General features: G+C 37.1%; 50 protein-coding genes, 1 tRNA gene, 1 riboswitch and 1 other annotated feature (1 of these 53 running past the window's edge). Of the genes, 44 read left to right on the top strand and 7 right to left on the bottom strand.

Annotated elements, in window-relative coordinates; all coding sequences use genetic code 11:
- Positions 1-8, bottom strand: partial view of a (deoxy)nucleoside triphosphate pyrophosphohydrolase gene (locus B1B04_RS20270; RefSeq protein ID WP_079563184.1) — the 5' portion only. It extends 388 nt beyond the left edge of the window; the window shows 8 of its 396 coding nt (coding positions 1-8); the start codon lies at positions 6-8; its stop codon lies off the left edge, out of view.
- 499 nt (positions 9-507) lie between these two features.
- Between B1B04_RS20270 and B1B04_RS20265 the strand changes: the two genes are divergently transcribed.
- The 5 genes from B1B04_RS20265 to B1B04_RS20245 all read left to right on the top strand — a co-directional run bounded on the left by B1B04_RS20265 (position 508) and on the right by B1B04_RS20245 (position 10,637).
- On the top strand, positions 508-1,272 hold the full coding sequence (locus B1B04_RS20265) for a TrmH family RNA methyltransferase (RefSeq protein WP_079563183.1): 765 nt from the start codon (positions 508-510) through the stop codon (positions 1,270-1,272).
- A 1,191-nt stretch (positions 1,273-2,463) separates the two neighbouring features.
- A complete protein-coding gene (pheS, locus tag B1B04_RS20260) occupies positions 2,464-3,501 on the top strand; it encodes a phenylalanine--tRNA ligase subunit alpha (protein ID WP_079563182.1) in 1,038 nt (345 codons plus the stop codon).
- A 12-nt stretch (positions 3,502-3,513) separates the two neighbouring features.
- Positions 3,514-5,931: a phenylalanine--tRNA ligase subunit beta gene (pheT, locus tag B1B04_RS20255; RefSeq protein ID WP_079563181.1), complete on the top strand. Its 2,418-nt coding sequence runs from the start codon at positions 3,514-3,516 to the stop codon at positions 5,929-5,931.
- Between the two features lie 530 nt (positions 5,932-6,461).
- On the top strand, positions 6,462-8,429 hold the full coding sequence (locus tag B1B04_RS20250; protein WP_170939038.1) for a methyl-accepting chemotaxis protein: 1,968 nt from the start codon (positions 6,462-6,464) through the stop codon (positions 8,427-8,429).
- 240 nt (positions 8,430-8,669) lie between these two features.
- Positions 8,670-10,637: a methyl-accepting chemotaxis protein gene (locus B1B04_RS20245; protein WP_170939037.1), complete on the top strand. Its 1,968-nt coding sequence runs from the start codon at positions 8,670-8,672 to the stop codon at positions 10,635-10,637.
- 125 nt (positions 10,638-10,762) lie between these two features.
- Here B1B04_RS20245 and rnhC read toward each other — a convergent pair whose 3' ends face one another.
- Positions 10,763-11,689: a ribonuclease HIII gene (gene rnhC, locus B1B04_RS20240; protein ID WP_079563178.1), complete on the bottom strand. Its 927-nt coding sequence runs from the start codon at positions 11,687-11,689 to the stop codon at positions 10,763-10,765.
- Between the two features lie 133 nt (positions 11,690-11,822).
- On the opposite strand from rnhC, the gene zapA reads away from it, so the two are divergent.
- From zapA to uvrC, 14 genes are all read left to right on the top strand, one after another.
- Positions 11,823-12,083, top strand: coding sequence for a cell division protein ZapA (gene zapA, locus B1B04_RS20235; RefSeq protein WP_079563177.1), 261 nt, complete (start codon positions 11,823-11,825; stop codon positions 12,081-12,083).
- A gap of 5 nt (positions 12,084-12,088) precedes the next feature.
- On the top strand, positions 12,089-12,628 hold the full coding sequence (locus B1B04_RS20230) for a CvpA family protein (RefSeq protein WP_079563176.1): 540 nt from the start codon (positions 12,089-12,091) through the stop codon (positions 12,626-12,628).
- 59 nt (positions 12,629-12,687) lie between these two features.
- Positions 12,688-14,397, top strand: a complete 1,710-nt coding sequence (gene polX / locus B1B04_RS20225; protein ID WP_079563175.1) for a DNA polymerase/3'-5' exonuclease PolX — start codon at positions 12,688-12,690, stop codon at positions 14,395-14,397.
- Between the two features lie 18 nt (positions 14,398-14,415).
- A complete protein-coding gene (locus B1B04_RS20220; RefSeq protein ID WP_079563174.1) occupies positions 14,416-16,782 on the top strand; it encodes an endonuclease MutS2 in 2,367 nt (788 codons plus the stop codon).
- Between the two features lie 21 nt (positions 16,783-16,803).
- Positions 16,804-17,217: a DUF350 domain-containing protein gene (locus tag B1B04_RS20215; RefSeq protein ID WP_079563173.1), complete on the top strand. Its 414-nt coding sequence runs from the start codon at positions 16,804-16,806 to the stop codon at positions 17,215-17,217.
- Positions 17,218-17,470: 253 nt separating this feature from the next.
- Positions 17,471-17,596 carry a hypothetical protein gene (locus B1B04_RS26495; RefSeq protein WP_276207772.1) on the top strand — a complete coding sequence of 42 codons (126 nt, stop codon included), beginning with the start codon at positions 17,471-17,473 and terminating at the stop codon, positions 17,594-17,596.
- Between the two features lie 447 nt (positions 17,597-18,043).
- Positions 18,044-19,735: an AMP-binding protein gene (locus B1B04_RS20210; protein WP_079563172.1), complete on the top strand. Its 1,692-nt coding sequence runs from the start codon at positions 18,044-18,046 to the stop codon at positions 19,733-19,735.
- A 164-nt stretch (positions 19,736-19,899) separates the two neighbouring features.
- Positions 19,900-20,481: a TetR/AcrR family transcriptional regulator gene (locus B1B04_RS20205; protein WP_079563171.1), complete on the top strand. Its 582-nt coding sequence runs from the start codon at positions 19,900-19,902 to the stop codon at positions 20,479-20,481.
- Between the two features lie 14 nt (positions 20,482-20,495).
- Positions 20,496-21,269, top strand: a complete 774-nt coding sequence (locus B1B04_RS20200; RefSeq protein WP_079563170.1) for an enoyl-CoA hydratase — start codon at positions 20,496-20,498, stop codon at positions 21,267-21,269.
- 117 nt (positions 21,270-21,386) lie between these two features.
- Positions 21,387-22,160, top strand: coding sequence for an electron transfer flavoprotein subunit beta/FixA family protein (locus B1B04_RS20195; protein ID WP_079563169.1), 774 nt, complete (start codon positions 21,387-21,389; stop codon positions 22,158-22,160).
- A gap of 51 nt (positions 22,161-22,211) precedes the next feature.
- Complete coding sequence (locus B1B04_RS20190) at positions 22,212-23,189, top strand: electron transfer flavoprotein subunit alpha/FixB family protein (protein WP_079563168.1); 978 nt, start codon at positions 22,212-22,214, stop codon at positions 23,187-23,189.
- Positions 23,190-23,409: 220 nt separating this feature from the next.
- Positions 23,410-23,643, top strand: a binding site (T-box leader).
- A 185-nt stretch (positions 23,644-23,828) separates the two neighbouring features.
- Positions 23,829-25,178 carry an amino acid permease gene (locus B1B04_RS20185; protein ID WP_079563167.1) on the top strand — a complete coding sequence of 450 codons (1,350 nt, stop codon included), beginning with the start codon at positions 23,829-23,831 and terminating at the stop codon, positions 25,176-25,178.
- A 133-nt stretch (positions 25,179-25,311) separates the two neighbouring features.
- Positions 25,312-25,623, top strand: coding sequence for a thioredoxin (gene trxA / locus B1B04_RS20180; protein WP_004226420.1), 312 nt, complete (start codon positions 25,312-25,314; stop codon positions 25,621-25,623).
- A gap of 154 nt (positions 25,624-25,777) precedes the next feature.
- Entirely contained in the window at positions 25,778-27,574 is a 1,797-nt protein-coding gene (uvrC, locus tag B1B04_RS20175) for an excinuclease ABC subunit UvrC (RefSeq protein WP_079563166.1), read from the top strand.
- A 152-nt stretch (positions 27,575-27,726) separates the two neighbouring features.
- On the opposite strand, the gene B1B04_RS20170 is transcribed toward uvrC, so the two are convergent.
- Complete coding sequence (locus tag B1B04_RS20170; RefSeq protein WP_079563165.1) at positions 27,727-27,978, bottom strand: hypothetical protein; 252 nt, start codon at positions 27,976-27,978, stop codon at positions 27,727-27,729.
- A gap of 328 nt (positions 27,979-28,306) precedes the next feature.
- Positions 28,307-28,485: riboswitch (Lysine riboswitch) on the top strand.
- Between the two features lie 214 nt (positions 28,486-28,699).
- On the opposite strand from B1B04_RS20170, the gene B1B04_RS20165 reads away from it, so the two are divergent.
- Both B1B04_RS20165 and B1B04_RS20160 read left to right on the top strand, forming a co-directional pair.
- The gene (locus B1B04_RS20165) at positions 28,700-29,932 is read left to right on the top strand and encodes an aspartate kinase (protein WP_079563164.1); all 1,233 of its coding nucleotides are present in this window, start codon (positions 28,700-28,702) and stop codon (positions 29,930-29,932) included.
- A gap of 385 nt (positions 29,933-30,317) precedes the next feature.
- A complete protein-coding gene (locus tag B1B04_RS20160; RefSeq protein WP_079563163.1) occupies positions 30,318-31,577 on the top strand; it encodes a methyl-accepting chemotaxis protein in 1,260 nt (419 codons plus the stop codon).
- A gap of 50 nt (positions 31,578-31,627) precedes the next feature.
- Here the strand turns inward: B1B04_RS20160 and B1B04_RS20155 are convergent, their stop codons facing one another.
- The gene (locus B1B04_RS20155) at positions 31,628-32,062 is read right to left on the bottom strand and encodes a YslB family protein (RefSeq protein WP_079563162.1); all 435 of its coding nucleotides are present in this window, start codon (positions 32,060-32,062) and stop codon (positions 31,628-31,630) included.
- A 272-nt stretch (positions 32,063-32,334) separates the two neighbouring features.
- On the opposite strand from B1B04_RS20155, the gene B1B04_RS20150 reads away from it, so the two are divergent.
- The 13 genes from B1B04_RS20150 (at position 32,335) to B1B04_RS20090 (ending at position 43,290) form a co-directional block, all read left to right on the top strand.
- Positions 32,335-32,943, top strand: a complete 609-nt coding sequence (locus B1B04_RS20150) for a succinate dehydrogenase cytochrome b558 subunit (protein ID WP_079563161.1) — start codon at positions 32,335-32,337, stop codon at positions 32,941-32,943.
- A gap of 66 nt (positions 32,944-33,009) precedes the next feature.
- The gene (sdhA, locus tag B1B04_RS20145; RefSeq protein ID WP_079563160.1) at positions 33,010-34,764 is read left to right on the top strand and encodes a succinate dehydrogenase flavoprotein subunit; all 1,755 of its coding nucleotides are present in this window, start codon (positions 33,010-33,012) and stop codon (positions 34,762-34,764) included.
- A 5-nt stretch (positions 34,765-34,769) separates the two neighbouring features.
- The gene (sdhB, locus tag B1B04_RS20140) at positions 34,770-35,549 is read left to right on the top strand and encodes a succinate dehydrogenase iron-sulfur subunit (RefSeq protein ID WP_079563159.1); all 780 of its coding nucleotides are present in this window, start codon (positions 34,770-34,772) and stop codon (positions 35,547-35,549) included.
- 385 nt (positions 35,550-35,934) lie between these two features.
- Complete coding sequence (locus tag B1B04_RS20135; protein ID WP_079563158.1) at positions 35,935-36,393, top strand: acyl-CoA thioesterase; 459 nt, start codon at positions 35,935-35,937, stop codon at positions 36,391-36,393.
- A 169-nt stretch (positions 36,394-36,562) separates the two neighbouring features.
- Complete coding sequence (locus B1B04_RS20130) at positions 36,563-36,784, top strand: helix-turn-helix domain-containing protein (protein WP_004226437.1); 222 nt, start codon at positions 36,563-36,565, stop codon at positions 36,782-36,784.
- Between the two features lie 75 nt (positions 36,785-36,859).
- Positions 36,860-37,312 (top strand): MarR family winged helix-turn-helix transcriptional regulator, encoded by a 453-nt coding sequence (locus B1B04_RS20125; RefSeq protein WP_053484913.1) that lies wholly within the window; start codon positions 36,860-36,862, stop codon positions 37,310-37,312.
- Between the two features lie 10 nt (positions 37,313-37,322).
- Positions 37,323-38,120, top strand: coding sequence for a glutamate racemase (racE, locus tag B1B04_RS20120; protein ID WP_079563157.1), 798 nt, complete (start codon positions 37,323-37,325; stop codon positions 38,118-38,120).
- 131 nt (positions 38,121-38,251) lie between these two features.
- Positions 38,252-39,001, top strand: coding sequence for a ribonuclease PH (gene rph, locus B1B04_RS20115; RefSeq protein WP_079563156.1), 750 nt, complete (start codon positions 38,252-38,254; stop codon positions 38,999-39,001).
- A 1-nt stretch (position 39,002) separates the two neighbouring features.
- Positions 39,003-39,596, top strand: a complete 594-nt coding sequence (locus B1B04_RS20110) for an XTP/dITP diphosphatase (protein WP_079563155.1) — start codon at positions 39,003-39,005, stop codon at positions 39,594-39,596.
- Positions 39,597-39,608: 12 nt separating this feature from the next.
- Positions 39,609-40,112, top strand: a complete 504-nt coding sequence (locus B1B04_RS20105; RefSeq protein ID WP_079563154.1) for a metallophosphoesterase — start codon at positions 39,609-39,611, stop codon at positions 40,110-40,112.
- A gap of 138 nt (positions 40,113-40,250) precedes the next feature.
- Positions 40,251-41,711: a protein adenylyltransferase SelO gene (locus B1B04_RS20100; RefSeq protein ID WP_079563153.1), complete on the top strand. Its 1,461-nt coding sequence runs from the start codon at positions 40,251-40,253 to the stop codon at positions 41,709-41,711.
- Between the two features lie 642 nt (positions 41,712-42,353).
- Positions 42,354-42,539, top strand: a complete 186-nt coding sequence (locus B1B04_RS20095) for a DUF2639 domain-containing protein (RefSeq protein ID WP_170939036.1) — start codon at positions 42,354-42,356, stop codon at positions 42,537-42,539.
- Between the two features lie 61 nt (positions 42,540-42,600).
- Positions 42,601-43,290 (top strand): YqjF family protein, encoded by a 690-nt coding sequence (locus B1B04_RS20090; RefSeq protein ID WP_079563151.1) that lies wholly within the window; start codon positions 42,601-42,603, stop codon positions 43,288-43,290.
- A gap of 15 nt (positions 43,291-43,305) precedes the next feature.
- Here the strand turns inward: B1B04_RS20090 and B1B04_RS20085 are convergent, their stop codons facing one another.
- Positions 43,306-43,971, bottom strand: coding sequence for a hypothetical protein (locus B1B04_RS20085; RefSeq protein WP_079563150.1), 666 nt, complete (start codon positions 43,969-43,971; stop codon positions 43,306-43,308).
- A gap of 557 nt (positions 43,972-44,528) precedes the next feature.
- Between B1B04_RS20085 and B1B04_RS20080 the strand changes: the two genes are divergently transcribed.
- Positions 44,529-44,602 (top strand) — tRNA-Arg (locus B1B04_RS20080).
- A gap of 739 nt (positions 44,603-45,341) precedes the next feature.
- On the opposite strand, the gene B1B04_RS20070 is transcribed toward B1B04_RS20080, so the two are convergent.
- Positions 45,342-46,457, bottom strand: a complete 1,116-nt coding sequence (locus B1B04_RS20070; RefSeq protein ID WP_079563149.1) for a site-specific integrase — start codon at positions 46,455-46,457, stop codon at positions 45,342-45,344.
- Positions 46,458-46,641: 184 nt separating this feature from the next.
- Positions 46,642-46,974, bottom strand: a complete 333-nt coding sequence (locus B1B04_RS20065; protein ID WP_079563148.1) for a DUF771 domain-containing protein — start codon at positions 46,972-46,974, stop codon at positions 46,642-46,644.
- A 724-nt stretch (positions 46,975-47,698) separates the two neighbouring features.
- On the opposite strand from B1B04_RS20065, the gene B1B04_RS20060 reads away from it, so the two are divergent.
- From B1B04_RS20060 to B1B04_RS20035, 9 genes are all read left to right on the top strand, one after another.
- Positions 47,699-48,721 carry a hypothetical protein gene (locus B1B04_RS20060; RefSeq protein WP_079563147.1) on the top strand — a complete coding sequence of 341 codons (1,023 nt, stop codon included), beginning with the start codon at positions 47,699-47,701 and terminating at the stop codon, positions 48,719-48,721.
- Entirely contained in the window at positions 48,714-50,675 is a 1,962-nt protein-coding gene (locus tag B1B04_RS20055; protein ID WP_079563146.1) for an McrB family protein, read from the top strand. The genes B1B04_RS20060 and B1B04_RS20055 overlap by 8 nt, the downstream gene beginning before the upstream one ends.
- Positions 50,659-52,458, top strand: a complete 1,800-nt coding sequence (locus tag B1B04_RS20050) for a nuclease domain-containing protein (protein WP_079563145.1) — start codon at positions 50,659-50,661, stop codon at positions 52,456-52,458. Before B1B04_RS20055 ends, B1B04_RS20050 begins: the two co-directional genes overlap by 17 nt.
- 379 nt (positions 52,459-52,837) lie before the next feature.
- Entirely contained in the window at positions 52,838-52,990 is a 153-nt protein-coding gene (locus tag B1B04_RS25780) for a hypothetical protein (RefSeq protein WP_170939035.1), read from the top strand.
- Positions 52,983-53,132 carry a hypothetical protein gene (locus B1B04_RS25775; protein WP_170939034.1) on the top strand — a complete coding sequence of 50 codons (150 nt, stop codon included), beginning with the start codon at positions 52,983-52,985 and terminating at the stop codon, positions 53,130-53,132. Before B1B04_RS25780 ends, B1B04_RS25775 begins: the two co-directional genes overlap by 8 nt.
- Positions 53,133-53,192: 60 nt before the next feature.
- On the top strand, positions 53,193-53,363 hold the full coding sequence (locus B1B04_RS25770) for a hypothetical protein (protein ID WP_170939033.1): 171 nt from the start codon (positions 53,193-53,195) through the stop codon (positions 53,361-53,363).
- Positions 53,363-54,793 (top strand): recombinase family protein, encoded by a 1,431-nt coding sequence (locus B1B04_RS20045; protein ID WP_079563144.1) that lies wholly within the window; start codon positions 53,363-53,365, stop codon positions 54,791-54,793. Before B1B04_RS25770 ends, B1B04_RS20045 begins: the two co-directional genes overlap by 1 nt.
- Positions 54,786-56,129: a recombinase family protein gene (locus tag B1B04_RS20040; protein WP_170939032.1), complete on the top strand. Its 1,344-nt coding sequence runs from the start codon at positions 54,786-54,788 to the stop codon at positions 56,127-56,129. The genes B1B04_RS20045 and B1B04_RS20040 overlap by 8 nt, the downstream gene beginning before the upstream one ends.
- Before the next feature lie 373 nt (positions 56,130-56,502).
- Complete coding sequence (locus B1B04_RS20035) at positions 56,503-57,072, top strand: hypothetical protein (protein ID WP_079563142.1); 570 nt, start codon at positions 56,503-56,505, stop codon at positions 57,070-57,072.
- The last annotated feature ends 599 nt before the right edge of the window (positions 57,073-57,671 follow it).

The following is a 57,671-nucleotide window of genomic DNA, read 5'->3' as shown; positions in this document are numbered from 1 at the left end:
TTTTTCATTTATTTTCATCCCCGCTGTGCATTCTTAAAATATTGAAAATTATAACATATATCACTGGATTCCCCCATTATCTAGTAGGGAATAATTTTGCTCATTTCCATAGCGTGGGGTTGATTTCCGTTCCGGCTGGGCGCTTTGTAGCTGCCGCTTTGCTTTCGCTACAGAAAACATTTGTTGTTGCTGCCGCTTCGCTTTCGCACAGAGCAGAGCTTCCTAGGAGCATCCGATGAGCCGCCCATCCTCTACTACAATCAACTTATTCACATGGTATACGTTTTAACAAAATGTCATTCCAAAATTCAGATGATGGCAATTTTATTAGCATGTATAGCTCATCGTCATAGCGTGGGGTTGATTTCCGTACCGTATAGGGGGCTTTTTTCCGATAATTGGTAAACAGAGAAATAACAATAAACTGTTTTTTGCATGACTATGTAATTGTCGTTTTCTACTGTATAATAATGAACATTATATAGGAAAAAGGCGGTACGAGGAACGATGAAAAAAATTGAATCTACGCAAAATGCGTTAGTGAAATATTGGAAGAAACTAGCAACTACGCGAAAAGAGCGTGAAAGATCTGGAGAATTCATAGTAGAGGGATTCCATTTAGTGGAGGAAGCATTAAAAAATAAGGAGCAGGTGCTGCAGCTAATTGTACGTGAAGGTGTAGATTTACCAATGCTTTGGCCGATTGATAATGTAGCGACAATAGAAGTAACTGCGGCTGTTGTCAAAGAGTTTGCTGAAACGGAGACATCTCAAGGTGTATTTGCAGTTTGTAAGCAGCCTTTGTTAAAAGATGATGTAATGGCTTCATGGCGCAAGGTACTACTAATTGATGCCGTCCAAGATCCAGGAAATATTGGGACGATGATTCGTACTGCTGATGCCGCTGGTTTGGATGCAGTAATTCTCGGCAAGGGCTGTGCTGATCTATATAACCCTAAAACGCTTCGTTCTGCACAAGGATCACATTTCCATATTCCTGTCCTTCGTGGTGATTTAGAGGAATGGATTGAGCAGCTACAAGATAATGATGTGCCGGTATTTGGTACTGCTTTAGATGAGGATGCAGTTGTCTATAGTGATATTGAACATACTGGTGCGTTCGCTATCATGATGGGGAATGAAGGTAGTGGCATTCAACCACAACTACTTTCAATGACAGATCAAAATATGATTATTCCAATTTTGGGACAAGCAGAGTCTTTAAATGTAGCAGTAGCAACAGGAATCGTTTTATATGGATTTGTGAAGTAGGTAATAAAAGCAATCACAACTGTAATTGCAAGAATAGGGTGAAATTGTTAAAATTGATGGTCATCACCATAAAGTGTGGTTGATTTCCGTTCCGACGGGGCGCTTTGTTGCTGCCGCTTCGCTTTCGCACAGAAAACATCCGCTACGCTGCAGGGTCTTGGGCCAACAGATGTCTTTTGCGCGAAAGCATGGGTGCAACGTAGCGACAGCAACAGGATGTTGGTCACGAAGGCGTTATCACAGGACGTGATGTTTTTAGCCTTCGTTCCTCTATATCGCTGATCCCCCATGAGTCGCCCAGTCTCCACTCCAATCAACTAATATATGGAATGTGTTTTCACAAATGTCATCTGCAACTTTTAGTGATGAGCCTAAAAATTGCCGTTAGAACCATTATTATTGATGCAATAGGCACATGGCTCTTGATTTGAATTGGTATAGTATTGTATAATCACATGTAAAATGTATATATGAATACTAAATGCTTTGACCGGGAAGTAGTAAAGATTGTGAATGGACAACAGGGAGCGTAGGCCGGAGATTGAGAGCCAGCGCCGTACCAATGCAGTTTTGAATTCATCTCGCGAGCAGCTACCGGGACCAGCGAAATGCTGTAAAGGTTTGCCGGCTTTAATCTAGTCGTTATGTCAATGAAGTGATTGTGAGGAGTTTGCCTTGCAATAACTAGGGTGGTACCGCGAATATGTCCTCGTCCCTTTTTTTAGGGGCGAGTTTTTTTGTGCCATCGAAGTATCGGCATTAATCTTCATTCAGCAAATCTTTTTGAGCGAAAGTGAAACGTCAGCTACAGAAGGCTCCCACCTTTGAAGGTGGTGAGATAAATGCGGATGTGGTTCCTTTTCAGTTGGTGTCCAAAAAAATATTGAATGAAGATAAAGCCTCCGGCGGGTGTCACGGATTTTCAAAGGAATGCATTTAAGGATGTTAGCCTAAAAATCTTCGCATCCTGCGAAAACGGCTAACTGACCTGCATCGGTTAAAACGCCACGTCCTGTGGCATTACCGAAATGATCGACATCGTGTCGGCCCTCGTGCAGGCCTGGGCACAATTCAAAATCCGGACGCATTGTTTATCTGTAGCGACAGCTACAAATGTTTTCTGTGCGAAAGCGAAGCGACAGCTACAATTACGCCAAGGCGAAATTGATTTAATCAAGGAGGGTTTATTACATGGAAGAGCAATTAAAACAATTAGAGCAAGAAGCACTTGCTAAAATTGAAGCGGCAGCAAATTTAAAGGAATTAAATGATGTGCGAGTAGCGTATCTAGGAAAAAAAGGACCTATCACTGATTTATTAAAGGGGATGGGGAAATTATCAGCTGAGGAACGTCCTAAAATGGGTGCCTTAGTTAATACAGTTCGTGAAAATGTAACTGCTGTATTAGAGGAAAAGGTTACTTTACTAGAGGAAGCGGCAATTGCTGAAAAATTAGCAAGTGAGTCGATTGATGTCACTTTACCTGGTCGTGAAATTAAAGTTGGGAATCGTCATCCTTTAACACGCGTTATTGAAGAAATTGAAGATTTATTTATCGGTATGGGCTATGAAATTGCAGAAGGTCCGGAAGTGGAGAAGGATTATTATAACTTCGAGGCGCTGAATTTACCGAAGGGACACCCTGCTCGTGATATGCAAGATTCGTTTTATATTTCCGAGGAAATATTATTACGTACGCATACATCTCCTGTGCAAGCTCGCACAATGGAAGAGAAAAAAGGTGAATCGATTCGCATTATTTGCCCAGGGAAAGTATTCCGTCGTGACAACGATGATGCTACACACTCTCACCAATTCATGCAAATTGAAGGATTAGTGATTGGTGAAAACATTCGCATGAGTGACCTTAAAGGTACTCTTGATACATTAGCGAAAAAAATGTTCGGTGCAGACCGCGAAATTCGACTTCGCCCAAGCTTCTTCCCGTTCACAGAGCCATCTGTTGAAATGGATATTTCTTGCTTCAAATGTGGTGGTTCTGGCTGTAACGTATGTAAAGGTACAGGCTGGATTGAAATTTTAGGAGCTGGTATGGTGCATCCAAATGTACTTGAAATGGCTGGCTATGATCCGAAGAAAGTATCAGGCTTTGCATTCGGTATTGGTGCTGAACGTATCGCAATGTTGAAATATGGTGTCGACGATATTCGTCATTTCTATACAAGTGACACACGTTTCTTATCACAATTTGAGCGAACAGAGGCGTAAGGAGGATAAATAATGTTAGTATCATTAGAATGGTTAAAAGATTATGTAAGTGCACAGGATTTAACGCCTGAACAGTTAGCTGAAAAAATTACGCGCTCTGGAATTGAAGTAGATGCAGTAATTGACCGTGCTAACGGAATGGATAAAATTGTTGTCGGCTATGTCGTATCAAAAGAGAAACATCCAGAAGCTGATAAATTAAATATTTGCCAAGTGGATGTTGGTGAAGCTGAGCCACAACAAATTATTTGTGGTGCTCCAAACGTTGATGCTGGTCAAAAAGTAATTGTCGCTCGTCCAGGCGCACATTTACCAGGCGGCATTAAAATAAAAAAAGCAAAACTTCGTGGACATGAATCAAACGGTATGATTTGTTCATTACAAGAGGTAGGAATTGAAGGTAAACTTGTACCTAAAGCATATTCTGAAGGGATTTATGTGCTGCCTGCCGATGCTGAGGTTGGTTCAGATGCCCTTGCTATTTTAGGTCTACGTGACACAGTATTAGAGCTTGGCCTAACACCAAACCGCTCAGATGCATTGTCAATGCTAGGTGTAGCGTACGAGGTTGGCGCAATTCTATCTGAAGAAGTGAAGTATCCAGAAATCGCCTACAACACATCTTCTGAAAAAGCTGAAGACATGTTAAAGCTTCGAGTGGAAGATTTACAAGCAAACCCAATGTATGTAGCAAAAGTTGTGAAAAACGTAAAAATCGCAGAGTCACCTATGTGGCTACAAAATCGCTTAATGGCAGCAGGTGTACGCCCGCATAATAACGTTGTCGATGTAACGAACTACATTTTAATGGAATACGGTCAACCGCTTCATGCCTTTGACTACGATAGCCTAGCAACAGGTGAAATCGTAGTGCGTAAAGCAATAGAGGGCGAAAAAATTACTACTTTAGATGAGCAAGAACGCACATTAAAAGCTACAGATTTAGTCATTACAAATGGCAAAGAGCCAGTAGCTATCGCAGGTGTAATGGGCGGTGCAAACTCTGAAGTAAATGATTCTACAACAACTGTTGTAATCGAATCTGCTTACTTCGACGGCTTATCTGTACGTCAAACATCGCGTCATCTTGGACTTCGTTCAGATGCTTCTGCTCGCTTTGAAAAGGGTGTAGACCCTAACCGTGTGTTACCTGCTGCAGAGCGTGCTGCAGCGCTACTAGCTGAATTAGCTGGTGGTGAAGTGTTAGAAGGAACGTGCATCGTTGATGAACTAGATAAATCCCCAGCACGTGTTGTCGTTTCGCCAGATTTCATTAATGAACGTTTAGGTATGAAAATTTCATTAGAAGATATGCTATCTATTTTAGAGCGTCTTAAATTTGGTGTAGAAGCAGCAAATGGTTTACTAATCGTTGATGCACCAACACGTCGTCAAGATATTAAAATTGAAGAAGATATAGTAGAGGAAATTGCTCGTCTATACGGCTATGATGAAATTCCGCTGACTTTACCAGAGGGAGCAAACCAAGTAGGCCGTCTAACACCATATCAAGCGAATCGTCGTGTAGTTCGTAATTATATGGAAGGCGCAGGTCTTTACCAAGCTGTAACTTACTCATTAACTTCAGAGGCATTGTCACAACGCTTTGCATTGAAAGCTGAGCCAGTGACACGTTTACTAATGCCAATGAGCGAGGACCGTTCAACTCTACGTCAAAGTCTTATCCCGCATTTAATTGAAGCGGCTGCTTATAATGTTGCTCGTAAGGCTGACAATGTGGCATTGTATGAAATTGGTTCAGTATTCCTTGGTCAAACAGAAGAAGGGCTACCATATGAGGAAGAGCATGTGGCGGCAGTAGTAACAGGAAAATGGCTTGACCATGCTTGGCAGGGTGAGAAAAAAGCAGTAGATTTCTTCGTCTTAAAAGGCATTGTAGAAGGTGTTATCGGTAAGCTTGGTTTAGAGGACCGTATTTCATTTGTGAAAGCTGAGGTAGATGGGTTACACCCAGGACGTACTGCTAGCATTCTTTTTGATGGTGAACAAGTCGGTATTATCGGTGGATTACATCCAGCAGAACAAAAAGCATGGGGTGTAAAAGACACATATGTAATGGAGATGAATCTCGTAACATTATTAAATGCTAATGCAAAAGAAGCGCCTCTTGCCTATACACCAGTGCCTCGTTTCCCAGCAATGTCTCGTGATATTGCGCTTATCATGAACCGTGCAACAACTGCTGGTGAGGTTATTACTGCGATTCGTTCTGCAGGCGTGAAATTATTGAAAGACGTTCGTGTATTCGACGTATATGAAGGTGAAAAAATGGAAGCTGGTAAAAAATCAGTCGCATTCTCCCTAACATACTTCGATCCAGAACGTACATTAACAGATGAAGAGGTTGTTGCAGCACATAATAAAGTGTTAAAAGCTATTGCAACAATTGAAGGCACAGAAGTACGCTAAATTAATTATTTTTTTGTGAGCTGTCTCGTAATGAGGCAGCTTTTTGTTTTGTTTAACTTCTTTCAGCTAGTGTCCAAACACCCGCTGAAATTTTTGTACTCAGACTAAGAACGCCACGTCCTGTGGCAAAGACTGAGTGATCAACATCGTGTTGGCCCAAAGCCCCAGCGGATGTCACGGAATCGGAGAGGAGTTCAGAGGATTTAAGGCTAAATGACCTGCATGGTGTTGTTGTTGCCGTTTCGCTTTCGCACAGTCCAAAACCAGTTGCTGCTGCTTCGCTATCACTGCGCTTTCGCACAAAAAACATCTGCAGGCCTAAGCACAAAGCCGATTCCGTACGCAATTATGCTGAGGCATAATTGATAATCATACAACTGCTACAAGTAGATTTTTGCAGGAAGTGTTAGAAAAATAAAGCACGAGAGAAAAGGTTATCAATATTTAGAAATAACAAAAAATAAATTTTTGATCCATATTATATGTATAGTAAGTTTTGGATAGAAAATTTTACTATAGGGTGGGTTATTATGAAAAATCATCGAAAAAGAAGAGGCCTTTCTGTGCGAGCCCGATTAATATGGGCGTTTGCTTTGACACTTTTAATTCCCAGCATTGCTATTGGTTCGTTTTCGTATTTGAAGTCTTCTGATCAATATCATAAGGAATTAAGTGAAAGTTCACGCGAAAATGTAGATTTATTAAATACACTCATCTCAAATGAGATATCACCTATTCAAAGTGATGTGGAATATTTAGCTGCTTCTTTTAATAAGAATGTGCAAGATGCAGATGCTTTGAAGGAAATGGAAAAATATAATGCTTTACATAGCAACGTCTCTGTTGTCAATTTGGCAATTGAGGGGCATAAATTTATGCGTGAACCACAAGCTGAATCTTCAACGGATTATGATCCATTTACACGACCATGGTACTTAACGGCTATTGAATCACCTGGCAAAAACGTTATGATTGATCCATATAAATCAACGATTACAGGTGAATTAATATTAGCAGTATCAGCTGGTTTACAGGATCGTTCAGGGGTTATTTCTATTGGTCTAAATTTAGACGGAATTTCCGAGCTAGTGAAATCAGTGGAAATTGGTGATAATGGCTATGCTACATTAGTAAATGCCAATAATCTTATTATTGCTGATCCACAGTTAGAGGTAGGATCGGAACTCAAAAAGTCATATATAGAAAAGATGCAAGGAAAAGAAGATGGTAGTTTTACCATTAAGGAAGATGGAAAAGAGTATCAAGTATTTTTCACTACCAATAAACTTACAGGTTGGAAAATCGTTGGTACTATGGATTTAGCAGATGTAGCAACTGTCACAAAACCAATTTTAACAAACACTATGACAGTCATTGTTATTGCTCTTATCATGTTTGGAATCATTGGTACTTTCATTATAAGATCAATCATTCAGCCATTACAAAAGTTGTCAACAGTAGCTGAGCAGGTAGGAGACGGTGATTTACGCAATTTAATTGAAATTAAAAGAGAAGATGAGATAGGTAAATTGGCGGATATATTCAATAAAATGATCTTATCTTTGCGTGGTGTAGTTGGTAACATTGGTGAGGAATCAAATCAGTTAGCTGCATCATCGGAGGAACTTACAGCAAGTACATCAGAAAATAAACGAGCGACATCACAAATTGTTGATTCCATTCAAACATTTGCTGAAACGGTTGATGTGCAAGCAGAAACAATTAATGATAGCACTAACGCTGTACTTGAAATGTCTTCATCGATTCAACAAATTGCAGTAAAGGCTGATACTGTTAATGAGATGTCGAATAAAGCAATGGAAGCTGTTATGATAGGAGACAAAACTATTCAAACAGCAATTGGCCAAATGGAAATGATTCAAAGTACTGTTCAGGAACTGGAAAGTACGGTACAAACATTAAGCGATCGTTCAAATGAAATCGGACGTATTGTAGAGGCAATTACGCAAATTGCTGATCAAACAAATCTTTTAGCTTTAAATGCTGCAATTGAAGCTGCTCGTGCTGGTGAGCATGGAAAAGGTTTTGCAGTTGTTGCTGATGAGGTACGAAAGCTTGCAGAGCAATCCGCACAATCAACAATGCAAATAAAAGATATCATTGGTTATATTCAAACCGATACAAAACTAGCAGTTGAATCAATGACTGCTGGCTCAGCTGAAGTCGTAAAGGGAATTGAAGTAACAAATATGGCAGGAAAGTCATTCAAAGAAATTAATAATAATGTACAAAGCGTAACCTATGAAATAGGAGAAATTTCAGAGACAGCAAAAGTTATTTCTGAACACTCCAATCAAGTGGCAATCGGAATTGAAAGTGTGCTTCAGCAAACAAATGAAAATACAGCAAATGCACAAAATATATCTGCCGCAACAGAGGAACAGCTTGCTTCTATGGAAGAAATCGCTGCATCGGCCGAAGCCCTTGCTAAAATGTCTGAAAATCTACAACAAACAATTAAACAGTTTAAATATTAAGGCTAAACAAAAATCCAGAAATAATTTTTTTTGTGAGCTGTCTCGTAATGAGGCAGCTTATTTAGTTGGAAGACCGTCAGGCGAACGTATTAATATTTTATGAGTAAGTAGCCACTGTGTACTTTTTGGATATTTTGCGTTTTTAATAATATTTTGAAATTACAAAAAATAAATCTTAAGTATTTATTATGTGTATAGTAGAAATTGGATAGAAAAAAATAGTAAGAGGAGATAATGATTTTGAAAGAGTATCGAAAAAGAAAAAGCTTATCTGTGCGTGCTCGGTTAATCTGGGCTATTACAATGACACTCTTAATTCCGAGTATTGCAATTGGTACGTTCTCATATTTGAAATCAGATAATTTATATTATAACGAATTAAGTAATAAATCTCTTGAGAATGTCGATTTAATAAATACTTTAGTAACAAAAGAAATTTCCCCAATCATAAGTGATGCAGAATATTTGGCTGCTTATTTTAATAAGGATTGGGAAGATGCAGCTGCATTAAAGGAATTAGATAAATACAATGCTTTACATAATAGTGTTTCAGTAGTCGCTTTAACTCTAGAAGGCCATGATTTTTTACGAAATCCATATCATGAAATGCCTTCTGATTATAATCCATTTTTGCGTCCTTGGTATATAAAGGCTATAGAGTCGCCAGGTAAAGGCGTCGTGATGGACCCCTATAAATCAAATATTTCAGGCGATTTAACTTTAACTGTAGCGGCAGGATTGCGTGACAAATCCGGGGTTGTTTCCATAGATTTGAAACTTGGCGAAATTTCAGAGCTCATAGATGCTGTAGAGATTGGGAAAAGTGGCTATGCCTCATTAGTGAATGCCAATAATCTTACGATAGCAGATCCGAATGTTGAAGTAGGAACTAAGCTGAAAGATTCATACATAGAAAAGATGCAAGGAAAAGAAGAAGGTAGCTTTACAATTCAGGAAGATGGCGTGGAGCATCAAGTATTTTTCACTACTAATAAACTAACAGGATGGAAAATTATCGGTGTTATGGATGTAGCGGATGTTACAGCTGTCACAGCGCCAATTTTAAAATCGACTATAGCAGTCATTGCTACTGCTTTAATTATTTGTGGGATCATTGGTGGTATGATCATTGCCTCAATCATTCGTCCACTAAAAGAACTATCGACAGTTGCTGAACAAGTAGGAGAAGGCGATTTACGTAACTTTATCGACATAAGAAGAAATGATGAAATCGGTAAATTAGCTACTATTTTTAATAAAATGATTTCTTCGTTACGTGAAGTAGTTGGTAATATTGGTGAGGAATCAAATTTATTGGCCAATTCTTCAGAGGAGCTGACTGCAAGTACTGCAGAGAATAAGCGAGCAACATCACAAATTGTTGATTCCATTCAAACACTTGCTGAGACGATTGATATGCAGGCAGAGACTGTTAGTGAAGGTAATAGTGCTGTACTGGAAATGTCATCATCTATTCAGCAAATTTCTGCAAAAGCAGGTGCAGTAAGTGATATGTCTAATAAAGCTATGGACGCTGTTATGATCGGTGATGAAACTATTCAAACAGCTGTTCAACAAATGACCATGATTCAAAATACTGTACAAGCACTAGAAAATACAGTGCAAACATTAGACAAGCGTTCTCACGAAATTGAGCACATTGTTGAGGCTATAACCCAAATTGCTGATCAAACGAACCTATTAGCTTTAAACGCAGCAATTGAAGCCGCACGTGCGGGTGAACAAGGAAAAGGCTTCGCGGTCGTAGCTGAAGAGGTACGAAAGCTAGCGGAACAATCCGCACAATCCACGCTGCAAATTAAGGGTATTATTTCACAGATTCAAGAAGATACAAATCTAGCAGTTGAATCAATGGCTGCTGGTTCAGCTGAGGTCGTTAAGGGGATTGATATAACAAACATGGCAGGAAAGTCATTTGAAGAGATTCGTACGAATGTACAAAGTGTAACCTCTGAAATAGGACATATTTCAGAAGCATCTAAAGTTATCTCTCAACACGCCAATCAAGTGACGATAGGGATTGAAAGTGTGCTTGAACAAACGAATGAAACTACAGCAAGTGCCCAAAATATTTCCGCTGCAACTGAGGAGCAACTTGCCTCTATGGAAGAAATCGCAGTATCAGCCGCTACTCTTGCTAAAATGTCTGAAAATCTTCAACAGACGATTCAACAATTCAAATATTAAGTTGAAACGAAAACTTTTTGATAAGTTTTTAATATAAAAAATTTCGCTAACTCCAGTAGAAAGCAAGTTGTATAAAACTTGTCATCTGCGGGAGTATAGCGAAATTTTTTGTCTATAAGTCCAATTTATTTCATCTTTTTAGCTTTCTCGGTATTCGCAAAATGCCATTTCGTAATGCAACGTAAAAATTCCTCACCTTGTTTTCGCCAAATGCGAGCTGCTAAGGCATCTACTTTTGCTGAAGCCCCCTTCAACAACTCTATCCCGGCAATCTCACTCAGTCGGTCCATTTCTTTTAAAAACGCCGCACGAGCTAATATCGATGCAGTTGCTACTGAAACATGTAATTGCTCGGCCTTCGTAGAAAATAGCACATCATCTCGAACAATATCTCGTTCATTTTTTAAATAATTGTAATACACGCCACGTTCCGCAAACTGATCTATCAAGATCTGTTCTGGTTTTTCGGGAGCCATTTTTGACAGTGTATTTTTAAGTGCCTTATTATGCATCATAGCTTTCATTTTACCTTGTGAGTAGCCTCGTGACTGTAATTCGTTGTATTTTTCATTGCGTAGTACAAGTACACTATGGACGCAAGCTGCACGTAAATCGGGTGCTATTTTACGCATGTAATCATCTGTTAGCATTTTGGAGTCTTTGACACCAAGTTCGTTAAAAAGCGCAATTTTTGATGAAGGGACATATACGGCTGCAACTGTAATTGGACCAAAGTAATCGCCAGTACCTGTTTCATCTGAGCCTAGCACCGACATCGTAGCAAAACCTTCTGGCAGGGTGTCACCCTTTGCTCCAATCGATGATGTTTTCTGTGTGTTTGTTACTTCTACGCCTCCCCAGCGTGCAGCTTCTCGCTCAGCGCCTCCCCCTTGGAACATTAATTTTCCTGATTTGTACATCGTAATGGCTGTATCAGGGAGCTTTGCAGCAAAGATTACCCCTGGTGCTTTACGTTCTACAAAATGGTTTGCGTAGTAGGACATCACCTCTTTTTGTATATTTGTTGATATTGAAAGTACAATATTTGACATTTCCTCGTTCCTTTCTGTCCTCGTTGTTCACAATTTTATACCTTTCATGGTATGATAATAAATAGCTTTTTTGTGTAAGTTGCTCACAATCGGAAAAATCGTGAGCACAAAAATTAAAAAGGGGGGTGCGACTATGGGAAATCAAGAAAAGAATAAAATTTCTGTGGAAATATACGGTCATACTTATAAAATGGTCGGCTCTGAATCCATTGGACATATGCGACTTGTCGCTTCTATTGTTGATGACCGTATGCGCGAAATGAATGTACATAATCCCTCTCTTGATAGCACAAAGCTTGCCGTTCTTACAGCAGTAAATACCGTTCACGATTATTTACTATTAAAAGAACGAATGGAGCAACTAGAAGAAGAAGTGAAAAAATTAAAGGGTTGAAGTGAATGTTAGATCTAATCATATTAGCGGTACTATTAGCCGGGCTCATCGTTGGAGCAAAACGTGGTTTCATTGTACAGATGATGCATATCGTTAGCTTTATAGTTGCCCTAATTGTTGCGTATATCTATTATAAACCATTAGCACAAAAAATGGTGTTTTGGGTCCCGTATCCAGGGGTAACGGATTCAGGTAGTCTTGGAGTAGTCATTGATAGCCTGGATATAGACCGTACTTTTTACCGTGTCATTGCGTTTGCTGTTATATTCTTTGCGGTGAAAATTACAATGCAAATTGTGGCATCGATTTTTGATTTTATAGCGTATTTACCTGTATTAGGTACAGTGAATCGTTGGCTTGGAGCATTGTTAGGCATGATTGAAAACTATTTAATTATGTTTATCTTGCTTTACATTCTTGCTTTATTACCAGTTGATTCTATCCAAAGTTTAATGTCGAAGTCGTTGTTAAGTGGTCTCATTTTGGAGCATACCCCAATTATTACGAGCATGTTCCAAAACTGGTGGTATATTTATATGCAATAGCAAACTGTGCACTTCTCTCGGTTTTGAGGGAAGTGTTTTTACGATAGGAGGAATTCCCAATGAACAAAAAAACAATTATTCGCACATTAGAAAAGATTGCATTGTATATGGAATTACAAGGGGAAAATCCATTCAAAGTGTCGGCCTTTCGAAAAGCTGCTGCTGCACTCGAGGGAGACGAGCGCTCATTGAGTGAGATGGAGGATATAACAAAGCTTAAAGGTATAGGTAAAGGTACAGCTGCTGTTATTGAGGATTTAATAACAAATGGTGAATCGAGCTTATTAAAAGAATTAGAGGACATTGTACCAAAAGGATTGCTGCCGTTATTAAAACTTCCAGGCTTAGGTGGTAAAAAAATAGCTAAGCTTCATCAAGAGTTAGGAATTGATTCTGCCGAAAGTTTAAAGGCAGCTTGTGAAGCTTGTAAAGTTCGTGAGCTAGCAGGCTTTGCGGCAAAAACTGAAGAAAAAATTTTAAAAGAACTTGCAAATTTATCGAATCGATCAGAACGTTTGCCGATTTGGCAGCTTGAGCCTGTTGTTTTACAAATTGAAGCGCTTCTAGGTAGTATGGAAGCAGTTGAGCGTTTTTCTGTTGCTGGAAGCTTCCGCCGTGCAGCAGAAACAAGTAAAGATATTGATTTTATTGTTGTAACGGAAGCAGTTGAGGCTGTACGTGAAAAGCTACTGAATGAGCTTTCTGTACAAGAAGTAGTAGCTGCTGGCGATACGAAGATTTCAGTTATTTTAGATTTAGAAGAGCCTGTAAGTGTAGATTTTCGATTAGTGAGAGATGTTGAATATGCAACGGCCTTACATCATTTCACAGGCTCAAAAGATCACAATGTCCGCATGCGTCAGATTGCAAAAGCCCGTGGTGAAAAGATTAGTGAATACGGTGTGGAACAAGCGGATGGCACTGTTTTAACGTTTAAGGATGAAGCGGAATTTTTTGCGCATTTTGATTTACCATTTATCCCACCTAGCTTGCGTACAGGAACAACGGAATTCGATAAAACGGATGACATTCAACATCTTGTGAAATTAGAAGATATTAAAGCAGATTTACATATGCATACGACGTGGTCTGATGGTGCATACTCTGTAGCGGAAATGGGCGAGGCATTAATAGCACGTGACTATCAATATAGCGTTATTACTGACCATTCACAATTTTTAAAAGTAGCAAATGGTTTAACGCCAGAGCGTTTAACAAAGCAACGTGTTGAAATTGAGGCATTTAATGAGGCACATCCAGATTTCCATTTATATGCGGGGACAGAAATGGACATTTTGCCAGATGGTTCACTCGATTTTGAAGATGATGTGCTGAGAGAGTTAGACTTCGTCATTGCCTCTATTCACTCTAGCTTTACACAATCGCAGGACAAAATTATGGCACGCTTACTGACAGCAATGCAAAATCCGTATGTTCATATGATTGCACATCCAACTGGCCGCATTATTGAGGATCGTACTGGCTATAATCCTGATATGGAGCAATTAATTGCTTGGGCGAAGGAATATGGTAAAATTTTAGAGTTAAATGCGAATCCATATCGTCTTGATTTATGTGTTGAGCATTTAGAAATGGCTTTAACAGCTGGCGTACCCGTAGCAATCAATACGGATGCCCACGATATTGCTCACTTACGCTTTATGGATATCGGGGTACGCTACGCAAACAGAGCATGGTTGAAAAAGGATATGATTGTGAACACATGGACGCGAGAACAATTTGAAGCGTTTATTCGACGAAATAAATAGGTTGAGGAGGTGTTCTCAGTGATTGCAGAACGCGCATTGAAAACACTAGAATATGATAAAGTACGTCAGCAAGTGGCTACATACTGTACTTCTTCAATCGGTAAATCTGCCGTTGATGAACTTGTACCACAGACAGACTATGAAAAGGTTGTTCAATTATTAGAAGAAATGGACGAAGGACTATCCATTTTACGTGTTAAAGGCAATGTACCAATGGGTGGGATTTTTGATGTACGACCAGCTGCAAGGCGTGCACAAATCGGGGGCATGCTTTCAGCGGTAGAATTAATGGAAGTATCAAGTACGATTCGAGCAAGTAGAATTCTTCGTAATTTTATTGAAGATATAGAATCAGAAGAAGTGATTAATATTCCTCATTTCATCGCCAAAAAGGAAGCAATGCCTGTTTTGACGGGCTTGCAGCATGAAATCAATAACTGTATTGATGAAAACGGCTCAGTGCTAGACTCTGCAAGCCAAACGTTGCGATCGATTCGCCAATCTTTGCGCGCTGAGGAAGCTAAAGTACGATCTAAGCTAGAAAGCCTTACACGCGGGAGCAATGCTTCAAAAATGCTCTCAGATACACTTGTAACGATTCGAAATGATCGCTTCGTTATCCCTGTTAAGCAAGAATACCGTCATCATTATGGTGGAATTGTGCATGATCAATCATCTTCTGGTCAGACATTATTTATCGAGCCAGATTCGGTTGTTCAAGCGAATAATGAAATTCATCGCTTAAAAATGAAAGAGCAAGCTGAAGTTGAACGCATTTTACTTACATTAAGTGCGATGGTAGAGGAAGTAGCTCCAGATCTATTTAACTTAGTAAAAGTACTAGGCGAGATTGACGTCATTTTAGCTAAAGGTAAGTACGGTCAAGCGAACAAATGTACAATGCCTAAAATGAATAACGATGGCTACATTCGACTTGTGCGTGCACGTCATCCGCTATTACCGATTGAAACGGCCGTTGCTAACGATATTGAATTCGGGAAAGATATAACGGCAATTGTCATTACAGGACCAAACACTGGTGGTAAAACTGTCACGTTAAAAACAGTTGGATTGTGTACATTAATGGCACAGGCTGGCTTACCAGTGCCTGCACTTGATGGTTCAGAGCTTGCTGTTTTCAAACAGCTTTTCGCGGATATTGGAGATGAACAGTCAATTGAGCAATCACTGTCAACATTCTCTTCCCATATGGTCAACATAGTAGATATCTTACAAAAATTTGATGACGAATCACTCGTACTATTTGATGAATTAGGTGCCGGTACAGATCCTCAGGAAGGGGCGGCTCTGGCCATCTCCATTTTAGATGAAGTACATGGTCGCGGTGCCCGCGTGATGGCAACGACGCACTATCCTGAGCTAAAAGCATACGGCTATAATCGTCCAGGAGTAGCAAATGCGAGTGTAGAGTTCGATATCGAGACATTGAGCCCAACATATCGTCTACTAATCGGAGTACCAGGCCGCTCTAATGCATTTGAAATTTCAAGTCGTCTAGGTTTACCTGAGTCGATTATAGACCGTGCGAAAAGCTTTACAGGTACAGATCGCCATGAGGTGGAGTCCATGATTGCTTCGCTTGAAGAAACTCGTCGTCAATCAGAAGATGATGCAGAACGCTCACATGAATTAATGATAGAATCTGAAGCCTTACGCAAAGAGCTACAAGGGAAACTACAAGCTTACGAAGACCGCAAAGAGGCACTCGATAAAAAAGCGAAAGAAAAAGCACGTAAAATTGTTGATGAAGCAAAGAGAGAAGCAGAATCAATTATTGCGGAGCTTCGAGAAATGCGCAAAAATGCAGACCAAGTTGTTAAGGAGCATGAACTCATCGAAGCTCGTAAACGATTGGAAGAAGTTACACCGCTTGAAAACAACAAAGTGTTGAAAAAAGCAGCACAAGTAAAGGCCCGTACACAAAACTTAGTTGTCGGGGACGAGGTAAAGGTGTTAAGCTATGGACAACGGGGAACATTGCTCGAAAGAGTATCGAATTCCGAATGGGTTGTCCAAATGGGCATTTTGAAAATGAAAATCGCAGATAGTGACCTAGAGTACATTAAACCAGAAAAAGAACCTGTGCAACGTATGGCTGGTGTAAAAAATCGCAGCAACCATGTAAAATTAGAATTAGATTTACGCGGCGAACGATATGAAGATGCCATTTTACGTACAGAAAAATATATTGATGATGCCTTGCTTGCTAACTATGGGCGTGTATCAATTATTCATGGTGTCGGTACAGGTGCACTACGTCAAGGAATTCAAAGCTATTTGAAAAAGCATAAGCGTGTAAAATCCTTCCGTTTTGGTGAAGCTGGCGAGGGGGGCTTAGGCGTCACAGTTGTGGAATTGAAATAAGCTGTAAAGGGGACGGAGAAAATGCTGAATTCTAGCTTTTGGCGATATCCAATTATCGAAACGGCAGGATATTTTAGTGTTGTCGTATTGTGTTTAGTCGTCTCGATGGCATTGTTCGAAGTCGTTACGAAATATAAAAATTGGGAAGAAATTAAAAAAGGTAATATCGCTGTGGCACTCGCAACAGGTGGGAAAATACTAGGAATCTGTAATATTTTTCGCTTTTCCATTGCGCGCCATAGCACTTTAAGTGAAATGATTGGCTGGGGCCTTTTTGGTTTTACATTACTAATTGTTGCATATTTCTTATTTGAATTTATGACACCACGTTTTAATGTCGATGAAGAAATCGCAAATGACAATCGCTCAGTCGGCTTCATTTCCTTTACCATTTCAGTCGGTCTATCGTTTGTTATTGGGGCAAGTATTGCATAGGAGTGTAATGACATGGAAAAATTAGCAAAAGTACTAATCGTTGTCTGCATCGCATTTTTGGCAGTCGGTGTCTATTATATGATGACCGTTTAAACAAAAAACGCATCCTTTTATGAGGATGCGTTTTTTATATTGATAGGGTGAAGAGAAGAACTGCTGCTCGGTTGTCTAGATACGGAAAGAAGAGCTGGGGCGATGGAAAGAAGTTGGGGTGACGGAAAGAAGAGCTAGGGTGAAGTAAAGAAGAGCCGTGGTGAAGGATAGAACAGCCAAAATCGTGGATAGAACAGCCAAAATCGTGGATAGAACAGTCAAAATCGTGGATAGAACCGTCAAAGCAACGGAAAGAAAAGCCACAGCGATAAGTACTTACTTCTAAATGTCTAGAGTAGCTTCGAAAACTGCTTAGATGAGTTAAGAACTGCACAGGTCCGGAGAGGAAGCGGTCAGTTGAGTGTGTCATCGCATTAATAAATAATACCCCCGAAAAAATCATAAGTTACATCAACCTCATATCAAACCATCGCAGAATACTACTAACATCTATTAAGTTTCCTTCATCTATCTAAAAAGTTAGCAATAAAAAATTATTTTTCGAATATAGAAATATGAACTCAGTCTTGAGTATAAAAAAAGTAAGAGTGAATGAGTATTCATAAAGCGCATTGATCCAAACCCCAAGAAATACAGTTATATAAATGTTGTTAAATGCATAATAATTAATCGTAAATGCATTTATTTTCTATTTTATGTTTGAAAGAGTATTTCTTTTTCATTATAATTAAAATAAGAGTTTACAAAGTTTGGAACAAAGGGGAGAGGACGTATGACAACAAAACCATGGCTATCAAATTATCCTGAAGAAGTACCATCGTCTTTAACGTTTGAGGAAATTCCTGTGCAAGAGTTTTTGACACGCGCCTATAAAAAGAATCCATCCAAAGTTGCGATTCATTTTATGGGAAAGGATTTGACGTATACTGAGTTATATGAGTCAGCGCTTAGGTTCGCAAACTATTTACAAGCCCTTGGGGTGGAAAAGGGAGATCGAGTAGCGATTATGCTACCAAACTCACCACAAAGTGTAATCGCTTACTACGGGGCAATGTATGCTGGAGCGATTGTCGTACAAACAAATCCACTTTATACTGAGCGTGAACTTCAATATCAAATGGCTGATTCAGGTGCGAAAGTAATTTTATTGATGGATATTTTGTATCCACGTGTTATGAAAATTATCAAAGAAACTGCGCTTGAAAATGTAATTGTCACAGCTATTAAAGATTATTTGCCATTTCCTAAAAATTTGGTCTATCCATATATTCAAAAAAAGCAGTACGGTTTTAGTGTCAAGGTTGAACATAGTGGTCAAAATCATTTATTCACAGAAATTATGCGCTCCGCTCCTATCAAAATGATTGATATTCCATTTGATTTTGAAGAGGACATTGCACTGCTTCAATATACAGGTGGAACGACTGGCTTTCCTAAGGGTGTGATGCTAACCCACAAAAACTTAATTGCTAATACAATGATGTGTGATACATGGATGTATAAATGTATACATGGAGAGGAAACCATTATGGGCATCCTACCATTCTTCCATGTCTATGGTATGACTACTGTTATGTTATTATCCGTTTTCACGCAAAATAGAATGGTGTTATTACCAAAGTTTGATGCAGAGACAGCGTTGAAAACGATAGATAAGCAAAAACCGACTCTTTTCCCAGGTGCACCGACCTTATATATTGGTCTATTAAATCACCCGGATATTGCAAAGTATGACTTATCGTCTATAAAAGCATGCTTAAGTGGTTCTGCTTCATTGCCAGTAGAGGTGCAAGAGAAATTTGAAGCGGCAACAGGGGGAAAGCTTGTAGAAGGATATGGGTTAACAGAAACTTCTCCTGTCACACATGCTACACCTATTTGGGGAAAGCGTGTCATGGGCTCAATTGGTTTACCTTGGCCAAATACGGATTCAGTAATTTTACGTACAGGGGATACAGAGGTGCTTCCAGTCGGTGAGGTAGGAGAAATAGCTGTAAAGGGACCACAGGTTATGAAAGGTTATTGGAATCGCCCTGAAGATACGGCAGCGTCGTTCGTAGATGGCTGGTTTTTAACAGGCGATTTAGGCTATATGGACGAGGGAGGCTATTTCTATGTAGTTGACCGTAAAAAAGATATCATTATCGCAGGTGGCTTTAATATTTACCCTCGTGAGGTAGAGGAAGTACTATATGAGCGAGAGGAAATCCAAGAGTGTGTCGTTGCGGGCATACCAGACCCGTATCGTGGAGAAACAGTAAAAGCTTATATTGTTTTAAAAGAAGGATATTCGATTACGGAAGACGAATTAAATAAATATTGCCGTCAAAACTTAGCCGCTTTCAAAGTTCCGCGCTATTATGAGTTTAGAGATGAGCTACCGAAAACGGCTGTTGGGAAAATTTTGCGTCGCTCGTTAGTAGACGAAGAAAAAACGAAATTGGTGAATAAAGAAGCAAAATAAATACGTGGTAAAGTATTGACAAGCAAAGTTGTAAATTATAATATGAAAATATGAATGAATGACCATTCATATTTTCATATTTTTTTAGGTTAACACGTCACATCCTTCACAATACATCAGCATGAATGGGACGTGTGCAAGTTTTTTTAGGTGGTGATATAAAAGTGAAACGTGATAAGCCAAAGTATAAGCAAATTATTGATGCAGCTGTCATCGTTATTGCAGAAAATGGGTATCACCAAGCACAGGTATCGAAGATTGCTAAACAGGCAGGGGTGGCCGATGGAACAATCTATTTATATTTTAAAAATAAAGAAGATATATTAATTTCTGTCTTTAATGAAAAAATGGCTGTTTTTGTAGAGTCATTACAAGATATAATAGAAAATGGAAGTACGTCTAAGGACAAACTTTCACGAATGATCGCAAATCATTTTAATGTTCTAGCGACTGATCGATATCTAGCAACCGTCACACAATTGGAACTACGACAATCGAATAAAGATTTACGACTAAAGATTAATTCGGTGTTAAGAGAGTATTTAAAATTACTGGATCAAATTTTAATCGAAGGTATGCTATCAGGTGAGTTCAATCAAACGATGGATGTGCGCTTGGCGCGTCAAATGGTGTTTGGAACCATTGACGAAACCATTACGTCGTGGGTCATGAATGAATATCGATATGATTTGATAGAACAGGTTCCAAAAGTTCAGGCATTAATCTTGAACGGTATTAAAGCTTAAAAGGATGTGGAGAAATGGAATTTCTAAGTTGGAAAGCAGAGGATGGAGTAGCGATTATTACAATTGCACGCCCACCAGCAAACGCATTATCTCGCGGAATCATCGCCGAAGTAAATGCTGTGCTAGATGAAGTAGAAAATGATGACACTGTACGTGTCCTTGTACTTCATGGCGAAGGTCGTTTCTTCTCAGCAGGTGCAGATATTAAAGAGTTTACAGAGGTTGTTTCTGGTGATGAATTTTCAAAGCTAGCGAGCAATGGTCAACAAGTTTTTGAACGAGTTGAAACGTTCTCTAAACCTATTATTGCTGCAATTCATGGCGCTGCACTAGGCGGGGGACTTGAACTAGCGATGAGTTGTCATCTGCGCTTTGTGACAGAATCTGCGAAATTAGGACTACCTGAATTACAATTAGGTCTTATTCCAGGTTTTGGGGGTACACAACGTCTACCACGATATGTAGGAGTTGCAAAAGCTGCAGAAATGATGTTCACAAGTGAGCCGATTTCTGGTACAGAAGCTGTACAATGGGGTTTAGCAAATCGTGCATTTACAGATGAAGCATTATTAGAAGAAACGTTAAAGGTAGCAAAGAAAATTGCGAAGAAGAGTCCGGTTGCTTTAAAAGCAGCTATTCAAACATTGCAATATGCAAAGCATGCTTCATTCTATGAAGGGATTGAGGCGGAAGCAAAATCCTTTGGTACAGTATTCGTTTCGGAAGATGCAAAAGAGGGAATTCAAGCATTTATTGCAAAACGCGAGCCTTTGTTTACTGGTAAATAATATTCCATCAGTGTCGATAGCGACTTGAAAGAGTGTTATCGACGTTATCGACACTGAAAATATATAATATTTATAAGTTTACTTAGAAATAAAAATCGTTTCAGGGGGTATGGATATATGAATATTTTTGCATTAATTAAACGTACGTTTGATACAGAAGAAAAAATCGTTGTGTCGGGTGGTAAAATCCAAGAGGATGGCGCAGAATTCATCATCAATCCTTACGATGAATATGCCATTGAAGAAGCTATTCAAGTACGAGACGCTGCTGGCGGTAAAGTAACAGTTGTTTCAATTGGTGGCGAAGATGCAGAGAAGCAATTACGCACAGCTCTTGCAATGGGTGCTGATGAAGCGGTTCTGATTAATACAGAAGACGATTTAGATGAACTAGATCAAAATGCAGCTGCATATATTTTAGCTGAATATTTAAAAGATAAAGACGCTGATTTAATTTTATCAGGAAACGTTGCAATTGATGGAGGCTCTGGTCAAGTAGGACCCCGTGTTGCAGATTTACTAGGCATTAACTATGTTACAACAATTACAAAGCTTGAAATTGATGGCACATCTGCGAAAATTGTACGTGATATTGAAGGTGACTCAGAAGTGATCGAGACATCTTTACCACTTTTAGTAACAGCTCAACAAGGTTTAAACGAGCCGCGTTACCCATCTTTACCAGGGATTATGAAAGCAAAGAAGAAACCGCTTGCAGAACTTGAGTTAGATGATTTAGATATCGATGAAGATGATGTAGAAGTTAAGGTAGAAACAGTTGATATTTTCTTACCAGCTCAAAAGGCAGCAGGTCGTGTTCTTGAGGGCGAACTTTCAGCTCAAGTAAAAGAGCTAGTAAACCTACTTCATACAGAGGCAAAAGTAGTTTAAGTCATCTGATGACACAAATCGAATCTTAAAGGGTAACGGAGGGAATATACTATGTCAAAAAAAGTATTAGTATTAGGTGAAGTTCGTGAAGGAAGCTTACGTAATGTTTCTTTCGAAGCAATTGCGGCTGCAAAGCAAATCGCTGATGGCGGTGAGGTTGTTGGTGTTCTTTTAGGAGATGCCGTAGCAGGTTTAACAGGTCCATTATTTGAATATGGTGCTGACCGTGTTGTAACGGTGGAGCATCCACATTTAAAACAATATACATCTGATGGCTATGGTCAAGCTTTATTAGCTGTAATTGAGGAAGAAAAGCCAGCAGGTATCGTGTTTGGTCATACTGCAAACGGTAAAGATTTATCACCAAAAATTGCAAGTAAATTACAAGCAGGTCTTGTATCTGATGTAACGTCTATGGAAGGTACTGGTGATGATGTTGTATTCATCCGTCCAATTTACTCTGGTAAAGCTTTTGAAAAAGTGAAAGTAAAAGACGGCATAGTTTTAGCTTCAGTTCGTCCAAATAATATTGCGCCATTAGAAAAAGTAGCAGGAAAATCTGGTGACATCACTTCTCTTACTGTAGATATTACAAACCTTCGTACAATTATTAAAGAGGTTGTACGTAAATCTTCTGAGGGTGTCGATCTTTCAGAGGCAAAAGTTGTTGTAGCAGGTGGTCGTGGCGTAAAGTCTGAGGATGGCTTTGAACCATTAAAAGAGCTAGCGGATTTACTTGGTGGTGCAGTTGGAGCTTCACGTGGAGCATGTGATGCTGAATATTGTGACTACTCACTTCAAATTGGTCAAACAGGTAAGGTAGTAACACCGGACCTTTACATTGCAGCAGGTATTTCTGGAGCAATTCAGCATTTAGCGGGAATGTCAAATTCAAAAGTAATCGTTGCTATTAATAAGGATCCAGAGGCAAATATTTTCAAAGTTGCGGACTACGGTATCGTAGGCGATTTATTTGAAGTAGTGCCTCTTCTAATCGAAGAATTTAAAGCGTTAAAAGTGAACGCATAATAAATGTGCAGGGAGGATGTATCTTCCCTGCTTTTTTTGTTGAATTTTTCGACTTTTTAAAGTTATTGCAAAATAAAATGTTGACATAATTAATTTTAGAACGTATAGTGATGAATATTAATTTAACTTATTTCAGCGGATCAAACACTCATTGAAATAAGTTAAAGCCTCCGGCGGATGTCACGGAATCATGCCGAGGCATAATTGATTTTTATTCAAAAGAAACGCAAAGATTAGGAGTAGTAAAAGCTCATTATTTGGTGAAGAGAGCTGCGGGTTGGTGCAACGCAGTCCAATAAGACTTTGAACTTGCCTATGAGCGGTAAGATAAATAGAATTTGCAGAATATTCTATTTGTTGGACGGTTAACCTTCGTTACTAGGTTTTTAAGTAGGGTTCTAAAAGAACCAATTAGAGTGGTACCGCGGTTTGCTTATGGCATATCGTCTCTTCTTTCATTTATTAATGAAGGAACAGACGATATGCCTTTTTTTGTCTAGGCTAAACGCTACATCCTCGAGGTCGCTTCGATCCCTCGGGAAAAAGTGGAGGAGCGCTTACTTTTGCTTCGGGCTCTCCAGCGCTTGACGGATGTAAACGAGCGCTATAGCGCATTTGTTGATTTTAGGAGGTAAGGAAATGGAAAACGACAATCAGAAATTAAAAAGAACGATGACCTCACGGCATATTACGATGATGGCTTTAGGTGGTGCCATTGGTGCAGGGTTATTTAAAGGAAGTAGTGCAGCTATTGATATGGCAGGGCCATCAGTACTTATTGCGTACTTAATTGGTGGGATTATCCTGCTGTTTGTTATGCAAGGTTTAGCAGAAATGGCAGTCCGTAATAGCGAAGCCAGAACATTTAGAGATCTAGTGCAAGCTGTTTTAGGAAAGTTTCCAGCTTATTTCCTAGATTGGATCTATTGGAAAATGTGGGTGTTGAATATTGCTGCAGAATCTATAGTTGCGGCCATTTTTATTCAATATTGGTTGCCAGATTACCCGATTTGGATACTTGCATTATCTGTTTCGGTGTTAGTTACAGCCGTAAACTTGTTATCAGTGAAAGTCTTTGCTGAAACTGAATATTGGCTGGCGTTGATTAAAATTACCGTTATTGTGGTGTTCATTATAGCGGGATTAATTTTATTGCTTGTTACTTTTGGTAATCATACAGCTGTTGGCTTTTCTAATTTAACGGAACATGGTGGTTTCTTCCCGAACGGATCAATGGGATTGATTTCTGCAATGCTTGTAGTTATTTACTCTTATGGTGGTACTGAAATTATTGGTATTACATTAGCTGAAACGAAAAATCCTGAAAAAGTAGTGCCAAAAGCTGTCCGCAGTACATTAGTACGTATTGTAACTTTTTATTTAGTTCCTTTCTTTATTATCGTTAGCTTGATTCCTTGGAATGAAGTAAATGGGGTGCCGGAAAGTCCGTTTGTGATGGTCTTTAAAATGGTTGGGATTCCTGGTGCTGACCATATTATGAACGCTGTAGTTATACTCGCAATTATTTCGTCAATGAACTCGGGGCTTTATGGTTCATCGCGAGTTCTGTATACACAAGCTGTAGACGGGCGTGTTCCTAAAATCTTTGCATATTTATCAAAAAGAAAAGTTCCGGTATATGCCATATTAATGTGTACCTTCGCTTTATATGTAGCTGTAATATTTTCTTTATTTGCGGGAAGCAGAACTTTTGATTTCCTAATGGGTTCACTTGGATATACCGTGTTATTTATTTGGCTAATTATTGCGATTGCACATCTTAAATCGCGTAAAAAACAGCCAGAAAAAACAAGTACCTATGCAGTAAAATTGTTCCCTTACACAACTTGGATAGCTATTATTGCGTTAAGTGCGATTCTAATTGGTATTATTTTTACAACATCTATTATCATAACAGGTATTACTTTAGCTATTTATCTCTTTATTACGTTAACCTATGTCTTTAAAGGTCGTTTTCAAGAAAATTAGGCTACACTAAAAATGAACTTAATGTCTTATTCGACCTGAATTTTCATAAATTAAGCATACTAGGCAGATTGTTCGCTCAAGAGAATTTATCCATGCTATACTACAAACATAGTAAGTTTAAGGAGGATTTCAAATGGCAATTGTACATGCAACAGATGCAACTTTCCAAGATGATATTAAAGAAGGGTTAGTACTAGTAGACTTTTGGGCTGCTTGGTGCGGACCTTGTAAAATGATTGGACCAGTTCTTGAAGAAATGGATGCTGCAGGTAGTGCGGCTAAAATTGTAAAAGTAGATGTAGATAACAACCAAGGTACTGCAGCGCAATACCAAATTATGTCTATCCCATCTTTATTACTTTTCAAAGACGGTGAATTAGTAGACAAAACTGTTGGTTTCCAACCAAAAGAAGCGTTAGAAGCATTTATCGCAAAACACGCTTAATCTATTAGAAAAAAAGAGTCGAGCCATCAATAGATGTGCTTGGCTTTTTTTCGTTATATAATAAAGGGAGAGCTATGGATAGGGCAATGTGGTGTGCAAAGCTCTATAAAAAGGAACGAACGCTAGTTTTAACAAAAAGGGGGGCAGGTAGGCGATGAATGATTTAATTAAACGAAAGCTTGAAATTTTACCAGATCAGCCTGGCTGCTATTTGATGAAAGATCGACAAGGTACTATTATTTATGTCGGGAAAGCAAAAGTGCTGAAAAATCGAGTACGCTCGTATTTTACTGGTACGCATGAAGGGAAAACACAGAGACTTGTAAGCGAAATAGAAGATTTTGAGTACATTGTGACATCCTCCAATATCGAGGCATTAATTTTAGAACTTAATCTTATAAAACTACATGACCCGAAATACAATGTTATGTTGACGGATGATAAAACGTATCCGTATTTAAAAATTACAAATGAAAAACATCCACGACTTATTACAACACGAAAAGTGAAAAAGGATAAGGCAAAGTATTTTGGTCCCTATCCAAATGCGTATGCAGCAAGTGAGACGAAAAAGCTGCTAGATCGTTTATATCCTCTTCGAAAATGTGTACAACTTCCTTCAAAGGTTTGTTTATATTATCACATGGGGCAATGTCTAGCTCCTTGTGTGAAAGAGATTGATGTTGACACTTACAACGATATGATTGAAGATATGACAAAATTTTTAAATGGTGGGGTTGAAGAAGTAAAAAAAGAGCTAGAGGTAAAGATGCTAGCGGCCGCAGAAAATTTAGAGTTTGAACGTGCAAAGGAATTTCGCGATCAAATTGCACATATTGATACAGTCATGCAAAAGCAAAAAATTGTATCAAGTGATACAACTAACCGCGATGTATTTGGTTATGCAGTCGAGAAGGGCTGGATGTGTGTGCAAGTTTTCTTTGTCCGTCAAGGAAAGCTCATTGAGCGAGATGTCTCGATATTTCCGATTTATCAAGAGGCAGAAGAGGAATTTTTAACGTTCGTTGGGCGCTTTTATGACAAGCTAGAGCATATCAAGCCTAAAGAAATTTTTATCCCACAATCTATTGATGCGGATATTTTAACGGAATTATTAGAAGTGAAGGTACTAACACCAAAACGTGGGCAAAAAAAAGAGCTTGTTGATTTAGCGATTAAAAATGCTGAAATTGCTGTTGCAGCGAAGTTCCAGCTTATTGAACGTCAGGAAGAACGAACAATAGGAGCATGTGAGGCGCTCGGTGAAGCTATGGGCATTTCTGTGCCTTTACGGATCGAATCTTTCGATAATAGTCATATGCATGGAACAGATGCTGTATCTGCAATGGTTGTATTTATCGATGGTAAACCTGCAAAGAAGGAGTATCGAAAATACAAAACACGTACAGCTGCTAAGCACGATGATTACGGGGCAATGCAGGAAGTGATCCGTCGTCGCTATACACGAGTATTAAAGGAAGGTCTACCGTTACCAGATTTAGTACTAATTGATGGCGGGAAGGGGCAAATGGAAGTCGCGCGGGAAGTATTAGAGGATGAGCTCGGCCTTGTCATTCCAATTGCCGGATTATCAAAAGATGACAAGCATAATACGTCTCAGCTTCTATTTGGTGATCCACCTGAAGTAATTGCATTAAAGCGCACAAGTGATGGCTTCTATTTACTGCAACGAATTCAAGACGAAGTACACCGCTTTGCTATTACTTTCTTACGACAGCAGCACGAGAAGCATGCTATCCAATCTGTTCTCGATCAAATAGAGGGAGTTGGTCCAAAGCGAAAACAGCAATTACTTAAGCATTTTGGCTCTGTCAAAAAAATTCGTGAGGCAAGTGTGCAAGCATTACAGGAAGCGGGGATGCCAGCAAGTCTAGCTAGCAATATCCACACTTATTTTCATTCAGAAGAAAACACTACATCCGAAGGGTAAGTGAGATGAATGTAGATGGAATTCCTTTTCGGTGGGTGTCCAAACGCCTGTACCTGTCACTACGCTTTCGGTACAAAAGACATTTGCTGAATGAAAATAGAGCCTCCGGCGGATCTCACGGAATCGGAAAAGAGTTCACAGGGGATGTTAGCCTAAAACCATCGCATCCGTGCGATAACGGTTAACTGACCTTCATCGATAAAAACGCCACGTCCTGTGGCATTACCGAAATGACCGACAACCTGTCGGCCCTCGTGTTGTTGCTGTCGCTTCGCTTTCGCACAGACAAAAACATGTTGCTGTCGCTTCGCTTTCGCACAGACAAAAACATGTTGCTGTCGCTTCGCTTTCGCACAGACAAAAACATGTTTGCTGTCGCTACGCTTTCGCACAGACAAAAACATGTTGCTGTCGCTACGCTTTCGCACAGACAAAAACATGTTGCTGTCGCTACGCTTTCGCACAAAAAACATCTGCAGGCCTAAGCACAAAGCCGATTTCAGACGCATTGTTTATCTGTAGCGAAAGCAAAGTCGTAGCTACAATTACGCCAAGGCGAAATTGATTTTATACAAGAGACATTGTCAAAGGATTAGACGTATGCTAAGGTTTGTATATAACATAGCTATTCAATATAGCAATGTCATACACAGCATCTTAGTTTTTAAGTAGTTTCTACTTATTAAATTGGAAATTTCTTCGCTAAGATTCAATTAAATACAATCACTTTTTAGTGATGATAGAGGTGCAAGGTTCAAGAGTAGTACATACGAGGACGAACAAGTCCAGTGAAAATGTATGAAAGGGGAACTTGCCGAAGTGGAGCATCGTTGTTTCCGATGTTGTGCTGGTTTTACATTTAAGAGATGTAAGACTGTCGATTCTAAACGTTTCGGAGAGCTATCACACATGCGCAAGTTACTTTTATTGTACATGTTATAGGCAGCTTTCACGTTATGTGAGAGCTGCCTTTTTAGATTCCTCGAAACAACATTTTTTCAAGGCTGTTACTCTTACCTAAGAGTTGAAGGGTGTTATTTGCTTTTGCGATGTTTTTTGTGAAAAGCTGCAAAATTATAGCTACTTTATAATCAGCGAAATGATTAAATACGAAGGAGAATGAAGATGGAGAGAATTGTGATGAAATTTGGTGGTGCTGCATTAGCATCATCTGAACACATTCAAGATGTTGCAAAAAAGGTGATTGCACAAAAGGAAAGTGGTTTTGATATTGTCGTTGTCACTACAGGAATGAGAGGGACGTCTAAAGAATTAGCAAAGATGGCTTGTAATCTATCAGACAATGCGTCTAAACGTGAACTAGACGTACTATTGTCAACAAGCTCACAACTATTATGTGCATTAGTGGCAATTGCTTTGCAGGAAGAAGGTTATGATGCAGTGTCATTAACAGGCTGGCAGGCAGGTATTCAAACCGATGAGGTGTATGGTAATGCACGAATTGATGGGCTAGAAGCTAGTCGAATAGAAGAGTATTTTACTCAGGGAAAAATCGTCGTCGTTGCAGGGGGACAGGGAATCAATAATTCACGGAATATTACGACGCTTGGTAAAGGTGGTGCGGAGACGACGGCTTTAGCTATTGCTGCAGCTTTAGAGGCGGAGCGCGTAGATATTTATACGAATGTGGATGGAGTTTATACAGCTGATCCAAGTCAGGTTGCTGGGGCACAAAAGTTAAAAGAAATTTCCTATGATGAAATGCTAGAGCTATCAAACTTAGGATCACAAATTTTACACCCACGGGCTGTAGAAATAGCAAAGAAGTTTCAAATCCCAGTTACCATTCGGTCAAGCGAAAAAGATACAGAAGGTACTTTATTGAAGGAGGAAGTTGAAATGGAGAAAAATTTAATTGTCCGTGGTGTTGCCTATGAGTCAGACGTTATTCGCCTCACGGTAGGGTATGATGCTTATTCTAATGCTTCGTTAGCAGATATATTCACAATACTTGCAGAAAATCGCATAAACGTTGATATAATCGTACAAGCAATAATTGATGGCTTAAAGCCGACTGTATCATTTACTATTTTAAAAGAGGAGTTCGCTGATGCATTACGTGTCCTAGAAGATAGTAAAGTATCACTAGGGTTTAGTTTTGCTGATTTTGAAATCGGTTTAGCGAAAGTTTCTATTATTGGTTCAGGAATGGCATCTAATCCGGGGGTGGCTGCCCGTATGTTTGATCGTTTACGCCGTGAAGATATCCCTGTGAAAATGGTAAGTACTTCTGAAATAAAAGTGTCTGTCGTTGTTCCTCAGGACGAAATGATTCGTGCAGCAAATGCATTACATGACGAATTTAACCTCTTTCAGCAAATGTCTCCGAAAGCGTAGCGACAGGTACAGAAATCTCCTTTAAGTCACTTTTTAGAGGGTATCCAAACATTTGCTGAAATAAAGGAACTCAGTCTAAGAACGCCACGTCCTGTGGCATTACCGAAATGACCGACATCGTGTCGGCCCTCGTGTTGCTGACGCTACGTTAGCACTGCGCTTCCGCACAAAAAACATCTGCTGGCCTAAGCTCAAAACCGATTCCGGACGCAATTATTCCGAGGCATAATTGATTTTAGAACAAGCGCTTTACATATAATATTGAATAGGATGTGTCATTAAATGGCACATCTTTTTTTGTTTACATTAATTTCATACTTTATCTAATTTTATTATTATATAATAAATTGTTACATGTTTTTCCAAGGGGAAGGTGGGAGTTAATATGGTGTTATTCGGTTTGTTTCAAAAGCCAGTGGATGAAAGCGTTGAGCAACACAACGATTTAGAAATACAAATATTAAAAAAGCGAATTCTGGAATTAGAACTTGAGCAGGACAGTATTGATGTGAAAAATGCGATTTTAGACTTTGTACTTGCACATATGAAGTTAATTAATTTTCAAACGGCTTTAAAGGTTCAAAATGTCTCAGCAAGTGTAGGGGATATTTCAGCAATGAGTGAAGAAATGTCGTCAAATACAGAAGAGATACTTGCAGTTGAGCAAAATGTTAATGCAAACATTCAAGAAATCAAACAACATTCAATACTCCTTGTAGAGGAAATGGAATCGTCCATTACAAAAGGTGAACTGGTTCAGGAGTTGCTGTCTAAAGGAGCTCATTCAACAGAGCAGTTGTATAATGAAATAACTAAAATGGATGAAATCGGAAAAGGTGTAACTGGGATTGCTGATCAAACACAACTACTATCCTTAAATGCCTCTATAGAAGCTGCACGTGCTGGTGAGCATGGAAAAGGATTTAATGTTGTTGCGATGGAGGTAGGGAAGTTAGCTAACAGCTCGAAAGGTTCATTGCAAGAAATGACGAAGATTCGATCAGTCATTGATAAGAAATTACATAATACAATAACAAATATCAAAGAAGTCGAACATTATTTAACGGACTTTTTAAGTATCATGAAGAACAATATTACTAATTTGACTGTAACAAGTAAAAATATTGAAGAAACAGCACATGGCATTGATCAAATAACAGTCGCATCAGAAGGAAATGTAATAGCTGTAGGACGTTTAGCAGAAACAACGACGGAATTATCTCATACTAGTGATTTCTCGGATATAATACAAAATCAAGTATCTGAAATGCTAAAAGTTATCGCCCCTACAATCCGTAAGCCCAAAGAGCAAACGGTAGTTAGCCAATTGGCAGCAAGGTTAATGGATCATGCAAGCTTTTTAAGAAATGCTATACAAAAGGCTGGCCATAAAGAAATTATAAAAACGCATCATGAATGTAAGTTTGGGGAATGGTATTATGGCCATTTTGAAGAATATCGGAATTTACCAGAATATCTTCATATAGAACAACCTCATGAATTAGTACATATAGCTGCACAAAAATTAGTGAATGAACTGTCAATCAAAAACTTAGAGGAAATGATTCAATACTCACTAAATATTTTAGAAGCGTTTATTTCGTTAATAGATGTACTTTTAAAAGAAAGACATGCCCTGTTATAAATATTAAAAGGATTGTCATCCATAAATTTGGAATGACAATCCTTTTCGTTTTATTCTGAAGGAACGGTGTTCATGATTCGTTCCTTGACGTCCCATTTAACTGTAAATGTAACGTTCTGTTGCTTTTCACGTTTTTCATCATAGCATTCGGTTAAGTAACCTTTTGCTTGCTGGATTTGTTCAGCTATAAATCCTGCCTCGAGTCTAAAGCTACGAAGACCGATTTGTAACAGTTCTGGATCATTTGTCAACTGGAATGTACGTCCATCCTTCGATTCCTTGACAAGCTCTAAATTACCCCAGCAGGCATCTGCGAAAAATGCGATAAGTTCATCTTGACTTTTACATGGGAACTTCCGTGCTAGGTCTTTTCCTGCCCAGTAAAGAACATCACCTTCATGTTTACCAAGAATGGAAGATAAAATATAATCGCGAATTATCTCATAGCCAAAAGCTGAGATTGTAGGTGATGAAGTGTTTAACATTTAAATCCTTCTTTCTTAGAATTTTCTTATAATTCGACACTGATAAAGTAAAGATAGATTTTTCGAGAAAAAACGATGCATCATGTACTAGATTATTACTTTAATAAGGAATACGAAAAACTCTTAGTTGCCTTGACGCTCGTAGCTCTTGAGAGTACAATAAACATGTCATAATATTGTACCATGATGAAATACACAGTCAATGAAGTATCAGTTACAAAATGATGACTTCTTTTGTTGTGATATTTTAAGTACTAAGGGGGGTAACAGTCTTGTCGAAAGATCGAGAGTTTTTATGGCGTCGCTTACATTCTCTACTTGGTATCATTCCAGTAGGTCTGTTTTTAACGATGCACCTGTTAATTAACTTTACAGCAACAGGCGGAGCAGAAAGTTACAACGCAGCTACCGCAAATATGGAAAAGATTCCATTCCTTATCCTAGTTGAATGGATTGTCATCTATATTCCATTAATGTTCCACGCATTTTATGGTGTCTTCATTGCATTCACTGCTACACCAAATACAGGACGTTTCAGCACATACCGTAACTGGATGTTCTCATTACAACGTTTCACAGGTGTATTCTTAGTGATTTTCATTGCATGGCATATTTTCCAAACTCGTATTCAAAAAGCACTTGGTGCAGAAGTTGATTACGACATGATGGCGGAGATCGTTTCTAATCCATTCATGCTTGGATTCTACATCGTTGGTATTATATCAGCAACTTTCCACTTATCTAACGGTTTATGGGCATTCTTAGTAAGCTGGGGTATTGTACAATCTCCTCAGTCTCAAAAGATTGCTACTTATGTAACAAACATTATTTTCGTAATTCTAAGTGTAGTTGGTGTGGCTGCTATTTTAGCTTTCGTTTAATTTTATAGAAGCTACTATAGAGTACATGCAATCATTGCAATTTTTTAAGAGGAGTGAGAAATAATCATGGCGAAAAGCAAAATAATTGTTGTCGGCGGCGGTTTAGCTGGTCTGATGGCAACGATTAAAGCAGCTGAAGTTGGTACTGAAGTTGATTTATTCTCATTAGTTCCTGTAAAACGCTCACACTCTGTATGTGCGCAGGGCGGAATTAATGGTGCGGTAAATACAAAAGGTGAAGGGGATTCTCCTTGGATCCACTTTGATGATACAGTATACGGTGGGGACTTCTTAGCGAACCAACCACCAGTTAAGGGTATGTGTGATGCAGCCCCTGGTATTATTCACTTAATGGACCGTATGGGTGTAATGTTCAACCGTACACCAGAAGGTCTTCTTGACTTCCGTCGTTTCGGTGGTACTTTAATGCACCGTACAGCCTTCTCAGGTGCAACAACGGGTCAGCAATTACTATACGCACTAGACGAGCAAGTTCGCTCTCACGAAGTAGCTGGTTTAGTGAACAAATATGAGCACTGGGAATTCCTTGGTGCAGTAGTCGATCCTGACGGCGTTTGTCGTGGTATCGTAGCGCAAGATATGCGTACAGAAGAAATCAAATCATTCCGTGCAGACGCTGTTATTATGGCGACTGGTGGCCCTGGTATTATCTTCGGTAAAACAACAAACTCTGTAATTAATACAGGTTCTGCTGCTTCTATCGTTTACCAACAAGGTGCTTCATACGCGAATGGTGAGTTCATTCAAATTCACCCAACAGCGATTCCTGGAGATGACAAAAACCGTCTAATGTCAGAATCAGCTCGTGGTGAAGGTGGCCGTATTTGGACTTACAAAGACGGTAAACCTTGGTACTTCCTAGAAGAAAAATATCCTGCATATGGTAACTTAGTACCACGTGATATTGCAACACGTGAAATTTTCGACGTTTGTGTAAACCAAAAACTTGGTATTAACGGCGAAAACATGGTATACCTAGATCTTTCTCATAAAGATCCGCATGAATTAGACGTTAAACTAGGTGGTATCATCGAGATCTACGAAAAATTCGTAGGGGATGACCCACGTAAATTACCAATGAAAATATTCCCGGCAGTTCACTACTCAATGGGTGGATTATGGGTAGACTATAACCAAATGACTGAAATTCCTGGTCTATTTGCAGCAGGTGAATGTGATTATTCTCAACATGGTGCAAACCGTCTTGGTGCGAACTCATTATTATCTGCTATCTATGGCGGTATGGTTGCTGGACCAAATGCAGTAGATTACGTTAAACATCTTAAAAAGCATGCTGAAGATCTTCCGCAAGAAATTTATGATGCTCGCGTAAAAGAAGAGCAAGAAAAATGGGATGCTGTCATGAAAATGGATGGCACAGAAAACGCTTACTTACTTCATAAAGAGCTTGGCGAAATGATGACAGCTACTATGACAGTAGTACGTTACAACGATCAACTTCAAGATACATTGAATAAACTTGATGAATTCCAAAAACGTTGGGAAAACATTAACATCAATGATACACAAAAATGGAGTAACCAAGGTGCTCACTTTACGCGTCAGTTGAAAAATATGATTTACCTAGCAAAAGTAATGACAAAAGGTGCATTATTACGTAACGAATCTCGTGGTGCACACTATAAACCAGATTTCCCGAACCGTGATGATGAGCAGTTCTTAAAAACTACAATGGCGAAATTTGACCCAACTACTGGTGATCCAATTATCACGTACCAAGAAGTCGACGTTTCATTAATTCCACCACGTAAACGTGATTACTCTGCGAAAGGAGACTAAGAATTATGAATATCGCAGCTAATACTGGAAGAATGGTCAAAGTTGAAATTTTACGTCAAGATACACAAGGTGGCAACGGCTACTGGCAGAAATTTGACATTCCTTACCGTCATGGTATGAACGTCATTTCTGTATTAATGGAAATTCAAAAGAACCCGGTTATGTCAAATGGTGAAAAAACAACACCAGTTGCATGGGATATGAACTGTCTTGAAGAAGTTTGTGGTGCATGTTCAATGGTTATTAATGGACGCCCACGTCAATCTTGTTCAACACTTGTTGACCAATTGACTGAGCCAATTAAACTTGAGCCTATGAAAACTTTCCCAGTTATTCGTGACTTACAAGTTGACCGTGAACGTATGTTCAATGCACTTAAAAAAGTTAAAGCATGGGTTCCAATCGATGGTACTTATGATTTAGGTGAAGGTCCACGTATGCCAGAAGGTAAACGTCAATGGGCTTATGAATTATCTAAATGTATGACTTGTGGTGTATGTATGGAAGCATGTCCAAACGTGTCTGAAAAAGCTTCATTCATCGGACCTGCACCATTATCACAAGTGCGTCTTTTCAATACTCACCCAACTGGTGCAATGATTAAAGACCAACGTTTAAATACGATCATGGGTGATGGAGGCCTTGCAAACTGCGGTAACTCACAAAACTGTGTTGCTGCTTGTCCAAAAGGTATTCCTTTAACAACATCTATCGCATCATTAAACCGTGCAACTACAGTGCAAATGTTCCGTAACTTCTTCGGTTCTGACCACTACGTTGACTAATAGTACAAGCTTTTACTCCCTTACACTCAATGTGTGAGGGAGTTTTTTTCTATGGAAATTATCAAATAAGTTTATAGATTAACTACTTGTAAATGCCCGATTTGTAAAGACTGATAAAACTCGCTCTGACTAATGTTTCGCATGATAGGAAGTTCTCAATAGGGGTATTTTTATGAAAAACTAAATATGATGATTTAAGTACAGTATAGAAAGATTTTATTGCGTAAAATAAGGGATTTTTAAATATAACGAGCTAAAATGTAAATTTTCTATGATAAAATAGTATTTTGCTTTATAATGAATGCATATTCATTTATCAATTGCTAATTCCATCTACTATTTACTGTTTGGGAAGAGGCGAATGAAAATTAGGGGGATGGCTAAGATGAAAGCAAATTATATCGGAGATTTTCAGGAATGGACTAAGGATTTTGCATTTTATATTGAGATCCGTGTACGTTTTTCAGAAACGGATATGTACGGTCATATGAATAATACAGTTAGCTTTACATATTTTGAACAGGCACGAATTGATTATTTCCGCCATTTAGGTGTTCTCATGCCATCAGCAATGGATGAGAATGTAGAGGGGATTCCGATTGTAGCTGACTTACAGTGTGATTACGTGAAGCAAGTTTTCTTTGATGATGTGCTCAGAATTTACACGAAAGTAGCGACAGTAGGGAACTCATCAATGGATATTCATTATTTAGCGAAAAATCAGCATGATGAGGTTTGCTTTACAGGTAGGGGGACGGTTGTGCAAATGAACCCTCGAACTGGGAAGAGTGTACCCTTATCTGAAGAGACAAAAACTCAGCTAGCAAGCTTGGTGATTATTTAATGATCTGTCGACGGTTGAAATTGCATTTTCCCATTGAATTTATTCTTTTATGGAAGCAATTTCCGATTTTTTTTTAGGAAACACGAGATATTAATGAAAATAGCCGTCACCGCTCCTCATTCCTTAACATAAGTTACAATACGTGCGGGGGAGGAGGGTGTAACTGAAAATGAATGGCTCTCATCATCGTTCTCTTTTAACAAACCGAGAACGTGAAATATTTGCGCTTTTATTAGCTGAAAAAACAACGAGGGATATTGCAGAGCAACTTGGTATTAGTGAAAAAACAGTGCGAAATCACATTTCCAATACAATTCAAAAGTTAGGTGTAACAAATCGATCTCAAGCGTTAATTGAGCTGTTACGCTTAGAAGAATTTAAATTAGACTAAAAGGACACTTGCTATTTTAGAAAAAAAACGACAAAATAGAACTATTCAACGTATTTTTAGGAGTGAAATAGTTATATGTCGGATGAAGTAACAAAACACTCACCTGAAACCGTTGCAACGGTTGAAAAGGAATTACGCTATATAGCGGCGATTGTGAAGCAAAAAGGAAGAGAGATTGTTTCGCAATATGCGATTACGCCGCCACAATTTGTTGCATTACAGTGGTTAGAAGAGCTTGGCGATATAACAATTGGCGACCTGTCAAATCGACTATACTTAGCTTTTAGTACAACAACAGATTTAGTGGACCGTATGGAGAAAAATGAATTAGTGAAGCGAGTGCGTGACGAAAATGATCGTCGTGTCGTTGTTGTTCATCTTCTCGAAAAGGGCGAACGTATTATTCAAGAGGTTATTGAAAAAAGACAGCAATATTTGCAAGAGAAGCTTGTTGGTTTTAACGAACAAGAAGTCGCGCAATTATCAAGCTATTTAGAAAAACTACATGTACACATGAAACAGGATTGAGGCGGAAAGTATGAATGCCCCGATAGGCGTTATTGACTCAGGAGTAGGCGGTTTAACCGTAGCAAAAGAAATAATGAAGCGATTACCAAATGAAACGATCTATTACATTGGTGATACAGCAAGATGTCCGTATGGTCCAAGAACTCGACAAGAAGTGCGGAATTTTACTTGGCAAATGGCTAAAGCACTAGAAAAAATGAATATCAAAATGCTCGTCATTGCTTGTAATACAGCGACTGCAGTAGCACTCGAAAGTTTACAAAGAAATATGCCTTTTCCGGTACTAGGCGTTATTAATGCTGGCGCACGTGCAGCTGTAAAGAAAACGAAGCGACATGAAGTCGTTGTGCTTGCAACTGAAGGAACAATTAAAAGTGGGGCGTATGAGGAAGCCTTATTATCACTGAATACGTCAACTCATATTATTCCACTTGCTTGTCCAACATTCGTACCACTTGTAGAAAGTGGCGAATATAAAGGTGAATTTGCAAATGAATTAATTGCGGAAGGCTTAAAGCCACTGAAAAATGAACAATTTGATACGGTAATACTAGGATGTACGCATTATCCAATTTTGCAAAAACAAATTGAAGCTGTTGTGGGAGAAGAAGTTTTTGTGCTATCTTCCGCAGAGGAAACAGCAAAGGATGTTCAAGAAATGCTTGCTTATAATGGCACTTTGGCTGACCCAGACACTGTGCCTGTTCATAGATTTTATGCAACGGGTTCTGTGCCAATTTTCCGTTCAATTGCTGAAAATTGGCTTGAGCAAGGTACTCTTCAAATAAAACGTATGACATTAAAATAAAAAATCAGCTTAGCTATGAGCTAGGCTGATTTTTGACGTTTTTAGCATGGTACATAGGGAATGAGCACTTTTTTGAAGATCAAAATTATGTTAAGATGAGTGCGCGAAAGTTTTTAGGAGGAACGAAAAATATGACAAGATTTGATGGAAGAAATGTAGATGCACTGCGTCCAGTGAAAATAGATAGTGAGTATTTATTGCACCCAGAAGGCTCAGTTTTAATTCAAGTAGGTAATACGAAAGTAATTTGTACAGCAACGATTGAAGATAAGGTTCCTGGTTTTTTACGTGGACAAGGCAAAGGATGGATCACTGCAGAATACTCGATGCTACCTCGTGCGACAGCACAGCGTACAGCACGCGAATCTTCTCGTGGCAAAGTCAATGGCCGCACAATGGAAATTCAACGATTAATCGGTCGTGCATTACGTGCAGTCGTGGATTTAGAAGCACTTGGTGAACGAACTGTGTGGATTGACTGTGATGTGATTCAAGCAGACGGCGGGACACGTACAGCTTCAATTACAGGAGCATTTGTAGCGATGACACAGGCAATTGCTAAGTTTGCTGAAGAAAAACAATTAAAAAAATTCCCAGTAACAGACTATTTAGCTGCAACAAGTGTTGGTATTGTAGAGGATCATGGGGCCGTTTTAGACTTGAACTATGTAGAAGATGTCGCTGCTGCTGTAGATATGAATATCGTCATGACAGGAGCAGGACGATTTGTTGAGCTTCAAGGTACAGGTGAAGAAGCAACCTTCTCTCGTGAAGAGTTAAATGAACTACTGGAGTTAGGTGAAAAGGGCATTCAACAATTGATTGCACTTCAAAAAGAGACACTAGGTGAATTAGCTAACAAAGTGGGAGGTAATGAATAACATGAAACAAGTAGTAATTGCGACAAAAAATAAAGGAAAAGCAAAAGATTTCGAAGCGTTATTTGGACCACTTGGCTATGAAGTTGTAACGATGTTTGATGTTGCCCCAGAGATGGAAATAGACGAAACAGGCACTACCTTTGAGGAAAATGCTATCCTAAAGGCAGAAACATTAGCAAAAGAGCTTGGTACAATTGTTATTGCTGATGATAGTGGCTTAGCTGTGGATGCATTAAATGGTGAACCAGGCGTGTATTCTGCACGTTATGCTGGTGATCATGATGATGAAGCAAACATGGTTAAACTACTAGAAAACTTAAAAAATGTTGAGGATGAAAAGCGTACAGCACGCTTCTGCTGTTGCATTGCTATTGCAGGGCCTGGTTTTGAGACGACAACAGTTTTTGGTACTTGTGAAGGTGTTATTGCTCACGAAAAACGTGGCACAAACGGATTTGGTTATGATCCAGTCTTCTTTGTCCCAAGCTTAAACCGCATGATGGCAGAGCTTTCAGCCGATGAAAAAGGAGCAATTTCCCACCGTGGGAATGCGATTCGTAAGTTAAAGGAACAATTACCTAATCTTATAAAATAAGAGGTGATATCCATGCAAATACTTGTCATGAGTGATACACATGGCGATAGTAATGTGATTGAAAAAGTTCGTGGCTTTTACCCAAATGTCGATGCAGTCATTCATTGTGGAGATAGTGAGCTTCCTTTCTCTCATAAAGCATTAGAGGGAATGAAGAAAGTACGAGGTAATTGTGACATTGATAAAGCTTTCCCTGATGAGGAAGTATTCGATTTAGAGGATGCTACAATCTTTGTCACACATGGCCATTTATTCAATGTTAAAACTTCTATCTTGTCTTTATCCTATCGTGCCAAAGAAGTAAACGCGCAAATTGCGTGCTTTGGTCACTCTCATGTTCTTGGGGCGGAAATGATTGATGATGTATTATTTTTAAATCCGGGGAGCTTATTAAAACCACGGGGTCGTAAAGAAAAAAGCTTTGCCCTTGTAGAGGTTGAAGATACTTATTTTGAAGTAAAGTTCTTTACGGATGATAATAGCTGTATTTCCACCCACAAGTTTATGCGAAAATGATGAAACAAAAACGCTTAAGTTATAGAAACTCTAAGCGTTTTTTGTTTTATCCCAGAATCAGTACAAATGGTAAAAATGGCTATGAATTGTTTATGATGAAGTAGAAAAAATAAATATAAACGATACGAAGGAGAAAACATGGAAAATAAAATGGGATGGAATTTTGATAATAGCTATACCCGCCTACCAAGCATTTATTATACAACAATCAATTTAAATCCAGTTTGCTCACCAAAGTTAATCATGTTAAATGAATCAGTAGCCAATTCACTTGGATTAAACAGCAATGCTCTGCAAAGCGAAGAAGCGGTAGCAATTTTTGCAGGTAACTCCAATCCGACCGGAGGCACACCCATTGCACAAGCTTATGCAGGGCATCAATTTGGTCATTTTAATATGCTAGGAGACGGAAGAGCACTGTTATTAGGTGAACAACTAACACTAGCTCATGAACGCTTTGATATCGCACTAAAAGGCTCAGGAAGAACGCCTTATTCCCGCGGAGGAGATGGCAGAGCAGCACTTGGTCCAATGCTACGTGAATATATTATGAGTGAAGCTATGTATGCACTTGGCATTCCAACTACTCGAAGTTTAGCTGTCGTGACTACAGGCGAAACGATTCTCCGCGAAACAGAGCTTCCAGGTGCAGTTTTAACGCGTATTGCAAGCAGTCATTTGCGTGTTGGAACTTTCCAATATGGAGCGAATTTTGGAACGGAGGAGGAGCTAAAAGCATTGGCAGATTATGCTTTAGAACGGCACTTTCCCAATGCTGATAAAGCTCAAAATCGTTATTTAACCCTACTACAAGAAGTTATAAAGAAACAAGCGTCTCTTATTGCAAAATGGCAGCTAGTTGGTTTTATTCACGGGGTCATGAACACAGATAATATGACCATTAGTGGGGAGACGATTGATTATGGTCCTTGCGCTTTCATGGATACTTATGATCCAGCGACAGTATTTAGCTCGATTGATCGACAAGGACGTTATGCATATGGTAACCAGCCTAATATCGGAGGATGGAATTTAACACGATTTGCCGAATCATTAATAACGTTAATCCATGAGGATGAGGAAGAAGCTATACAAGTAGCTCAAGAGGCTCTAAAGCAATATCCTCAATTGTATTATGCCAACTGGATAGCAGGTATGCGAGCAAAGCTAGGGATATTCAACGAAGAAGATCAGGACGTGGCACTTATTGAAGAACTTCTAAAGTTAATGCAACAACATCAAGCAGACTATACGAATACATTTATCGAATTAACCTTTGAAAAATTCACTGAATCAGCGTTGTTTAGTACAGAAGAATTTAAAGAATGGCATAAAAATTGGCTTGAAAGACTAGAAAGACAGCAAGAAACAAAAGACATGTCTCAGCAATTAATGCGTGAGCACAATCCAGCGGTTATTCCACGAAACCACCGAGTAGAAGAAGCATTAGAGGCTGCTGTTGAACAGGAAGACTATAGTGTAATGGAGCGATTACTAGAAGCTCTTGCTCAACCTTTTGCCCATTCTAAAGAGCAGCAGAACTACGCGACATTACCAACACCATCTAACCAACCATATCGCACGTTTTGTGGCACATAAGTTGAAAGTACAATTGCCAAGGAAATTTTTATGAGTGTTGGGGCGCTTTAATCGAAGGTATTTCTGAGCACAGATAAACAATATCGCTCAACGCATTGCTTTCGCACGAAAATGCATCTAACTGAAATTTCTTTTTATCACGATAAAATTTGAGTATATGGCAGAGGACATGCTAAGTGAAGTGGTTGATCTTCGTTACGACTGGGCGACTCCTTGGGGATTAGCGATAGAGGTACGAAGGCTAAAACCATCACATCCTGTGATAACGCCTTCGTGACCAACGTTGTGCTGTTGCTGCCGCTGCGCTTTCGCACAAACAAAAACCTCTGCTGTCGCTACGTTGCACTCACGCTTTCGCGCAAAAAACATCTGTTGGCCCGAGTCCCTGCAGCGAAGCGAAGCGGCTCATCGGACGCCCCCAGGAAGCTATGCACTGTGCGAAAGCGTAGCGATAGCAACAACAACAACAAAGCGCACGGTCGGAACGGAAATCAACCCCTCGTTTTGTAGAAGAGCCATACCTGAATATGACATTTTTATTTCATTGAAAACGAAGGATAAATTCTTCGTTTTTTATTTTTTAAAAATTGTCACTACATAAATTCCTGAGCATACGCTATGTATGAATAGTAGTGAAGGGGAATGTGTACAGTGCATAAGTATTCAAAAGGTTGGTTTGTAAAGCAACTTCGAGATCATGGTATTTTGGTGCATCCACAATTTAAAAGTCATTTAGGCAATTATAAAGAATCCGAACTGCGTAATTTATATTACCGATATGTTGAAAAAGAAACGGAAACGGAAACGTTAGATTCAGAACAAAAATAATCATGTTCGTTTGAATAACTCCTTCGTAGGAAATAATTTAACTACAGAAAGGAGTTATTTTATGTGGAGTAAATCATGGGTTTTGACGCAAATTTGGCAAGATGTGTTGTTCTTACATTGGCCGGTATCACCAAAGGATTTAGAGCAGTACATTCCGCAAGAGTTACAATTGGACCTCTATGAAAATAACGCTTGGCTTAGTGTTGTCCTTTTTAAAGTTAATGAACAACGACTAAGATTCCTACCACCATTACCAGGAGTGGATTCCTATTTGCAGTTAAATGTCCGGACATATGTTACATATAACGGCATGAAGGGAGTCTATTTTTTAAATTCAGATATTACGAATCGCTTTATTGTCCAAATAGCTAAAAAGGGCGGTTTAACATATCGCCATTCTAAAATATCTATAAAACAAAATGAGAACAATTTTTCGTTTACAAGTTTATATTACGGTGCACTGGCAGAAAGGTTGAAAATTTCATATCAACCGATTGCCAGTGAAATAATTAGTTCTACCTTTGATAAATGGTTGGTGGAACGTTATCATTCTTGGTCAAAATGGAAAAATTCTTTATTTCGCATAGATATAGAGCATCTGCCATGGCAGCTACAACGAGTCCACGTTAATATTGAAAGCAATACAATAGCGCCATTTGTGAAGGAATTAATACAAGGCTTTCAACCGATTGCTCATTATTCGAAGAGTAAACTGGCTAAAATTTTCTCGCCAACTTTGGAAAAGAAATAACCAATTTATTTTACGTTAATAAAAGAGGTAATAAAATTGCTTAACAATGGCGCTTGCAATCATATCCGACATAGCAAGTGCCTCTGCTTCAATGTCGTCAAAAACTTCAACATCTTCTTGATAGTTTTTCTGAATCATAGTCACGGCTTCTTTTTTTGTTAAAGCTAAATGTGTATAGAACATTTTTTGCACTTCTTCCATACTCAAGTATGGATTAATTTGACTTAAAAATATGGCAATGTCGTCAGCATTACGATACCATTCTTTTTCCTTTGCATCCGCTGTTGCTGTATCTCCTTTTGTAGCTGCAGTTACTAGCTTTGCAGCAATAAGAAGATGTTCTTTAACCAGCTCAGTATAACGATCAGCAATTTGGTCGCCGTAAAAAGGACGTAGACAATTACCTAAGTCCGTCGCATTTTGTAACAGTCGCTTCTGTACAAAGGGTAAATCAGGTAAGCCAAACACTATACTAATAATCGTCATCCTCGTCCAATTGACATGCTCCATCCATAATAAACGATTCATAGCCATAAAATCTGCTTCAGCCCTACTGATATAGCGACGAGGATCGTTCTGCGGCAATAAAAAATGGCGAACAGGTGCAGTATATTGTGTGGAAGTAGTTTTATATAACGCACTTAAAGGACTAACGTAATATCCACTTGAATATGGGTACAATGTATATCCACTCCCTCTAGTTTTTCCTTCTACTGTAGAATACTCAGAGGTATTTCCATATATGAAAAGACAATGTTATGAGAGGAGTGAATATGGCTGTTTTTCATACATCATTTTCTTTATCTTCCCACCACCAACTATTAGATTAATGCCGCCTGTAGAAAATTATTTGTTTGAATCAAATCATTCCATTCATCCACTGTTATGTTCATAAAAAAATTTATGTTGAAATTTACCCGCCTTATTAATTAAAATATGTATAGTATCGAATTGAACAACAAGACATCCTGTTCTTTTGTATTAGCTGTCCAATCCCATGTGCACCGCCTGTTACGACAACTACTAAAACTTTAAACATGTTAGCTACCACCAGTCTTTTGCTTTGTATTATTTAACAAAAGTAGAGTAGAGAGATGGCATAATGAGGTACAGGAAATCATATAATATTAATAATGAGGCAAACCTTGCCTTCATAGTAAAATTAATGTTGACTTTATTGTAAAAAGGACATATAATAAATATTGTCCTTGATATGGACTACATAAAAATAACATCATGTCTCAGTAGCTCAGCAGGATAGAGCAACGGCCTTCTAAGCCGTCGGTCGGGGGTTCGAATCCCTCCTGGGACGTCTAAAGGTTCAGATAGATTAAGTTTGAGCCAAGTGAAAAGCGCTTTAAATCCTTTAATAACAAGGGTTTGAGGCGCTTTTCCTTTTTTTGAGAATAAGTTAGAAAAGGATAGAAAATGAAAAGTTTCTACACATTTTCTACACAAGAAAGAGTAGCACGAAGACGCTACTTTTCTACTGTTGCACTACGCCTCTGTAAGGTTAAGGGTAACTATTCGCTTACAACTAGCCGAAGTTCTCATTAAACCACTTATTGTTGAATGCCATTCAACATTTTTAGTGAAATACTTTATAATTTGGAATGAATTAAATGAAAATTGGAAATGAATATGTGTAAAATGAAGGTAGATAGTTATAAATGTTTTATGAGGATATAGAAATTTATTACTATAGCCGCCTTAAAAAGACGGTATTTACAGTAGAGATATGCATAAAAATAGTGGAGTGGACAGTCATTATAGTGAATGTTCAGGCATTTGGTTTGAGTGGCAAAATCGAGCAGTGAAGCGGGAAATGGAAAAATGGATTGAATATAACCAAAGGCTCAAATTAACCCAACATTCACTTTTCTAGTCTAGGCATAAGTATTTCGTTAACCGAATCTTCAACTTAAGCTTCCGTTTAGAGGCTTTCAATATGTGGAGGTCTCTTGTTGATTGTATAGAAATCGCGAAAATAAAACCGCTTAAATCCTTTAATAGGCTTAAAGCGGTTTGCGTCTTTATAGAAAACGATGTTTCTAAACCACAAGAAGTTTTTCAAAAATATCGCTCGCCTGTTTTGAATCGCGCTCTCGCAACTCTTTTAAGACGTGTGCATACGTAGATGTTGTAATATCGATGCTAGCGTGTCCTAGTCGTTCTGATACATATAAAATCGAAATACCCTTATATAGTAGGATACTCGAGTGAGTATGCCTTAATCCGTGACAAGTAATGAGCGGCTTAATATTTAAGCATTTTAGAATTGAGCGAAGGGTATCATTTAGGCTGTCATTTGTGACAACAGAAATATCTGAAGTTGAGTCAAAGAAAATTAAGTTATGCACATTCGCTGGATCGTTTTTTATGGTGATTAAATGCTTTTTTAATGCATTCATTGTTATATTATCAATACGAATAGTTCGCTCAGAACTTTCAGTCTTTAAGGGACCAAAACCACCACCTTCTTTATATCGCCATTGACGGTGTACATTAATCAGATTGTTTTCAAAGTCTAAATCGTCGATGCATAACGCAACCAATTCTGCATATCGTAGCCCAGAAGATAGAGCTAAAATTAGCATAATAATTTCAATTCCTTCGTTAAAATTTTTGTGTAAATGCTGTACTAGCAATTGGCTACTTGTATAATCAAGAAACTTTTCTGAGTTCTTTTTCCCTGCGGAACCTGTGACAGTCACATTTCGGGTAAAATCTTTTTTTATTAATTCTTCATCAATTGCTTCCTTTAAACAGGTACGAATGTAACCATTCAGCTTGCGATTAGTATCCTTTGTATATACTTCTCCTAAGCCATTTAGGAAGATTTGATAATCTCGCTTTGTGATTTTCTGAAGAGGCTTTTCTTTAAAGTGGTGAAGAATTTTATTGTACGCAGCTCGATACGAATTTAATGTTATGCGACCAACATCCCTCTTATAAGTTTGGTACCATTCTAAGAAATATTGCGCGAAGGCAATATCCTTTTTGATACCAGCGTTTCCTTGAGCTATATTTGCTTCAATTTGTGCAGCTGCTACAGAAGCCTCTTTTTTGGTGCGAAAGCCTCCTTTTCGAATCGGTTTATATTTACCGTCTTCCATATTGCTTACAGAATATTGCCAGGTGTTTCCCCGCTTTGAAATACTCGCCAAAATTTGTTCCTCCGTTTCGATGCATCGAGTGTCTATTTGAATTTTTTGTCATAGCTAAAGCATTCCCACTATTTCTATAGGCTAAAACTAGCCAATAATTCTCAAAATAAATGATCTCGTTTTTTTAATGAAAAAGAAATCAAGAATATATAAGCGCAAATGTTTTGTGCCTCTATAAAATTCCTCATTTTTGTTTGGGATGATGGATGTCACTAAAGTTTTCATCTAAAAACTTCATCATTCTCTTCGCGTGAAAACTCCAGGGCTGCCCTTTTTTAAAAGGATAAAAGACGAAACCCCCTAAAGTTGCATCCAATTCTTGTTTGAATTTAGGGATATAGAGGATATTCTCCTTAATCCAATCTTGTTTTCTATTTATGCGATCCTGTAAATCTTGCATTGACCAGTAAACACCGTCTAATTGGTTATTCTGTAATTCCTCTAACTCGAATTTGTCTACAATGACATAACCTTCAGGAATTTGAACGGTAACGTTTAAGTTTAATTTCTGTTGCATTTGAATCTTCCTCTACTAAAATATTTAAACCGTTCAATTACTAAATAGTTACTGAATGATTATGAGTACATTAAATTCTATTAGGTATATAAAAAACAATGGGAGAGACTATGAATATGTATTGCTATATAAGAAAGGTGTTTATGCAAGAAAATTTGATATTTAATAGTTATTATTTGTGCAAAAAGCACGGTGGGCTATGACGAGAAAGATAAAATAAATGAATTTTTATCAAGTACAGAAGAATCATTGTACTAATCAAATGAATGATGCAAGGCGATAGAGCAATTGCCTCTTTTGATAATGGCGCAGGCTAATTGAAGGGGAAGGAAGGGATTCAAGATTAAACAGGGTATATTCTACAATTTGTAGAATATACCCTGTTTTATTTAACTAAAGCTCCGTTAGTATTTAATAAGAGAATTAATAACATTCTTTAACTTTTTGACCAATTTCCATCATTTTCAACCCATTGATTACTCTTTAAATCAAATGATTTGTACTCATCGAAAAAAACAATGTATGAGATCAAGATTACCTAAAAGGAAATGATAAAAACTAGTAATATTTGCGGAGAAATAATTGATAAATTAATCAAATGTATTTTTCACAAAAGGAGTTTAACGATATAAACTGGTTTTTTTAATAAATATTACCTATTTTAAAGAAATTTATCCAATTAACATTTATAATTGGTATTTGTGAGGTAGATTAGGAGGATATTATGTATGAAATTTTACCAGAAGTAATAAATAGACTAAAAGTAAACCAATTAGAGGAAATATTTGTTTTAAATAAATTGAATCTTCAAGGATTTAGAATTAATGGACCAACAACTTCAGTTAAAACACAAAGAATGAGAACATTACTAATTAATAATCCTAAGCTAGAAATGGTATTAAAGAAGACCGCTGATATTTATCGGATACAGAAAAATAAAGATTTTTCTTGGGCGTTAGCTTCAGATGTGGATGGAGAACTAATTAAAAAGAAAATAGAAGAAACTAATATCGCAGAGGTAACATATGGATTAATTGAAGCTGATAAATTGAATTTATTGCAAGAAGTATTCTTTGATTCAAATAAAACGGATGATTCTCTTGAAAATAAGCAAACAATATCAACCGATGATAAAGAAACTAATGCTAATGAAACAAATTCAACAATTGCTGAACTTAGAGGAATAATAAATACACTAGAAGACAAAAATAGAATACTAACAATAAATGTGAAAGATCTTAGAAGTGATTTATCTAAGTCAAACCAAGAAAATAAAACCTTGGGCCAAAAATTGAAAGATAATGCGGAAAACTTCGGGAAAATAAATAAAAATTATTTACAAAACAAAGAAATATTAAACCTTACAAAAGAAGAATTAGTAACTAGTGAAGAAGCTAACAAAAAATTATTATCAGAGAATAAACAATTAAAATTAGAGCTGCAAAATACAAGTAATTTAAAAATCTTATTCTATGGAACAAAGTATTACAGAAGACTTATAGAAACAAAAACAGAAGAGATACAAAACTTACAATATGAATACGTGAATGATCTCCAACAAGTTCAAAATTATAAGCAATATCAAAAATTAATAGTATTGACGTTTACTTTAAACAAAACAGAGGCACAAGAGTTAAATGACAAAGAAGCGATTAAACACTTTGAAGAGTTATACAATTTAGTGACTATTTCTTCACTAGAACAATTAAATGAATATATAACTAAGGTGGGGCATTACAATGAGTAAAAAAGAAGAATGGGATTCAAAGTTTTTAGGAAAACTAAAGGATAGTTCAAAAATAATACTTGCTAAGGATAACACTACGATTAGGTATCCAATCGAAGTTATATCTAATGGACCAGATAACTTGCCTGAAAATGCATTGAGGTATTTGACTAGTTTTTCCGATGATTTAGAAAGTCTAGGCTACATAGATGATGTGGATCTTTCAGAAGAAAATCGGTTTAATTACTTAAGTGAATTTTTAGAGGGTCATTATATTATGTTTAAAATAAAGTCTAAGCGAAACGATGAAGAAAGAACATTTTATAATGCATTTGACATAGAAATAGTAAGAAGAGAATCGACAGAAAATAATGATTTTTTAGGTATTCCTTTCATAAAAACTCTTCCGGGTAATACTCAAGAAATATTGAGCAAACTATTTAACAACGAATATTTATCCGGGAATATTGCTATCTCTAAAGAAACAGATGACTACCCATCTTTCGTATTAATAGGCGAATATAACAACAAGGGTTCGGACAATCAACAGTTTGAAAAACTTTTTGCTTTTGGACCTGTAGAAGGAATACATCACTCGGAGGAATTTGGGTTTAAATTTATTACAGATAAGCAAAATACCTTTTATAAAGAGATTCAGATTGCCGATTTAGGAGAATATTATTTATCTAAAGATAGAGTAATGTTTATTACTTGGGCGAAAGATGATGCAATAAGAAATTCATTGAAATTAAAAGGTAAAACTATAAATATGCAAAGCAATAAACCTAAGATTGAAGATATTAATGAAACTGAATTTTTAAATGTTTTTCAAGAAGTAGCTTTGTCAAAAAAATTATCTTATAAGCCATCTAATTTAAACAATTTCCATACAGCGATGAAAACTCAAAGCTTTGTAATACTAGCTGGTATGAGTGGGACTGGTAAATCAAAGATTGTTCAATGTTATCACGAAGCTTTGAATAAATTCGCGAATAAAACAAGTAAAAATTCTGGCACAAAAAAGGGCAAATTATTATTTGTACCGGTTAGACCGTTTTGGCAAGACGATAGTGATTTATTAGGATACCTAGATAGTTCTCAAGGGATATATAGATCAGGAGAGTCAGGTTTGGTTGACTTTATAAAAGAAGCAAACGAGAACTTAGATGAGTGCTATATCGTTTGTCTAGATGAGATGAATTTAGCTAAAGTAGAGCATTATTTTTCTCAGTTTTTATCAGTATTAGAGCGTGAAATTAAGGACAGACAAATTAATTTATATAACGATAAGTTAAATGGTCGTATTTATAATCAAAATGACTATCCTTCAATACTGACTTTAAGTGAAAATTTATTCTTCGTCGGTACAGTTAATATTGATGAATCAACTCATCAATTCTCAGATAAAGTTTTGGATAGGGCAAATATTATTACGCTTGATCTATGTCCGTTCAAAGAAGTTAGAGATAGTATCTCGAGCCATCTTGTTAATAAAGATAAAAAAGAGAAAGATAAAAAAGAGAATGAAGAAGAAAGTGATAATAAGGAACCTTTAAGAACGTATATAAAATTAAAAAGTATGAAGAGAGAGCATAATAATGATGTTTTGAATTCGGATGAAGTTGATTTGCTTTGGAAATTTAATTTAGAAATGCAAAAAGTGAATGCGCAATTAGGGGTAGGTTACAGAATTGTAGAACAAATTGAAAATTATATTGCCAATTTGCCAAACTCCGAATATTTAGATAGAAATGATGCGATAGATTTACAAATAACGCAGCGTATTTTAACAAAGTTAAGAGGTTCGCAAGGACAATTAGGAAGTCTTATTGGCAAATTTGAAGGTGAAAAATATATAGAGGGTAGCCTTTATGACCTTTTGAATGAATACTCTAGTTTATCTGAGTTCAAATTAGCCAAATTAAAATTAGAAAGTTTAGCTAAGGAGTTAGTTGAATATGGACATACCATTTAAATTAACCTTTTTTCCAAACAATTCAACAGGTGAGGAGTTCAAATGGTTTGCCGATAGTTTAGAACTAGCATTAGATAAAATAGAGGATTTTAGTTTTTCGTGTAAAGAGTTACAAGACTTAAGAGTGAAATTCGAAAGCACCGTTGAAAATATTGATTTATGGATTGAAATAATGGATATGTTGCCTTTGGAGAGTTTTAAAGGTTCAGAAAAAGAAATAGAACGATTTTTGCCATCAGCAGAAATGCGTGGTCTCTATCTAAATAGTAATTCCTACTATAATACAAATCGGTTGGAGTATAGTACGCTTTTACCAGGTGTTTATAGAATGATTGTTAGAGAAAATAATACAGATAAATACTTTGCTTTTTTAAAAGTTGGTTCCAAACAAATAAATGAAGAACAATTAAGCGTTATGAGAAATGAAGTTGAGGATATTTTAAGTGGGTTGGCCAAAGAGGTAGCGACAAAGCGTAACTTAACTGGTAATGATAGCGATTACGATAACAACGATTTATTACAAAAATATCATTTTTTAGTCGCGCAAGCAGATAAACTGATAATTAATATAAAATTAATTATCGGTGAGCCTAGATATAAAATCGAAAAAAAATATATATCAAAACCAGTTGGACAAGCGGTAAAAAACGATATGAAAACAACAAAGCTGTCGCAAAGTAAATCTCGACAAATCCATAAAATCTCTAGCTTCAATTATGAGATAAATTATGATATTTCAGTCAATAATAATTTAAAGAATATGATAGAACATATACTGAAAGATACGCTTATGGTAGAAAAATATATAGATAGAAATATCGAATTATTACAAAAGGATCTAGAAATTCAAACTAAATTTAAGTCGCCAGTAGATGAGATAGAAAGAAAAATAGGGATATTGAGTGATCACCGAGTGAAGATTGGTCAATTAAAAGCGAATTTGACCTTTACTTTAAGGCAGCATTGGATTGAAAAGCTAAGTTCTAATATGAATAATCAAGATAAACTTCCTAGAATCCCTTACTATAGGACTGTCTATTCTTTATATCAACAAATGAATAGAAGTGGAGTTATGGAAGTAAATCCATTGCAGTATTATATTTACTCTTGGAAAGAAACTTCAAAGTTATATGAAATTTGGGGTTTTTTAAAACTTTTATTAATGCTAAAAGAAAATTCGTCTCTTAAGATTAATGATGCTTCAGGATGGATTTTTGATAGTGCTAGCGACAAAATATATCCTTTATTAACACCCAATACAAAGGTTGTTTTAAGTAACTTAGATGGATTAAAGTTAATCGTTAGGTATGATTCATTTATATCTAAGTCAAATGAACGTTCCCACTCCATTGAAGATCCTTTAATCACTGTGGAAAATAATAATAGACCAGATTTCAGATTGGATATTTATTATAAAGATAGTTTTAAAGGTAGCATATTAGCTGACTTTAAATACAGATCTCTAGGAAAATTAGGAAATCCTGATGTATATATCAATAATCGCTATTCAGACCAAGGTTACAAAGTGTATTCTCAACTAATGGGATATACATACGCTCGAACGTTCTATTTAAACAGTGATTCGATACCCAAAAGAACTACAGATTTTGCAGTTCAAAGAGTATTTGGGATATTCCCTAAAAATACTGATGATTCTGTGTCTAATAGCTATATTCCAGATGAAATCACTAATATAACTAGGTGCTCCTTATCCCCAGGTTTTGCATATGACAAAATTGAAAATGAGTTTATTGAGATAATTGAGGATATTACAACCAGATAAAGGTTATTTTAAAGCCACCATTTGTGTGGGTAGCTTTAGAAAAATGCGAATCTATAACTATAGGAGTTTATACTAGCATTTACTGAGTAACCTTTTAGGTCCAATTATATTGTAGAAGAAGGTACAGGGAATTTTTCTGTACCTTTTTTCTATTCTCTATGTTCCTTCCTTGTTTTTTCTGTAATCAAACGAATATAATTTCAACATTCAAAGGAAGGCCATTTATGATAATCATTCGCTGCTACGCTTCATCAGAGAACTTTACAGCTTTAAGTACATTAAAATTATCAAGAAAAAGAAATAAAAAAACATCTCCCCTTGAAAACGTTTACCTCGATTGAATATAATCCCTTCGAAAATAAAATCAAGGAGTAAGCTAATGGCTAAAACACAAAAAGAATTCGAACTGAAAGCCCCCCAGTGGCTCGAGTCTATCTACGAAAACTGCGAAAGAGCAGGTGTTTCAAAACAAGTAATCATTCGATTTTCGAAATATGTATTAGGAGCCGAGAAGGAGAGGGAAAATGATTGATTTAGTACAACTCTTGGAAGATTTAGGGGTATTAGAGGCTGAACCGAGTGTATTTATTTCCTATTTTGATAAGAATAAAACCGGTTCCTTAAGTTATCAATACAAACTAGAGTTAGAAATTAATAGTAAAGAGGAAGTATAAATTTTCATCCTTTCGTCAATGATGATATTAATCTAAGTCATTGATGAAAGGATGTTTGCTATGACACACAAAGCTGTAGTAAAAGTTTCTTTTGACGAAGGGTTACAAAATGAATCAACTTATTTTCTTAAGAGATTAATAGAGAAAATAATTTTGGATCAATTAGATGTGCCTCTTCAAGTCAAAGGAACGCTATTACTCAATAATCAAGATGCAATTGAGGAACAATAGTGGCTTATACTAATAAAAAATTATTTTACAATGAAGAAATGGCTGTATACTGCAGGGTTTCTACAGCAGGTCAAAATATCGAACAACAAAAAACTTTAGCAAAGATTTATTTTGCTAAAAATGGAATGGCTACAGACAATGTTAAATACTATCTAGACAACGGTATTTCAGCGAATAAGCTTATCTCGGAAAAAAGACCTGAATTTCAAAAACTAATAATTGAAATTCAAAAAGGGAAAGTAAAGACACTAGTTGTTCAAAGTAGAGACCGGTTAGCTAGAAACTTTTATGAATACGTATATTTAGTAAAAATATTATATAAGTATGACGTTAATGTTATTTTCTCCGATACAAATCAACATCCTTTTTCAAATGATCTATCAATAGAAGCTTTTTACGGGATCTTCGCTCAAAATGAGGGAAGAAACATTGCTAGTAAGACTAATGTCGCGCTGCAACAATATCCTAACTCTTTATGGGGGTTTGATGTTGTTAAAACAGTTAGAGAAGATGGGAAAAGTTCGAAGAAGTATATACCAAAGCTAGAATTAGAAAAAGATATAAGATCATTTTTCTCTTCAATAAAAAACGTAAACTCTATTGAAGAATTAATCAAAATTTTTAACAAGTTTAGAAGGGTCTTCAAAAAAAATCCACTAAAGTTATTACGTTGTTTAAGAAATCCTTTTTATGCAGGGTATTTTGAAGTTCAAGATGGGTACGTGAAATTAAATTATGTTACCCCTTTTATCACGTTAAATGATTTTAAAAAAGTTCAAGAGATTCTATTGAAGTTTGAAAAAGAAATGGATCTAACTATAGAAGAAACTAATAATCGAGGATATTTACAACCAATTTGCAGCATTTGTAAAGGGAAAATGGTTTTTCGTCCGAGTGAATTTGGAGAAAGTGGAAATTATGTCTGTTCTAAAGGACATAATAGGAACTTTATAGAAGTTTCGAAGTTTAATCAACTTTTATCAGAGCATTTTCCTTTAGTTTTAAACAACATTGATATTAAGAAACTTAAAAAGGATGTTTTTAGTTCTTTTCTTAAATTCGAAAAAGATTATATGAAGCAAATCTCTTTTAGAGAGAATGAATTGAAAGATGTTAATTCAGCAATAGTAAATTTGATTGGTGTTCCCAATAAAACGAAAAAAATGAATGTACTTTTAAAGAAGGTAAGAACAATCAAAAGAGAGCTGGAAGAACTTAGTGAAAATATTGAAAAAGTAAAAGAATCGAGAAAAGGGATTAATTTATTTATTAAGTCAGTGACTGATGAACTTGCAAATAAATTGAAAAACTATCAAAAAGATTACTTACTTCAACTTCTCTACTCAAAAGTTGAGGTAAGTCCAGATGCTATTTTTTACTATGTTAGATTTGGAAGCTATATCGAAATGGAGGAAAAGATTAATGAATAAGAGGCATAAGTTTTATTACATTGAAAATGGTGTATATGTAATTACTGAAGAAGAGCGACCTGATTACACACCAACGAATATAAAATGGGATATATTCAATGATAATGTTAGACTAGCTGTAGGTTATGTTCGATGGTCTGATGAAAAGCAAAATAAAGGACACTCTTTAGCAATTCAAGAAAGAGAAATCATCTTAAGGGCTAAAGTAGAAGGATATCAAGTAGTAGTTATGTTTATAGAAGCGGCGACTTCAGGATTACACGTACCTGTAGGAAAAAGAGTGAAAATAAATGAGATGAAAGAATTCGTTTTTAGTAATAAGAATGCTAATACACTTATTTTCTATGATGAAACAAGAGTCACAAGAGCTATTGAAGATTTTTATTTTGAATTTATTATCCCGGTTAAAGAAGAAAAATTAGATTTCATCTATTTTTCCCGAGCAGGAAAATGGGATCCAAATGATCCTATTAGTCAAATGAATCTAAATTTAGGCAATAGAGAATCTACAATGAAATCTTATAATATCTCTGAATATCAAAACAGTGCTATTGTATCAGAAAATCCATTTAGACCAGGATCGAGTTATCCATATGGATATTCGAGAAAAAATAAAGATGATGACTTAATTCCAGATGAAAATGCAGGTATTGTAAAACTTATATTTTTCCTATATAGCTTTGGTTATAGTGATAAGAAAATAGCGGAATTGCTTGAGTTATCGAAAATCCCTTCTCCTCTAGGATATGATAATTGGTCAGATACTACTATTAGATATATTTTAACTAACCATTGGTATCTAGGTGAATTAGCTTGGTTTTCAAGGACAAGTCGCAATGATAGCAAGAAAAAACCACTTGATGATTTTTCACGTAGATGGGGTAGAGAATTAGACGTATTACAAAAAGAATTTAAAAAGGTAATCTACAATTGGAAGAAGGTCTGTATTAAAGAAACTCAAGAATTAAAAGCGAGTATTGAAAATATCCGATATAAAAAGAGTTTAGTAAATCCAACTATTGAAAACTATGGTTTTATACTTGAGGCAATTGAAACCCAACTCAAAATTAAAGAAAAAGAGAAGTCACTTTTTGAGGTATGCCTAGAAAAGGTTGAGATTCTTTTAAAGGATCATATTACCTTAGAATTAATAGACCGTTTTAAACAAGATATTCATTCATATAGTAATGTAGAGAAGCGCTCTATTATTCTTTTAACTATAAATAATATTGTATATGACTTTAAAGGGGAATATCTTGCGCAAATCAGTTATCGTTTAACACCTTATGTAGATATTGAGTCTTTTCTTGAATCTACATCTAATAAAGTCAGTTGAACTGTTGTTTAAATGAACAACAGTTTTTTTATTTTGTTTATTGCATAATAAAGACTTAGTATATTACCGAAAAAATGATATCGCCACTACTTATTTTACCGAAGTAATTTCTCCCCTCGAGAATTATGAGTATTTAATATTAGAGAAACCCCTTGATATCAATGGTTTTGTAATAAAAAATTCTTGTAAAACACTTATCGAAGGATTCTACGATAAGTATTTAACCGAAGTGACATTTTTCCTTACTACTTATATTACCGAAATGTTTGTTAGCGCTCTTTTATTATAGATTGTTGCTATTCAACTAACGACTCAGCTTAGTTAAACAATATGATAATATATTGTCAGTACAAGTAAACATCGAGGTGAAATTATGAAACTAACATTGGCAACAAACGAAGAAATCAATATCCTACATTCAAAATATAAAAGATTTAATACTCATCTTCTTGAAAATCCAAGTGAGTTATACAATTATACCGGTATTATGGACGTATTCAATCGCGTTCTTACTGAAGAAGAGGCATTTGAGTTATTGGGAGAGAAACATAATTTAAAGTACAGTGCAAATTTCTTGGATACTTTTACGCAACTTTTTCATATAGAAGAGAATGGGGTGTATGTACACATTTATAAAAAAGGTTTGGGTAAAGAAGCATTCAAATATAAATTAAGTTGCTTAAATCGGTCGGAGGCGAACCTCTTTCGAAAATTGTTTTCCCACAGTAAGGGTATTTATAAAATAGGAGACGTGGAAGCCCTTGTCTTTTTAACGAAACTCTCAGTAACTGAAGTATATTTCGCAGATTTTTTCTTTCCTTCATTGGATACAGTGATAATAGGGAATTGGGATTTGTCGTTTCCTATTTATTCTAAGTCGATAATAGGTTTTAATAAGTGCAAAGAGATTATTGAAGAAAACGGCTTATTTATACGGCAGTAGGAAAAGAACAATGATAGAAATACCAATTTATTGTTTCAATAACGAGTACAAGAGTTTAAGATCAAGCAACCGAAGTCAAAGGAAGCTTTTCTTAATGAGCTAACGGAGCAGGTTTGTTCAATAAAAAATCACAAAAGGAATGAGCATTTACTAAGATTAGACGTATTAATTTGTCTAATAAAAACGTAATGCAAAAAATTGAGATGATAATGTTAGGGGTTATTGCATCGGTAAGCAAAATGGTGATTGATAGTTGCCTATTCTCAACAGATGCAACTTATAAAAAGCTCAGTTTATTGAGATGTACTGTTTAAAGGGGTGATAAAATGATTGAAATAACTTATGATGTCAGTACCCTGGAAGACAATTGTTATATAGAGGTTCTTCCTGATAAGTATAAAGTCAAATGTTGGAATACATCTTCAATTTTCTTTACAGAAGAAAGCTTTGGTATATTATGCCTGCCTTCGAAAAGTGCTATAAGAAATTCGATTATTATGATATCAATGAAATAGATATAGAAACTTGGAAGTTAATTATTTGGGAATTAGAAAAAATGAAACAATATCTATCTGATAATCCTAATCCACATTCACTGA

The organism is Lysinibacillus sp. KCTC 33748 (assembly GCF_002237755.1).
Classification (GTDB): Bacteria; Bacillota; Bacilli; order Bacillales_A; family Planococcaceae; genus Lysinibacillus.
This window is presented reverse-complemented; position numbering and strand designations above follow the sequence as displayed.

Excerpts from the sequence above, each read along its gene's own strand:
- B1B04_RS20265 (WP_079563183.1), top strand. The coding sequence starts at position 508 with ATGAAAAAAATTGAATCTACGCAAAATGCGTTAGTGAAATATTGGAAG.
- pheS (WP_079563182.1), top strand. The coding sequence starts at position 2,464 with ATGGAAGAGCAATTAAAACAATTAGAGCAAGAAGCACTTGCTAAAATT.
- pheT (WP_079563181.1), top strand. The coding sequence starts at position 3,514 with ATGTTAGTATCATTAGAATGGTTAAAAGATTATGTAAGTGCACAGGAT.
- B1B04_RS20250 (WP_170939038.1), top strand. The coding sequence starts at position 6,462 with ATGAAAAATCATCGAAAAAGAAGAGGCCTTTCTGTGCGAGCCCGATTA.
- rnhC (WP_079563178.1), bottom strand. The coding sequence starts at position 11,689 with ATGTCAAATATTGTACTTTCAATATCAACAAATATACAAAAAGAGGTG.
- zapA (WP_079563177.1), top strand. The coding sequence starts at position 11,823 with ATGGGAAATCAAGAAAAGAATAAAATTTCTGTGGAAATATACGGTCAT.
- B1B04_RS20230 (WP_079563176.1), top strand. The coding sequence starts at position 12,089 with ATGTTAGATCTAATCATATTAGCGGTACTATTAGCCGGGCTCATCGTT.
- polX (WP_079563175.1), top strand. The coding sequence starts at position 12,688 with ATGAACAAAAAAACAATTATTCGCACATTAGAAAAGATTGCATTGTAT.
- B1B04_RS20215 (WP_079563173.1), top strand. The coding sequence starts at position 16,804 with ATGCTGAATTCTAGCTTTTGGCGATATCCAATTATCGAAACGGCAGGA.
- B1B04_RS20210 (WP_079563172.1), top strand. The coding sequence starts at position 18,044 with ATGACAACAAAACCATGGCTATCAAATTATCCTGAAGAAGTACCATCG.
- B1B04_RS20200 (WP_079563170.1), top strand. The coding sequence starts at position 20,496 with ATGGAATTTCTAAGTTGGAAAGCAGAGGATGGAGTAGCGATTATTACA.
- B1B04_RS20195 (WP_079563169.1), top strand. The coding sequence starts at position 21,387 with ATGAATATTTTTGCATTAATTAAACGTACGTTTGATACAGAAGAAAAA.
- B1B04_RS20190 (WP_079563168.1), top strand. The coding sequence starts at position 22,212 with ATGTCAAAAAAAGTATTAGTATTAGGTGAAGTTCGTGAAGGAAGCTTA.
- B1B04_RS20185 (WP_079563167.1), top strand. The coding sequence starts at position 23,829 with ATGGAAAACGACAATCAGAAATTAAAAAGAACGATGACCTCACGGCAT.
- trxA (WP_004226420.1), top strand. The coding sequence starts at position 25,312 with ATGGCAATTGTACATGCAACAGATGCAACTTTCCAAGATGATATTAAA.
- uvrC (WP_079563166.1), top strand. The coding sequence starts at position 25,778 with ATGAATGATTTAATTAAACGAAAGCTTGAAATTTTACCAGATCAGCCT.
- B1B04_RS20170 (WP_079563165.1), bottom strand. The coding sequence starts at position 27,978 with ATGTTTTTGTCTGTGCGAAAGCGTAGCGACAGCAAACATGTTTTTGTC.
- B1B04_RS20165 (WP_079563164.1), top strand. The coding sequence starts at position 28,700 with ATGGAGAGAATTGTGATGAAATTTGGTGGTGCTGCATTAGCATCATCT.
- B1B04_RS20160 (WP_079563163.1), top strand. The coding sequence starts at position 30,318 with ATGGTGTTATTCGGTTTGTTTCAAAAGCCAGTGGATGAAAGCGTTGAG.
- B1B04_RS20155 (WP_079563162.1), bottom strand. The coding sequence starts at position 32,062 with ATGTTAAACACTTCATCACCTACAATCTCAGCTTTTGGCTATGAGATA.
- sdhA (WP_079563160.1), top strand. The coding sequence starts at position 33,010 with ATGGCGAAAAGCAAAATAATTGTTGTCGGCGGCGGTTTAGCTGGTCTG.
- sdhB (WP_079563159.1), top strand. The coding sequence starts at position 34,770 with ATGAATATCGCAGCTAATACTGGAAGAATGGTCAAAGTTGAAATTTTA.
- B1B04_RS20135 (WP_079563158.1), top strand. The coding sequence starts at position 35,935 with ATGAAAGCAAATTATATCGGAGATTTTCAGGAATGGACTAAGGATTTT.
- B1B04_RS20130 (WP_004226437.1), top strand. The coding sequence starts at position 36,563 with ATGAATGGCTCTCATCATCGTTCTCTTTTAACAAACCGAGAACGTGAA.
- B1B04_RS20125 (WP_053484913.1), top strand. The coding sequence starts at position 36,860 with ATGTCGGATGAAGTAACAAAACACTCACCTGAAACCGTTGCAACGGTT.
- racE (WP_079563157.1), top strand. The coding sequence starts at position 37,323 with ATGAATGCCCCGATAGGCGTTATTGACTCAGGAGTAGGCGGTTTAACC.
- rph (WP_079563156.1), top strand. The coding sequence starts at position 38,252 with ATGACAAGATTTGATGGAAGAAATGTAGATGCACTGCGTCCAGTGAAA.
- B1B04_RS20110 (WP_079563155.1), top strand. The coding sequence starts at position 39,003 with ATGAAACAAGTAGTAATTGCGACAAAAAATAAAGGAAAAGCAAAAGAT.
- B1B04_RS20105 (WP_079563154.1), top strand. The coding sequence starts at position 39,609 with ATGCAAATACTTGTCATGAGTGATACACATGGCGATAGTAATGTGATT.
- B1B04_RS20100 (WP_079563153.1), top strand. The coding sequence starts at position 40,251 with ATGGAAAATAAAATGGGATGGAATTTTGATAATAGCTATACCCGCCTA.
- B1B04_RS20095 (WP_170939036.1), top strand. The coding sequence starts at position 42,354 with ATGTGTACAGTGCATAAGTATTCAAAAGGTTGGTTTGTAAAGCAACTT.
- B1B04_RS20090 (WP_079563151.1), top strand. The coding sequence starts at position 42,601 with ATGTGGAGTAAATCATGGGTTTTGACGCAAATTTGGCAAGATGTGTTG.
- B1B04_RS20065 (WP_079563148.1), bottom strand. The coding sequence starts at position 46,974 with ATGCAACAGAAATTAAACTTAAACGTTACCGTTCAAATTCCTGAAGGT.
- B1B04_RS20060 (WP_079563147.1), top strand. The coding sequence starts at position 47,699 with ATGTATGAAATTTTACCAGAAGTAATAAATAGACTAAAAGTAAACCAA.
- B1B04_RS20055 (WP_079563146.1), top strand. The coding sequence starts at position 48,714 with ATGAGTAAAAAAGAAGAATGGGATTCAAAGTTTTTAGGAAAACTAAAG.
- B1B04_RS20050 (WP_079563145.1), top strand. The coding sequence starts at position 50,659 with ATGGACATACCATTTAAATTAACCTTTTTTCCAAACAATTCAACAGGT.
- B1B04_RS25780 (WP_170939035.1), top strand. The coding sequence starts at position 52,838 with ATGGCTAAAACACAAAAAGAATTCGAACTGAAAGCCCCCCAGTGGCTC.
- B1B04_RS25775 (WP_170939034.1), top strand. The coding sequence starts at position 52,983 with ATGATTGATTTAGTACAACTCTTGGAAGATTTAGGGGTATTAGAGGCT.
- B1B04_RS25770 (WP_170939033.1), top strand. The coding sequence starts at position 53,193 with ATGACACACAAAGCTGTAGTAAAAGTTTCTTTTGACGAAGGGTTACAA.
- B1B04_RS20040 (WP_170939032.1), top strand. The coding sequence starts at position 54,786 with ATGAATAAGAGGCATAAGTTTTATTACATTGAAAATGGTGTATATGTA.
- B1B04_RS20035 (WP_079563142.1), top strand. The coding sequence starts at position 56,503 with ATGAAACTAACATTGGCAACAAACGAAGAAATCAATATCCTACATTCA.